The following is a 56,166-nucleotide window of genomic DNA, read 5'->3' as shown; positions in this document are numbered from 1 at the left end:
GCAGGCCTCAGGCCCTCGGCGGGCCACGACGCCCGGCTCCTACTGCGCGCCCCACAGAGGTGCCTCGGCGGGGGCCAGGTCGGTACGGGCCCGGTGCCACCGGGCCGGGTGCCGCCACCGTCCAGTGCTGTCGAGGGCGACATCGACGGCCACCTCCACGACCAGCTCCGGCACCACGAGCGTGACGTCCAGGGACTCCCGGGTGCCCCACCCGGCGGAGAAAGTCCAGCCCTCCCAGGGATGATCGGCCCGGGCCGGAACGATCAGCGGAGCGAGACTCCGGCCTGCGGCTGCGGGGAGCACGGTGCTTCGTCCGACGTAGCGCAGGCGTCCGTCACCGTCGTACCGGCCCAGCAGCAGCGTGCGGGGCGCGGCCGGGGAGCCGGTGAACGCACCGACGAGGGCGTCTTGGGTCTCGCGAACCTTGTACTTGCGCCAGCGGCGCGCCCCCGGCTGGTAGGTGCCGGCCAGCTTCTTATAGACGACGCCCTCGAGGCCGACAGCCGTCCAGTTGGCCAGCCATTCGCACACCGTGTCCGGGTCGGTGGTCGAGGGACACAGCGTCCAGGGCGCTGTGAGGTGGTGTTCGGCGAACAGGGTCTCCAGTGCTTCCCTTCGGCGTCGGTAGGGCCAGCTGGTGGTGTCGGTGCCGGCCAGGCGCAGCAGGTCGAAGGCGACGAAGTGGGCGGGCCACTGCTCGGCGAGGCGGGCCGCGCCGGCGCCTCGCCGCTGCAGGCGGCCCTGGAGCCGCTCGAATGCGAGCCGTCCTGCGTCGTCCCACACCACCAGTTCCCCGTCCAGCGCGGTGGCGTCCGGCAGCTGTGCCGCGCCGGAACGCACCTCCGGGAAGGAGGTGGTGAGGTCCGTTCCCCGGCGAGAGCACAGCACGGCTTTCCCAGCGTTCCAGGAGAGCAAGGCGCGCCATCCGTCCCATTTCGGCTCGGCGGCATGGCCGGGCGGAAGGGCAGGGTCCGCGGTGGCGGCCGCCAGCATGGGCTCCGGCAGCGACCAGGAGGAGGGCACCGTCGTGGTCAGCCGAGGTGCTGCCAGCACAGCTGGCTGACCGCGGCGCTCGTGACCGCCTCGGACGCCTCGCACAACGCCTTCGCGTCATACGGACGGCTCTTCCGGACGGGCGGCGGATGGAGAGCGGCCGGGCGGTGAACGGGACGGGGAGCGCGCCGTAGCTGCGGAGCGTTGGTGGTGTGCGGCCGGTAATGCCGTGGCGCGGAGGCGGGTGGCCGGTGCCCGGTGGCCGGTGCAGACGGAGGGGGGCTGGGCGGATAGGCCGCCAGGACCTCCCTGGCAGGGGCTTGGCTCGGGGCCGGCGGCGCAAACGGCCGGGCCATGACGACGGGCTCCGTCCGCACCGGCGCCTGCACACGCACACAGCCGCACGTCCCGACCAGGAAGAGCAGGATCAACGGAACCATGAGGCAGCGCACGATCCCAGCGTCCCGTACTTACCTGCCGCGCCCCGGTATCCCAGCGCAGTTCCACCGGTTTGGGTGAAGCTCGGTGCGGTACATCGGGAGCGTGCCGGTCTCTGGGGGCGCGGCGTGGCCGCATCAGTCGAAGCCCTCTCCGAGCTGCGTTCCCTCGTACGGATGCTTATGCCTCCGCCAGGCAACCCCGTGCCCGGGCACAGCCGTCCTTGGGAACATGCACATAGACGAGGCGCACATCTCGGAGCCGGGCCTGGCCGTCCTCGACATTGCTGCCACCGACGAAGAAACCGTCCGGGCAGTGATGGAACAGCTCCAGCTGCAGTGGGCGACCTCCGGGGTCACTCCGACGTGGCGCGTCCCTGGCGAGTCCGGTGTCCGCGCCCGCGTCTATGCCGACGTACGAAGCCGCCCCGGCACCGACTAGGCAGTCCAGGCCCGAGGCTGGGACGAGGAACGGCCGACTCGAACCCCTTGAAAGTGCGGCACTCCCCCGACGTCAGGGTCTAGGGGCTCAGCCCCCGAAAGAGTCCCGCCAAGCAGAAGCCGATACGGACTGGCGGGCCAGAGCACTGATCATGGCTGCTCCTCGCAACACGGTTCGGGCCCTCCCGTGGGGAGCCGGGAGGGAGCGGTCAAGCTCGTGCAGGGCACACCGCGCGCAGCAACAAGCCTCACCTATACGACCGGGCGACTGCGAATCGTTCCGGCGCACTGATCACACGATGCACCCGAATCAGCCATCTGCACAGGGGTATGACTGAAACTCGGCGTGGCCGCGCACTCGGTCGTCAGGCAGTCGGGCGCCTGCCCTGATCCGGCGGAACTCGCCAGAGGGGGTGCGCCCAGGGAGAAGCAGCGCGCGTGGGCTGCTCGTATGCGGCGGCTAGGCGCTGCGGGGCTTTCGCCCTGGCGTCTTCTTTGCGGCTGTCTTTTTCGTGGCCGCCTTGCTGGAAGCTGCTGTCTTCTTGGCAGGTGTTTTTCTGGCTGCGCGCTTGTCGGGGAGTTCGTGGACGGTGGCGTTCTCACTGGACTCGCCCCGGTTGGCCTTGGCCGCTTCGACGGAGGCGTTCAGGGCTGCCATCAGGTCGACGACCTTCCCGGACGGCTGCGGGCCTTCCGGCTCGACGGGCCGTGGTGTGCGGTGTTCGGACTTCGCCGCGAGCATCTCCTCCACCGCGTCGCGGTAGTGATCGCGGTAGTCGCTGATGTCCTCCTGGGCCATCGTCTCCAGCAGCTGGACCGCGGCCTCGACCTCTGCTGCGGAGACCTCCGCGGCCGGGACGGTGACATCGGCTGGGTCGCGGATCTCATCGTCCCAGCGCATCGCATGCAAGACGATGGCGTCTTCCTTCACCCTGAGCAGGCCCAGGCGCTCGCGGTTGTGCCAGGCGAACTTGGCGACCGCGACCTTCGCGCTGCGCTCCAGCGCCTTCCGGAGCAGGGTGTAGGGCTTCGCGGCGACCTGCCCGTCGGCGGCGAGGTAGTAGCCGGCCCCGACCTGGACCGGGTCGATGGACTCGGCGGGAACGAACGCGACGATCTCAATGGCCTTCGCGGTAGGCAGGGGCATCGCGTCGAGTTCGGCGTCCGTGATCTGCACGATGGTGTCTTTCGCGACTTCGTAGCCCTTGCCGATCTCGTCCTGGTCCAGGACCTTCCCGTCGAGCTCGCACACCTTCCGGGTCCGCACCCGGCCCATGTCCTCCACATGGACCATGTGGAAGTTGATGTTGTGGTTCTCGGTCGCGGGCAGCACCTTGATCGGAATGGTGACCAGGCCAAACGAGATCGCGCCGGACCAGACAGGCCGAGGCATCCACACCTCCCAGACTGCCCCCCTTGAGCAGGCAACCAGCCTAAAACGGTGCAGATCCGCAGGCACCTGGAGGCAGCCCGACGGTTCTGGCTGCCCACTGAGCCGTGCCGACCACCTTGATCCATGCAAACCCTGCCGCCGGCAGGCACTGTGCAGGAGAGCCACCACCACACGTTTCGAACAGTTGCGCGATTTCGAGTTATGGTGGATACCTGGAGAGGAACCAGGTCAGGGGAGGGATACGAGAAGAGGCAGGAGGTGTGGGGGCCGTGGATTTACTCACCTCCGCGTCGCTTCGGGCTACTCCGCCCGTTACGGCGCCTCTCTGCCCCGCGCTCTCGTCCAGCGTGCCGCTGAGCGCGGCATGTCGGCGCTGGCGCTGACCGACCGGGACACTGTCGCCGGGACGGTCCGCTTCGCCGCGAGCGCGGCTGCCGCCGGGATCCGGCCGATCCTGGGGGTCGACGTTGCCGTCGCCCCGCTGCGTGCACCGGGCCCGGCTGCCGGCCGGTCGCGGACGCCCGTGCGTGGCGGTGCGCACGTGCTCGAGCCGTCGTTGCGGATCGCGCTGCTGGCTCAGACCGCGGCTGGCTGGGCGAGGCTGTGCCGTCTGGTGTCCGCCGCGCACGCCGAGAGCGGTGGCGGCCTGCCGGTGGTGTCCTGGGCGGTCCTGCGCGAGTACGCCTGCCAGGACCTGGTGGTGCTGCTCGGTCCCTCCTCCGAGCCGGTGCGGGCCCTGTCTGCCGGCCGCATGGACCTCGCCGAGCAGCTGCTCCAGCCGTGGCGGGAGGTGGCCGGCGAGCGGCTGCGCCTGGAGGCCGCATACCTGGGACAGGAAGGCACCGGTGCGGGTTCGCTGCGGCTGGCCGCGCGCACGGTCGGCCTGGCCGACCGGCTCGGGGTGCGTGTGGTGCTGGCGAACTCCGTCCGCTACGCCGACCCTGCCCAGCACCGGCTGGCCGACGTGCTGGACGCGGCCCGGCTTCTGCGGCCCATCGACCGCCGCCGTCTGGACGGGGGTGAGCGGTGGCTGAAGGATCCGGCTGCGATGGCCGCGGCCGCCGAGCGGATCGCGCAGGCTGTCGGGGGTGATCGTGCGCGGGGGGTGCGTCTGCTGGCGGAGACCCAGGCCACCGCTCAGTCGTGCACGCTGACGCCGGCGGATCTGGGGCTGGGCCGGCCGCACTTTCCCGAACCGTCGGTGGTGGGTGCGGGCCCCGAGGCGGGTGCGGGGATGCGGCTGCTGCGCCAGCGCTGTCAGACGGGCATGGCCGCCCGCGGCCTGGACCGCGATGCGCGCGCGGTAGGTCAGCTCGACTATGAGCTGGACGTGATCGGCCGCCTCGGTTTCGAGCCGTACTTCCTGGCGGTGGCCCAGGTGGTCGCGGATACCCGGGCGCTGGGGATCCGGGTCGCCGCGCGCGGCTCCGGAGCGGGAAGCATGGTCAATCACGCGCTGTTCGTGGCCACGGCCAACCCGTTGGAGCACCGGCTGCTGTTCGAACGCTTCCTGTCGGAGCGCCGTACCTCGCTTCCGGACATCGATCTGGATGTGGAGTCCGAGCGGCGCCTGGAGGTCTACGACGCGATCATCAAGCGCTTCGGACGGGAGCGGACCGCTGTCACGGGGATGCCGGAGACCTACCGGGCGCGGCACGCCCTGCGCGATACCGGACTCGCGCTCGGGATCGCACCCCAGGTCATCGGCGACATCGCCAAGTCCTTCCCGCACATCAGGGCCCGCGACATCCGCTCCGCGCTGGCGGAGCTGCCGGAGCTTCGCCAGCTCGCCGCGAAGGCACCGAGGTTCGGTGCGCTGTGGGAGCTCGCCGAGGGCCTGGACGCGCTGCCGCGCGGCTACGCCATGCACCCGTGCGGAGTGATCTTGTCGAACAGCGCACTGCTGGACCGCCTCCCGGTGCAGCCGACCCCGGCCGGCTACCCGATGGTGCAGGCCGACAAAGAAGACATCGAGCTCGAGGGCTTCGGACTATTGAAACTGGACGTGCTGGGTGTGCGGATGCAGAGCGCGATGGCGCACGCGGTCGCCGAGATCCACCGCACCACCGGCCGGGCCCTCGACCTCGACAACCCCGACCACGTCGACCTCAACGACCGCCTCGCCTTCGAACTCATCCAGAACAGCGACACCGTGGGCCTCTTCCAACTGGAGAGCCCTGGTCAGCAAGATCTGGTGGGACGCCTGCAGCCGCGTCACCTGCAAGACGTTGTCGCGGACATCTCCCTGTTCCGGCCCGGTCCCGTATCCGGCGGGATGCCCGCTTTGTATATTGCAGCCCGTCACGGCGCCACCCCCCACTACGCCCATCCGGACCTGGAAGCGATCTTGTCCGACACGTACGGCGTGGTCATCTGGCATGAGCAGATCATCGCGATCCTCGCGAAAATGACCGGCTGCGACCGTGCCGCCGGCGACGTCGCCCGCCGCGCCCTCGCCAACCCCGACCGGCTCCCGAAGGTCGAAGCGTGGTTTCGCCGCGCCGCCGCAGAGCGCGGCTACACCACCGCGGTGCTGGACGAGGTGTGGGAGACGGTCGCGAGTTTCGGGGCGTACGGCTTCTGCAGGGCACATGCTGTCGCGTTCGCCATTCCCGCACTTCAGAGTGCTTTCCTCAAGGCGCGCTACCCGGCGTTTTTGTATGCCGGGCTCCTGGAGCACGATCCGGGAATGTGGCCGCGCCGGGTCATCGTCTCCGACGCCCGCCGCCACGGCGTGCCCGTGTTGAACGTCGACGTCAACCACTCCCGCGCCCGGCACAGCGTCGAACGGACCGACCAGGGGTGGGGTGTACGCCTGGCCTTCACCACCGTCAAAGGCATCTCCGAGGCCGAGGTTGCCCGCCTAGCCGCAGGGCAGCCTTACACGGGTCTTCAGGATGTGTGGCAGCGCGCCCGCCCCTCTCTGCCCACCGTCCAGCACCTGATCCGTATCGGCGCGCTCGGTGCCCTGGCCGGACACCTCACGCGCCGTGACCTGCTGCTGCAGGCCACCGAGCTGCACCGCCAGTCCCGCACCCGCACCACCAGCGACGGACAACTGCCCCTGGGCGGCGAGCTGGCGGCCGCGGAGCCGACGGGCCTGCCGGAGATGACCAGCCGCGACCAGCTCGCCGCCGAACTCGAGACATTGTCGATCGACGTCACCCACCACCTGATGGAGCACCACCACCGTCTCCTCACGGAACTCGGCGCCACCGACGCCGCGCATCTGCGCCAGATGGTGCCCGGGCAGAAGGTGTTGGTCGCGGGGGTGCGGGCCTCGACGCAGACCCCGCCGATCCCGTCCGGCAAGCGGGTCATCTTCGTCACCCTGGAAGACGGGTCCGGTCTGGTGGACATCGCCTTCTTCGAGGACTCTCACGAGGCGTGCGCGCACACCGTCTTCCACTGCGGACTCCTGCTGGTCCGCGGCACGGTGGAGGCGCGCGGTCCACGGCGCACGGTGGTCGGTGAGATGGTCTGGGACCTGGACGAGGTCGCTGCCGCCCGCCGCGATCACGGCCCCCAGGCCGCCCTCGACCTCCTCGGCCGCACCCACCCCTCCCCCACACCAGCCCAGCCCGCCGGGCAGCGTGTTCTGGTCAACGGCACCGCGGGAGCCCAGCTCAGCGCGTGGGCGGACCTTCAGCCCGCCGGCACCCGCTCGGCCGACCTGCGCCATCTGGGCCATCGAAGCCCGGGAAGCGCGGGGTGATCAGGATGTCCACGAACAGGCCCCGACAGCGGTGCGTGATGCGGGTCCACTTCCACCTCGAGCAGGCCGACGCGGCCCTGTTCGACCGGCTACTGACGCTGGTGGAGCACTTCACGCCGCGCTACCAGCCCTTGCCTCCCGACATGGTCGATCTCGACCTCAGCGGCGCACTCCCCTACTTCGGCCAGGACCCGCACGGCATCGGTCAGCTGCTCCGGCTGCGCGCGCTGGCGCTGTACGGCGTCCACACCACCGTGGGTGCCGGCCCCAGCCCGATGATCGCCGCCATGGCCGCAGCCGAGACCTCGCCGGGCGGCACCACGGTGATTCCGGCCGCCGCTGTCACCGCCTTCCTCGCTCCCCGCCCCGTAGCCGCACTCCCGGGGGCGGGGCCGGCGACCGCGAGGACGCTCGCACCGTTCGGCATCACCACCATCGGCCAGCTCGCCGCAACGCCGCCCGCGACCCTGGCCCGGCTGCTGGGCACCGCCACCGCACGCGAACTCCAAACACGCGCCCAGGGCCACGACCCGCGCCCCGTCACCCGCACCGCCCTGACCCGCTCCACCTCCGCCGGCCACCGCTTCCCCCACGACGAACTCAACCCCCACGAACACCGCCGCGCCCTGACCGGCCTGGCCGAAACCCTGGGCTTGCGGCTACGCGAACAACGCGAGGCATGCCGGTCAGTCGCCATCACCCTGCGCTATGCCGACGCGTCCACCACCACCCGCAGCCGCACCCTGCCCGAACCCACCGCCCACAGCAGCGACCTCACCCGAGCAGCCCACCAGCTGTATGCGTCGCTAGGCCTGCAACGGGCCAGGGTCACGGAGATCTCCCTGCGCGTCCAGGGCCTGTGTCCGGCCGAACAGGCCCACCATCAGCTGCAACTCGACCCCGCCGACGACAAGACCCGCCGGATCGAGAAGGCCGCCGACGCCGCCCGCGCCCGCTTCGGCGCCCACATCATCCGCCCCGCCACCCTCGCCACCCCGCCCGCCCGACGGCCTGGGTCACCTCGGTAAGGAACCCCCCGCCCTATGCGTCCCGACCGCGTCCGTCAGCTCTGCCTCGACGTCCTGCCCCAAGCCGCCGACATCGCCCGGGCCGAACCGTGGGCAGACGCCGACGCCCCTCCGTACGGCATCGTCCTCACCATGACGTCGGGCAGCCGCCTGTGGGTCATGATCACATGCGCTCTGGCCCCAGGCGCCCGCATGGACGACGCCGACGTCCCCGTCACCGGACAAGCCCTCCCCGCAGTGCCGGTCCCCGCCCTCTACCAGGACGGAAAGATCACCGTGCGTGCCGCCGAGGCCTACCTCATCGCAGCCCTCACCAACAGCCAGCACCCCGAGATCGCCCGGGCCTATGGCTACACCGACGCAGCTCAGGTGCGCCATCCCGGCGTCAGCATCGACTTCTACAACGGCGCCAAAGCGTTTCTGTCCTTTGCGCACACCGCCCGCCCTGGCCAGGACCGGGGCCGGGAGAAATACCGGCTGCAGGGCGAGTTCTGACCAGGAGGCACTGCCGCCAGGTGGCGGCAGCACTGCACAGACCTACGACCGGCCGCGCCGTGTGCAGCAGGAACTTTGAGAACGAACACCACGCCAAGGAGCGAGCATAACCAGGCACGTGGCGCGGCTGCAGTTCAGGGCGGGCGGTCCGGCCACGGAAGGCGAGTGGACAGTCCCGGAGACCGCCCTGGCCCGGTACACGCAATGGGTGGGGCTGTATGGTTCCGGCCCCGACGTCGTGATCCGCCTCATCGAGACCAGCGACGGCAACGAACGAGTACGCAAGACGTGGACAGGCGGCCGCGAGGTCAGCTATCCGGCGTAACCGGGCCCTGTACCAGGCCCTTGAGGCGCGTTTATCTCCCTTGGAGGTGCTCCCGCTGCACAGACGCATGTGGTGGGAGAGCCGCCCTTCGGCGGTGCTGGCGTGGTTCAAAGTACGTCGCGCTCAAGCAGCCTCGGGCGCGAACTGTTTGAGCTCGTCGATGAGCTTGGTCCAGGGAGCCCGTGCCTCTTCTGGCAGAGCGGGGGTGGTGCGGAGCATGACTTGGAGGGCGTCCCGGTACTCGTTCTGGAAACTGACCGACCACGACGCAGATGCCAGCTTCGACGCGAGGTCTTGGATCAGACGGTCTGGTGCCGTGTGGCCATTCAGGAGAGCTGGGACGGCCGAACCGATGGCATACGGGTAGGTGAACACCTGGCCGTCCTCGTTGAGGAACAGCCCGTGCAGCGCGCCGCTGCGGTACTCGTCCGGCCATCGCTCGGGATGTTGAGGGATGGCGTCGATACCTTCGACCCGCACGTTCCCCGTTTGGCGCGCTGATCGCTGGCCAACTGCCAGCCCCAGGCGGCGTTGATCCGGCTCTTCAAGATCAGGGATGTTCGCAGACGCCAGCCGAGACGCCAGGTCGCCGCCGTAGAAGATGCCGTTGCCAAGGTCTCGGATCAGAGGTGCGAGTGCACCCTGCAGGGCAGTGTGGAGCCGAGCCATGGCCCATCGAACCCACAGCAAGCTGGCGTGCACAGAAGCTTCGATGACCTCGTCGGTGATCTCGTGCACTAGGGAGCGTCCGTGCCCGGTCCCGAATGAGTTGCGCAGTTCGCGGAGCTGGCCAGCCATCCTCTTTGCGCTCTCGGGGATCTGGCGCAGCGGATCGTTCCGGGGGATGCCGAGGCTAACGGCGTGCTCGATCACCTTGTGCGCGGCGCCAAGCACCTTGTCGTAGGGGTCTTGGTCGGGAACGGTACGACCGTCGTAGGAAACGAGGATCACTCGGGCCACGCCTTCGACCAGCTCCTTTGCTGACCCCACAATCAACGGCCGGTCGTCAGCATCGACGGCTCGTCTGAGTCGGCCAAAGCCTTCGTTGATGGCCTGCCATTGTTCTTCTTGCAGGCCATCGGCGCGAGGTAGCGGCTCCTGCAGCAAATACTTGATCATTCAGGTTCCTCCCAGGAGACCACCACCACCCGGTCATGCGGGGTCTGCCACGTCCCGTTGCCGCGCTTGTCACGCACCAAGCCCCCCGATGCATACCGTAGTAGGTGGGGGATCTGTAGAGACCCACGGCGACGTCCACCTTGACTGGACCACGTAGAGGCCGGAGGGCGACGCGGACCGCATCTACGTGACGCCGCGGCACGAGGTCCTTGCTCTCGGAGGATGATGAACCGTCCTTCGAGGACCCCATAGGGCTGACGTCACCGGGATTCGGCACTCACAGGGCAGGCCCGTGCCGCCAAGGACACACGTCAGAAAACCAGCACCTCCAAGACTGAGTCGCTCCAGTCGCTGACGAAGACCGAGCTGTACGACAAGGCGGCCAAGGCCGGCGTCAAGAAACGCTCCCATATGAACCACGACCAGCACGCTGACGCCCTCACCGTACGCACTGCGTCTGAGGTGTCAGGGCGGCCGCGCCGCCCTCGTCTCCCTGGTGGCGACACCGCTCTCCGCGCCCTTCTGACCAGCCCGCGTGCGTTGCCCAGGGACCCCTGACGCTAATTTCTTGATCAGGTGACCGTGATGCGCAGAACGTACTGCCTGCCGACGCTGATCGCCTCGGCCTGCTCGATCAGGTCGTTGTGTGTGAACCCCAGCAGGGCCTGGACCGCCGCCCGGTGCAGGAGCGGAAGGATGTTGGTGGCGGGCCGGCCGCGGTGTGAGGCAGCCAGCTGAATGAATGTCTGCTGGTAAGAAGCTCCGCAGGAGCTGGCGCTGTCAGTCAGCAGCCGGCCCAGGTCGGTGCTGCCGATGTTGATCTCACCCATAGGCTGTTCCTGTGCGAAGAGGCCCGGCCGCTCCAGGCCCACTTTCACGACGCTAAGGGCAGGGTCTGACAGTCCCGGTCCATCCGGACTGGAAACGAGCCGCGTGAGATCGACAAGGTCGCGTCAGGCGGTTACCTGGCGGGTGATCTTTCAGTGTGGGCCGTGACGTGTCCCCGTGCTCGTGGCGTTGATCCGCTCATGCGGCGATTCATCTCTCTGACGGCAGCGACACTCCTGGCCACGACACTGGTGCAGGCAGTCGGCGTGGCAGCACCGGCCCGCGGGGGCTACCGGTGCACAACGAGCTCAAAGACGCTGGACATGCCGCAGTATTCCGGACCCTGGCCGGACAACTTCACGTTCAGCGTGACCATCTGTGCCCGGCGCAGCGGGAACGCCGTCACCGCGTACTCCTCCGTGCGGTGGCAGGCTCCCTACGCGGCACACCAGGTCAATACGTTCGACTCCGTCGGACTCCAGACGGAGATCAAGCGCTCTGTCCGTGGCACGGACCCCATCGTCTCGTCACGCGAATTCGATCTGCATGAGCGGATGGAGCGCGGCAGCGGCTCGTACACCACACCCGCGCTCACTCACCGGGTAAGCGGGCCGGGCCTGGGCGACGCGACCCTGTTCCTGAACTGGAACAACGACGGGAAGGGCGTGTACAGCTACTCCTTCGCGGCTTCGCCACTGGTCTGAGCTTGCCGTTTGACGACTCTGCTGGGCAGGCAACGGTGCTGGGCCAGCGATCGATGTAGGCCTATCCCCAACAGCGTCTTACCCACCATCCGTCGTCAGGCGAGGCGAAGGGGTCGGGCCAGGTTTTGGTGATGTAGAGGTCGTCGAGCGGTTTCACCAGACGCCGCAGTTCACGCGCCGCCTGTCGCGGAAGAGCGTGCATGGCCGCTTCCAGAACGCCCCGCTCGTCGGTTGTGTAGAAGGGGTTGCACAAAGGGCAACCGCAACCGCCGGCGAGAGCACGACTGGGGCGGTGGGCTGTTCGCGACCACTGCTGCAAGGCCTGGGCTATCGCCCCAGGCCAGAGCCGATCGTGCTCGAGGCGGGAAACCGCTCCGGCAAGCTTGCCCGAGCCACGCGGCAGCCCAGGTACTGGTGTTTCATGCGCCTGCCGCCTCGGGTGACGTCCGCAGGCGCGGACTTGGGACGGGCGACTACGCGGCATCGCCCTTTCTGATCTTGTTGTTCACGGGGCCAGCATGCCAGATCCGGGGACGGCTTCGCGCCCAGGATTAGGCGTCGGAACGGGTCGTCTCGCCAGTGCGCCGGGGCTTGGTTCCTTGCTCGTGGTGCACGGGGCGGGCGTAGGACTCGCACTCGTCCGACGTCGTAGCGGGTGGCGGGTTGTCGGTTCTTCGGACCGAGCGGGCGGCCGTGCCTAGGAGGCGCTGCGCCTGGTCAGCGGATACAGGGGGTCGACCTGGGGATCGGGCGCAGCCTCGCATCAATACCCACGGGCATGGCGGGGCGGCAGATTCTCCGGCTACCGCTGCTGACGGGGAACCAGCGGGAGGCTGAGTGCTGCGATGTAAGGCGTTTTCTCACCGGTGCTCCCTTGTGTCCGGGCGGGGGCGGAGCCTGGTTCTGTGACTGAGGCGAGCGGGGCCGTAACGACCGGGGCGGGCCGGGGCGCGGGAAGGCCGGTGAGGGTGCCGTGAGCGCCGATTGGCCAGACAGCGCTGCCCGCCACACTTCTTGATCACGTACGGTCGCATCACGAGCACCATCCGGTGCACAACCTCAAGGGGGAAGCCGCAATGACCGACCACTGCACCCGCCGCGACAGTGTCTGGGGCACACGCCCTGCCGACCCCACGTGGGGCCTTCAGCAGGCTGACCCGAACTGGGGCCTCACCGGTGGCTGGGCCGTCGTCGGTGCGCCTGACACCCGCTGGGACTGACAGCCCCTGTGCCCTCCCCGCCCCGGCCCTCGCGGAGTGCCGGGGCGGGGGCGCTCAGCGGTCAGGGCGTGGCTGCCGTGTAGACCTCTGGCTTAGGGGTGCGGGACATGAGCTGTTCAGCGGCCGCCTTGGCGGTGAGCCGGCCGTCGATGACCTGGACGACTACGTCGGTGATGGGCATGTCCACCTGGTGGCGGCGGGCGAGGGACAGCAGGGCTGCGGCGGACTTCACGCCTTCTGCGGTCTGCGATGTCGCCTTCGTTGCTTCGGCCACGGTCATGCCCTGGCCGAGGTGGGTACCGAAGGTGCGGTTGCGTGAGAGGGGGGAGGCGCAGGTGGCGACGAGGTCGCCGACTCCGGCGAGGCCGGCGAAGGTGAGGGGGTCGGCGCCCAGGACGGTGCCGAGGCGGGCGGTTTCGGCGAGGCCGCGGGTCATGAGGAGTGCGGTGGCGTTGTCGCCGAGTCCCAGTCCGGTGGCAAGGCCGGTGGCGAGGGCGATGACGTTCTTGACCGCGCCGCCCAGTTCGCAGCCGACGACGTCGGTGTTGGTGTAGGGCCGGAAGTACGGGGTGGCGCAGGCGGTCTGGAGGGCGCGGGCGAGGTTTTCGTTGGTGCTGGCGATGACGGAGGCGGCGGGCTGTTTCGCAGCGATCTCGCGGGCCAGGTTCGGGCCGGAGAGCACCGCGATCCGTTCAGCCGGGAGGCCGGCGGTTTCCTGGATGACCTCGCTCATCCGCAGCCCGGTGTCGGTCTCGATGCCCTTCATCAGGCTGACCACAGCGGTGCGCTGGTCAAGGTGCGGGGTCCAGGCGGCGAGGTTGGTGCGCAGGGACTGGGCGGGGATGGAGATGACCGCTGCGTCCGCGTGCGCGAGTGCCTGGGCGGGGTCGGTGGTGGCCCGCAGGCTTTCGGGCAGGGGGATGCCGGGGAGGTAGGCGGGGTTCTCGTGGCGGGTGTTGATCGCTTCGGCGATTTCGGGCCGGCGGGCGTGGATGAGCACGTCGTTGCCGGCGTCGGCCAGGACGGCGGCGTACGTGGTGCCCCACGATCCGGCGGACAGCACCGCGAACCTCATGGCAGATCTTCCCTTCTTCGGCGGCTGGAGCCTATCGGCCCTGTGCGGCGGGGCGGCGCAGGGTGAGTGCCAGGGCGCGACGCTCGGAGAGCCGGGGCAGCATCCGTTCGGCCTCGGCAAGCATCCGGCCGGCTTGTGTGTCACCGAGGACGTGGCGCAGTTCGGGTTCGTGGGCTATCCATAACCGGTAGAGGCGGCCCCAGGCGGCGGGTTCTTCGGGGCGCTCGTCGAGGTGCTCCAGCTCGAATCCGGCGTCCCGCACCGGCTGCTCGATCTCGGAGGCGGGGGTGTCCTGGCGTACGGCCCGGGTGATGACGGCCCGGCCGGCCGGCCACAGGACACGGTGCAGTTCGCGTAGGGCTGCTGTGCGGTCGGGGGCGAAGGAGAGGACGTCCACGCAGATGATGCCGTGCACATGCCGGTCGGGGAAGGGCAGGCGTGACAGGGGGGCTGTGTAGAAGGTGGCGCGGCCGGGATGGAGGAGGCGGGCGCGGCGGGCGGCGAGGTGGGTGGCGACGGGTGAGATGTCGATGCCGTACAGCCGGGTCTCCAGGGTGCGGGCGAGCCACAGGCCGACGCCGCCTGCACCGCATCCGGCATCCAGCAGGAGCTGCCCGCGGTGGAGCTCCAGCCGCTTGGCCAGCGTGGTGAGCAGCGTGTGGCTGCAGGAGCTGTAGGTGCTCAGCCCGGCCGGGCGGTCATCGCCCATGGCCTGCCCGTACAGGCGGGAGACCAGCCGGGTCTGGGAGCGGGCCAGGTGGAAGGCGTCGAAGCCTTCCCGCAGGTGCTGTTCGGCCGTCACCGGGCCACCGCCCGGGTGGTCCGGGAGCGGGTGCCGGGGCAGATCACCTTCACCGCGGCGATCAGGGATGCGGCGTCGGCCAGGTCGACCACGAGCGGCTCGTAGCCGGTGACCTTCTCCACCCGCCCCGCCACATCCGCTACCTGCTGGGCGAAGTCGCCGCCCGGCGGAACCACGTCGCGCATCACCGTGCTCCACTCAACCCGCGGGCCGGGCGCGGGCGCAGGCCTGGGTTGCGGGGCCGCGGTGAAGACCTCTTCCTGGGAGGGGAGGTCGTCGCGGGTCCCGGCGATGCAAGTCAGCCGGGACTGCATCGCTTCGGTGAGCGCCCGGGACAGGGCGATGGGCGGGACGGGGTGGCAGCCGGAGCCGGCGAACCAGAGCGGGAAGTCTTCGCCCCATACGAGGGCCAGGCATACCGGCAGGCCATAGGCGTTTTCGACGGCACTGATCTCCACTTCCATGCCCGCCTGGTACAGGGAATCGAGAAGCTGCCGGCAGTAGCGGTCCTCGACGGTGGCGGGGTGGATGAGCCGGCGGCTTTTTGGGCGGCGTGGGTCGTCGTCGGCGAGTACGTCGCGTTCGCTCACCTCGAGCAGGGCGTGCAGAACCGCTTCGGCGTGGGTATTGCCGCAGGCGAGTCCCGTGCTGGTGGTGTGCCACAGGTCCGGCTCCCACAGGCGGCGTGCCGCGCTGCGGTGGATCAGACCTGCAGGCAGGAGAGTGGGTCTGCCGGCCAGGATTCCGGTGCACGCCACCCAGTCGACCTTGACCGTTGCCAGGTCCGGATGGTGCTGGTGGAGCGGTAGGGCGCCCAGCGGGTAGGGCAGGTCGAGATCGGTGGCCGCAGCGGTGCAGGCGATGCGCGGTGGCTGCTCGGCGTGCCACAACTCGATGCTCTCCATCACGGCGGAGATCTTCGCCAGCAGGTCGGTGGCGCCCTTGCCTTGCGTGGCGGTCAGCGTCTGTGCCGCGGGCCTGATCGCCGTCCACACCGGCCACCCCAGGCAGTCGAGGCCGGTCAGCCGGGCGACCCGGGTGATCCCGAAGTCAGCCAGCAGGGGCTGCAGGGTGTTCCAGGTGTCCTGGGGGCTGCGGGCCCGCACGGTGCCGTCCAGGCGCACAACGGCCGCGTTCACCGGGCTACCGCCTCGGACAGGCGGTTCTGGTCCAGCAGGAGCCCGGTCATGAACACCTTCAGCTCATCCAGAGCCCGCTGGGGGGTGGCGTAGCCGCAGGCAGCAGCATGTCCGGCCACAGCATCCGGAGAGGTCTTCCACAGGTGCAGCAGCGTGTGGCGGGCCGCCTCAGTGCTGATCGCCTCGCAGCAGTGCCCCCGTTGGGTGCGGGCGGCTTCGTTGGCCTCGAGGTAGCGGGCGATCGCCGCCCGGTCGGCCGGCGTCTCCCGCATGAGCAGGCAAGACTTGGCGGCCGGATCGTGCAGGTCAGGCTCGGGCCGGAAGATGAGGTGGGCCGGGAGAGCGGCGGCGTTCGGCGCTGCGCGGCGTACGCGGCTCGCCAGAGGCATGGCGTCCTCGGCCGCTGCCGGATGAGGGTGACGGGAAAGGTGCTCAAGCCAGGCCCGCCACACCGTGGGGAAAGCGGGATCGAACAGCCTCTGGTAGGACAGGCGCAGGCCGACCGGCAGCACCCCCTCCTGCGTCGGCGTAGGGGTGAACAAGCAAGCCCATCGCCGGTAGTAGACCGTGTCCCAGCAGCCGGCCGACGCAGCGCAGGGGTGTGGTCGTGCGGACGCGCAGGCCACGGTGACAGCCTCGATGGCATCGGCGCGCTTCACATCGCCGAAGTGCTCATCGGCGGCGAGCCGCGCCATCAGCCACCGCTCGAACGCACAGGCCCCCAGACGCCGGCAGACCGAGCGGACCGCATCGAGGGTGCGCTGAGGATAGTAGAGGGCGCCCCACTCCCCCAGGAGTTCCTCCGCCTGGTGCGCGTCCAGGACTTCGCCGGCGGCCGCGTGCCTCAGGACTTCGCGGAGATTGACCAGTGGCCACGTCAGCCGCCCATATGCGCCGTCAGGATGCTGGCCGACGGCCACTTCGTCATCCCCCGTCACGTCTCCGCTGGCGTAGGAGTGGTAGACCCGTCCGATGCCGGTCATGCCGTAGGGGGCGAGCTCCACGGCCCGCAGCGCCCCGATCGAGGCGGCACCGTGGACGCGGATTCCCCGGGCCATGGCGGCGAGGATCTCTTTGTGGCGCAGCGCGGGCGCCTGGTGGTAGGCGCCGTCGATCAGCACGACGGTGTCGCCCTCGGTGATCGCCGGATCGAAGAGGTCGCCGTGCCGGGCCGGGGGGTGGACCCTCACGCGCGGGCTGCACAGCACCGGTGTACCGCTGGCCAGTGTGGGACCGGTATAGACGTGAATCACTGCATCTCCTTGGCAACGAGCGCGGTGCCGGAACCAGGTCCCGGCACCGCACTCCTCATTGCTCAGACCCGGGTCAGGGGGTCAGGGGCCTTCGTCCTCGACGTCCTCGATCCGCACGATGCTCGACGGCGCGACGATCGAGGCGGCACCGTCAGGCGCCGCCACGACGGGGCCCGCCGACTCCAGGACCTGTTCTGACTTGCACCGCTCCACCAGTTCCTCCTTGTGTGCGGCACGGGCCGGATGCCCGCGCCCGTATGTGTGTTGTGCCTGCGCCTCCTCGTCGGAGGGTGGCAGGGGCGGCGCCAGGATGAGCCGCACGGGCTGCTCCTCCCCCGCGCTGGCGAGCGGCGGCGTGTGCTCCGGGAGTGCCTGCGCGGCGTACCGCATCAGGTGTTGCACGCTCTTGGCCAGCAGGCGCAGCGTGGCCGCGGCATCGCCGCCTGAGCCGGCCAGGCTGCGTGCGTGGCGGATCGTGTTGGCGGCAACGTCCCGCCCGCGGGACGGCGTCATCCGCCGTACCTGGTCCTGTGCGGGACCGGCCAGCAGCGTGATGTGGCCGCGCAGGCGCTCCCGCACAAGCACTGCGGCTTCTCCGGTTGGGGCGTGGGCAGCCAGTGCCATGGCGATCTCGATGTCGCGGGACATGCAGGGCACCGTCGTGGCCTCGTGCCACGGGGTCCTGGTGTCGGTGAGCGTGTGGGCCACAGCTGTCTCCCGGGAGCGGGGGTTTTCGTTGCGCCCAGATAACTCCTTCACGATCGGGTGAGGTCAGGCGAGATTGCGGGCACTTCAGGCAGGGGGACCGGAAAGTTTTGCCAACGTGCCCAGCGCGGCGGGACTACCGTCGCGGTCACGGCCCGCACCTCCGGGGGGAGTCCCATGGACCCAGTGCCCAACCGCCGGCTGGCGGAGCTGATGCGTGAGCTCGACTTCACGCAACGAACGCTGGCCGATGCCGTGAATGACGCTCTGGCCGAAATGTTCGGGCCTAACTGCCCGCGCCGGTGCGGCGACCGGCACGTGCGGTACTGGCTCAGCGGGCAAGTCCGATGGCCCTGGGTTCATTACCTTCTGGCACTGGAACAGATCTTCGGCCGTCCGGCCCAGGCGATGGGATTCGTGCCCCGGGGCAAGGCCAGCGCGACCCTGCCCGCCCCGCCGCGACGGCCACCCGCCGTACCGAAGGAGGTCGAGGTCACGGTGCTGCGCCGCCGGTTCATCACCGCATCCACCACCGCCACCGTCGCGCTCGCTCTGGGCATCGACGACACCCCCGACCACGGCCGCCTGTCGATGAGCGACGTGGACCGCGTGCAACAACAGACCGCCCGGCTCGACGCGCACTTCTTTGCCATCGGCGGCGGCCCGCTCGTCGCCACCGCCACCGCCTTCATCGACCGGCTCAACACCGCCCTGGACAACTGCCGCTACGGCGACCGCGTCGAGCAGGCCCTGCACGGCGCTATCTGCAGCCTGTACGCATCAGCCGGCTGGGCCGCCCACGACTGCGGCGAGACCGACACCGCCGCACAGCTGCACGCCGCCTCCCTGCAGAGCGCGCTGCTGGCCGCCGACCCCTGCGCTGTCGGGCGCGCCTGGTCCAATCTCGCTCTGCAGGCCCGCATCGAAGGCCGCCACCGTGAGGCGCTCCGTCTCACCCGCACCGCCCTCGACCACCGCCAGGTCCGCCACCACCCCCACCTCGCCGCCCTCCTCCATTCCCGCCTCGCCATCAGCCAGGCCACCACCGCCGACCGCACCGGCGCCGCCCGCTCCCTGCTCAACGCGGAGAAGGCCTACGACCGCGTGACCATCCCTCCCCCGTCCTGGCTCGCCTTCCTCAACGAAGCCGAGATCAGCGGGCTCGCCGCCATCGCGCACACCGCGCTGGGCAACTACGCCCAGGCTGAAGCCGCCACCACACAGACCCTGCAGCTGCTGCCCACAGGCATGCGCCGCCAGCGCGCCCTCTACCGCGTGCAGCTCGCCGAACTCCAGCTGACCCAACGCCAACCCGAACAGGCCTCCGCCACCATCGCCGACCTCAACACCGCCAGCCTCGACAGCCGCCGCATCACCACCCGGCTCGCCGCCGTCCAGCGCACCCTCGCCACCGCCTAGGAGGAGCACCACCGTGTCCCTCACCATCCGGCACTACGACCACCACCAGGCCGCCGAGATCCGCCCGCTGCTCCTCGACCTCTACGCCGAGATCTACGCCGACGCCGCGGCGAAGGACCCGTTCGCCACCGTCGAGCGCTTCGCCCAGGGCCTCGACGGCTGGTCCTCCCGGCCCGGCTGGACCTGCACCATCGGCTACGACCATGACCACGACGACCAGGCTGTCGGCTACGCGTACGGCGCCCCCCTGCCCGAAGACGCCCGCTGGTGGGGCGGCCTCATCACCCCCGTAGACCCCGCCATCACCAAGGAGAACGGCCAGCGCACCTACGCACTCAGCGAGCTCATGGTCCGCACACCCTGGCGGAAAACCGGCGCCGCCAAGCAACTGCACGACACCCTGCTCGCCCGCCGGCCCGAAGAACGCGCCACGCTCCTCGTCGACCAGGACCACCCCAAAGTACGGGCGCTGTACGAATCATGGGGCTGGACCGTACTCGGTGACCTGCGCCCGCGCCTGCCGAACGCACCCCTGTTCCACGCCATGCTCCTATCGCTGAGCTGAGCCAGCAGGCGCCGGCGCGGCCCCTACGAAGGAGCTCCACTACTGAGTTTTTCGTTAGTTCGCCACCGGCACCTGGACGCGCCCGGCGACGCCCCACTGGAGGCCCTGCTTCAGGACATCAGCCAAGGAGACATCATGGACCGCCGCAATCTGGTCATGCTCACCGGAGCCGCAGCTACCGCCCCCGCCCTCGCGCTGCTGCTCGGCCCGATGACGCAAGCATCCGCCGCCCCCTCCGGCCAGCCCAGCGAGCGGCTCGTCGGATCGATCGAGCGGGCAGTACGCGACCTCAGGGAGATCGACGACTCCACCGGCAGCGCCAGCGGGGACCTCACGTGGGGCGTTGGTATCTGGCAAAGCGCATCCCGGGTCGTCGCACAGGCCCGCGGCCACGGCCCCCTCACGGACCGGCTCCACACCGCCTACATCGAGCTGAGCGAGCAGGTCGGCTGGATGTGCTTCGACGCCCGTCAGCACCCACAGGCACAGCGCATCTACCACACCGGCATGCGCCTCGCACGCGAGACAAGCACCTCGCTGACCACGCGCCACTCCACAGCCAACCTTGTTGCCTCCGCCGCCTACCAAGCGGCATGGCTGGGCCACCACAACGACGCCGCAGCCCTCCTTGACATCGCCGCACGCACGCCAGACCTTCCCTCCGCCGCAGCAGCGGTGATCGGGGAACGGCGCATCTACGCCGCAGGGCGCCGGCACGACCCCGACGCGGTCCTGCGCCTGCGCGACGAAGCGCTGCTCCACCTCAGCTCCCCCGACGAGCGCACACCCTGGTGGGCAACCTGGCTCACGAACGACTCCCTGGACGCCGCCACCGGGCGGGCCTGGCTCGCCTGCAACCACCCCTCACGGGCCATTCCCTTCCTCAGCCGGCGCGTCGAGACGACCGCGCCCGGCTATCCGCGCGACCGCCTCCACGCCGTGCTCGACCTGGCCGACACCGTCCACAAGTGCGGCCACGACGACCAGGCCCGTGAACTCCTTGACCAGGCCGAAGGACTCATCGGCACCGTCAGCTCCCACCGCATGGCCCACCGGTTCCAAGCCCTGTCATCGACCGTCATACGAGCATGAAAGCCCGGTCCGCCATCCACAGCATTGCGGCGCCCGTGCCGACTCCGGACGCGGACCGAACCGGCGAGTTCACATCCCCAGAGGCTGATGAAGCAGGCTCCCGACACACGCGGGCACAGCGAACCCGGGTAGGCCACATGCCCGTCACCGATCACGCGGCGTTCACGGGCACACAGGCATCAGGGCGTGGCCTGCCCGAGATCAGGAAGCTGCGGCGGGAAGTGGCGCTCCAGGATCTCCACCCAGTGGGGCAGGGTGACGAAGCCGGTGGCGTCGGCTTGCGCCTGGACCAGTTCGGTGAGGGCGCCGACGAAGGGCTGAGCTGCGGAGTCGGGCGGCAGTTCGGCAGCCGCTGCCTTGAGCCGCTCGTGCGCGGCCGGGAACACGCCTCGGGCCCACGACTCCTGCTCCCGAACCCGTCTGCTCCCCTCCTCCATGGCGATCTGCATGATCGCTAGTGCCGGACAGTCGTGCGTGTGCCAGGTCTCACTGACGCCCCCGTCGGTTTTCACGTACGCGACGCGCTTGTTGTCAGGCCCTGGCATGGCAAAACAGTCAGTGCAGTCGACACGTTCGTTCTCCGGCCTACCAGCCATAACGGGCTCCCTCCGAGAGGAAGCAGAGCCTGCCATGCGGCTCACCGCAGTGGCCAGGAAGTTTTCCGTTCTGCGGCCTCAGGACTGTGTGACGGTCTGCAGGGGGACATCCATCCGCTTGCGGCCTCGCTGTAGGCGAACAGCTGCGCGCCGACCGGGCCGTCAATGCCCTCGTCATCTCTGCGGTGCCGCCCTAGTCACAGGTAGCCGGAGTGGGTGGTTGTCGGGCGTGGAGGTCAAGAGACGGTCGCCCGAATTATTTCCACGTACGGGCCCCACGCATGAACACAGGGTCCCTCTGGTCTATGTCCATCAGCAGTGCCCCCTGCGGTCACTGGCCAGCCGGGAGGATCACCGCGGCAGCCAGCACCCCGGCCAAGGCACCGCCGATCAGGAACGGGCCGTAAGGGAGAGCGGACCGCGCACTGGCTTTCCGCAGGGCCATCAGGACCAGGCCGTACATGGCGGCGAGGACCTGTCCGGCGAGAGCACCGAGAACGAGGGCGCCCCACCCGTACCAGCCGAGCACAGCCCCGAGCGCGAGGGACAGCTTGACGTCTCCGAACCCGAGACTGCGGGGGCTGATCAAAAAGAGCGTGAAGTATCCGCCGCCGAGTGCGAGTGCGCCCTCCAGAGCTGTCACCCACGAGCCGGCCGCGGCGGGCAACGACGCGGCGACCCCGAGCAGGAGGACCGTCAGCGCGGCGAGGGGCAGGGTCACCACGTCGGGCAACCTGTGGACCATGGCGTCGACGAAGGCGAGCAATACCAGGGCCGGCGTGATGAGCAGCCAGACAGCCAGCTCAGGCCGCGGCCCGGTCGCATACGCCAACGTCCCGCACACCGCCGCGGTGAGAGGGACGACAGCAAAGGCCGAGGGGCCGAAGCGGCGCCCGTCAGCAGACGGAGCTTGACCGGCCTGCATGCAGTCCGTGCACACCGGGATGCCGATCCAGGCGGGCACTGGATGCCCGGCCGGGCACTGAGCGCGCCACACCTGGTCCGACGGGACGGCCATCTTGTAGACGGCGCGCGGCAGCAGCAGCCCGGCAATGAGGCCGAACACGACGGCGGCGACGGTCACGAGTATGTGCACACGCCGAGCGTACGAGCATGACGCACAGTAATCCGCGCGGTGCAGCCCCGAGGGCGCGGGGGAGCCGGCCGTCAACGTGCGAGGAGACGGCCGGCTTGTGAACGCGCTCGGGTGCGTTCGCCTTCACCGTACGCGTGCCCGGCCCCGCGCTCCCGGGGAACCCGCCGGTCAGCAACTCAGCAACACCGTTGGCGGCAAGGCCCGTATGGAGGGATGCCGCTACGTCTTCCCACCCGTCCGCCGGGAGTGAGCCCTCACTGCCGTCGATCTGTCCTGCGGGACGGGACGGGCTCTGTCGCCGCGGGGGCTGTCGCGCCATGCTGAGGGCATGATCCAGCTGCCGCCCGTACCGGGCCGTATCCGTGACCTGCCGCGCGACGAGCGAGGCTATCCCGTCCCGGCCGAAGTCCCCTGGAAGCAGGGCAAGCCACAACTCGCCAGCCAGGACATGCGCCGCTGCCTCACCCTCTACCTCAACCAGTGCTGCGCCATCTGCGGCCTGCCCGTGGCCCAAGGCGAACTGCTCTACCGGCTCTTCGCCCAGGACGAAGCACGCCTCACCACACGGGACAACGCTTGCAAGCGCTTCGACGGTCCAGGCCACCGAGCATGCATGATCTTCGCAGGCGCGGTCTGTCCGTTCTTCGTCACCGCGAACTCCCGGCGGGGCGAAGGCCATCCAGTCGTTGCCAAGGGGACCCCCCGTGGCGAACGAGCTGCACTCCTAGGCTTTGCCCAGGTGGCGGCCGGGCCCTTGCCGGACGGACGGTTCTTATTCGCCTACCAGGACATCCGCGAGGAGCTCTGGTTCCATAACGGCAACGAACTTGCCGCACTCCTGCCTGCAGAAGACCCGGCACCGACCGGCATCGCCTCCGTGCGCCGGTTCTGGCGTACCGAACCTGAGATCAAACGAGCCTGGCAGCAGACCCAGAAACGGTTCCAGGGCTGACTTCCGAGCCGCTGCTGCCCCAGTCATGGGGCGACGGCGTAGTCAAGCTGGCAGGTGCGTACAAGGCATCCTGCTGAGACCTCAGCCACCGAACGTATGCCCCGCGGGGCCCGCAGGCGAAGAGTGACGGCAAGCGGCCGCCCAGCCGTACGGCCGCCGGGCCGTACGGCGGTCCCCACCACGGTCTCGGCCACGCCTTCGTGTTGTTGGTCCGTCACGGCTCCAGCCACCCGAGACGCAGCATCGATGATGCTGTCTACGACGGACAGGCTGGTGAGGACCCGCACGCGAAGCGCGCTCAGCCACCGGGCTAGCGGTGTGAGCCCTGCACACGGTCTGCGGTTGCTGCTCTTGTACAAGAGGCGCTCGATGTCCGGGCAGCGGGTGCAGGGTGTGGGCGAGCCGTTTGAGCCCCGGGCGTTGGCCGCTCCTTCGTGCGTCGTATGCGCTACGCTGCCGCCGATGGTGCGGCACGCGCATGCCAGGCCATGTCAGATTCCCGGCCGGAACCGCACCCACGCGCCCCGGCAAGCGGACAAGGGTCTCAGACTCGCGATCTCTCCTTGGACGTGATGACTCCTGCTGCGGCATGGGCGTGGGCATGCTGCGGAAGGACTGTCATGACGAGGGACAAGAAGCGCAAGGCCGCGATCCGCGAGACGCAGGTTCAAACAGGCCGCCGCTACACCCAGGCCGCCCGCCAGATGGCTGACGCGAACGACCAGGAGCCGAAGGACTTCCTGCTCTCCCAGCTGCTGACCGAGTGCGCCACCGTTGCCCCGGCAGACGTCGACTGGGGCTACGACTCCGAACTCGCGCCGGAGGTGTTCCACTCCCGGCTGCTCGACTGTGCCGTGCCCTACGGCACCGTTTTGGAACTCGCGGGCTCACTAGCGCAAGAGGGACGCTCCGCACGTCTCACGCTGGAGTCCATGAGTCCTCTGGAGGAGGCAGTCGTCGTCTGCGGCAACCGCCGCTTCCAGCTCATCCTCACGCAGGACAGGGTCAGGGAGCTGTGCCAGACATCCGCCTGCCGAAACGACCAGCCCGGTTGGGCCTTCCTCCACTGTTCCAGCCACCTCCCGGACTGCAGCGGCGACGCTCTGGTCTTCATGGCCGAGGAATGGGCGTACGGCTTCAAGCCGGATGCCGGCCGTGACGTGGACCGGCTCGAAGGCAGCGCGGAAGCAGACCTCCTCATCAAGGCCGCCACCGCAAACGGCACCTATGAACGCGTCAGTAAGACTCTGCTCAATTCCCTCTTCGTAGCCCCCGATGCGCTCGATGACATGTTCTGGAGCGAGGAGGAGACGCTGGCCATGCAACACGCGATCGAACGGGAGCGTCTTCGCCTGCACAACGTGGCGCGTACCGAAGCATGGCGCCTCAGGAAGGTCTTCGGCGCCTGCATGACCTGCGGCGGCCACCTCAACGCTTACGGCTGGGACCCGGGTGTTCCGCCACGGTTCTGCTCAGCGAACTGCGTTCCGCCTGCCCCCACCTCCTCACCGGAGTCGGCCACGACCGAACACCCGGCTGACCAGTGGCTGGCAGAAGAACCCACCTCGTAAGGCGATGTGGGGCCAAATTATGACGAACTGTCGATGGGTGCTTGTCGGTCACGCCTTCAGTGGGCCCCTCATCGCGAGATCCAACCCATCGTCAATCAGCAGAAGTTGATCGCACGCCGCCCGCCTTGACACCACTGTGCGGTTTCCGCACAGTGGTGTGGTGCTGTGCGGAAACCGCACAGCGGAAGCGGGAGGAGAGAACTATGGCCACTGGTGGCGAGGAACAACGCGCTCTTGCGCTGCGGGTTCTGGACCTGTCCGTAGAGGACTTGCAGGCGATGGATGGCTTCGAGCGCGCGGAGGCGCTGCGGGCGGCGGCTGCGGTCAACGCACGCCTGACGCGCCAGGTGCGGCACCTGACGGTGCTGGCCCGCGATGAGGACCACATGACGTGGGGAACCCTCGCGTCGCTGCTGACGGGCGGACCGCACGCCCGCAGCACTGCCCGCAGCACGTATGAGGCTGGCCTGCGCCAGGTCGGCCGTGTCCCGCAGGAGGAGTCATGACCGAGACCGCCTACACCGCCGACGTCATCGCCGTGGACCCGGAGGGCCGGGTGCTGCTGGTGCAGCGGCGATGGGACCCGTTCGCCGGCGACTGGGCACTGCCCGGCGGCTACGTGGAGCCGGGTGAGGACTCCCGGAAGGCAGCCGTCAGGGAGCTAGCTGAGGAGACGGGGGTGAGGGTGTTCACTGACGAGCTGGTGTTCATTGGCACCTACGACGCACCCGGCCGCGATCCGCGTGGACCGGTCAGCACGGACGCGTACCTCGCGCGGGTGCCCGCCGGCACTGCGGCCGTGGCTGCCGACGACGCGGCGGCCGTGCGGTGGGTGACACCCGCCGAAGCCTTCCGCGACGGCCTGGCGTTCGACCACGCCGACATCCTGCGCGACGCCGACAGCGCGTGCTGAGCACCTCGGCACTGATCGTGGTGGCGAGTGGGCGCCGTGGCGGGGCGGCGCTGCTTCCCGCTACCGTCGCCAGATGACCTTCGATGATGAGTTCGCCACCGGCTTACGGCCGAGTGAGGCACCGACCGGGGTGATCGTCAGCGCGCTGCGCTGGGACATCCTGAACGACTGGGTCCGGTATCTGAACGACGACAAGTTCCCGGACAAGACAGCCGAGACGGCGTACGTCTGGGGATTCATCAACCGGGATTTCGGCGGGGACGCGCTGCGCTGTCTGTGGAGCAAGCACGAGACCAGCTACCCCATGTTCGCTGAGGCGGTGTGGCTGCTGCATCGCGAGTTCAGCGAAGGCGCCGGATCAGACCATCACCCTCTCTTCGCTGACCTGCCAGCCATCCCTGCCGACGTCCTGTTCCGAAAGATCGCGACCGCGTCCGCGGTGGCCTTCCGGAAACTGACCGAGGCCCAGATGCTTGACATCCTCCGCACGGCGCCGCAGGAGTACGCAGCGATGTCATAGAGGCCACCCGAAGCGTCGACGGCCCCCTCCGTAATCGTCTGACGGGCGGGGCCGCCTACGCCTTCCGGTCCTGGTTCGGCCAGATCCGGTTCACCAGCGACGGATGACGCCACAACTCCCGCCGGGACGAGATCAACTTCCTCGTGCGCACTGGTCCAGCGGGCGCGGTCGGCCGCAGGCCGGGTCGGCGGCCGCCGTGGCGGGGCCGGCCTTCCCCGCTGCGGCGCCAGAACGATCAGGGTGCGGACGTTTGCTGTCCCGTGCCGTCGAATCTTGAGCGATTGCCCATCGAAGTTGAATCGACATCGCTCCTGTTCAGGGCGCTGTGTTGCCGGTACCCAGTCCGGGATCGTCGGCCATGGCACGCAACATCGCGGCGGTTTGGGCGTCGGTGAGCACGGCACCGGTGGCCCGGCGGCGGGCGTCATCGGCGAGGCCGAGTTCGGCTTCGAGCGCGAGCATCGCAGCAGGTACATCCGTGGCGGGCGTGCCGCCGGGTCTATGGCCACGGCAGATGAGCGGCTCCGGCAGGTCACCGCAACGAGAGCAGCGCAGGTCGTCGGGGATGGGCTCGGGCATCGGGGCTCGGCCTCCTTAGCCTAAGTCGGTGCATTGTGCTCACGCTGCCCTCCAGGCGCCGTAACCGAACCGACGTTGACGGGAATGCACCCGCACGTGTTCCTCATTTCGACCGCCCAAGCCCTTGACCTGCGGTGATGAGCCTTCGATGACACAACCTCGCGTCCGCCACAGCAGAGACGCCACACCCCACAGCACCTGCGGCACCCCGACTGCTATCGGCTGCGGTGGCGGCTGCCCGGTCAGAGTCTGCCTCTGAAGCGGCCGAACATGTCCGGACAGCTGACATCAAGAACGGTGACCTGTCCAACCTGCGGCTGCCCGCCTACACCACCGCGCCCCCCGCCGCCGGACGACCCAGCCTCCACGTGGCACGCGGCCGGCCTCGGGGCTTCCCCGGGGGCCAGTGTTCGTCGAGTTGGACCAGGAAACCCTCCGGGGCGGCCTCGGAACCGGGGGGCGTGGCACGGGCTCCTTGCTGCTTGTGGCTCGGTCAGTGCCGGATGAAGTCCCGCAGGCGTTCGGCCAGGCGCCAGCGATGGCCGCCAGGATGGTGTGGACGGTGAACGACACCTCCTTCACCCGCCGGCCCTTCGGCCACTTCGATGCCGTCCAACGGGCCTTGTCCACCGTCTTGTCTCCGGCGCTACGGACAGCTCCGATCCCGGAGCGCGGTATCCGTGCTCAGATAATCCGCGCTGCGGTCGCGGCCCTCAGCCAGTGCGGGAACTCGTACAGCAGCTGGTCGTAGAGCGCGTCGTCAGTCAGCGCACGCGGTGTGCGGCCGGCGTGGAAGAACCCCGCGTTGTCCACCACTCGTTTGGTGGGGACCTCAAGGTCGTCAAGTTCGTGCAGAAATGCGAATTCGTTCTTGTCCGGGTCGCCGAATCCGACGAACTGCCAGAACAGCGGCAATCGAGCGGCCTTGCACACGTAGCGCTCTGCTGCCAGGCGACTGGTGGGTCCGCCGTCGGTCTGGAACACCACCAGAGCCGGGACGCTGCTTTCCGAGGCGAGGTAGTGGTCCATCACCGCGTCCATCGCCCAGTGGTAATTGGTGCGGCCCATGTGCCCCAAGCCCTGATGCAGGGCCTCGATCCGACCCTCGTAGTCGGACAGGCTCAGGTCGGCAGTGCCGTCGACGTCTGTCGAGAAGAAGATGGTGGGCACAATGCCGTCGTCGTCCAGGTGGGCTGAGAGGGCGAGCACTCGCTCCGCGAAGTGCTGCATGGTTCCGTCCTTGTAGTACGGCCGCATCGAGCCGGAACGATCCAGTACCAGGTAGACGGCCGCGCGCTGGCCCCCGAGGTCATATTTGTGCAGGCTTACCGCAGCTGATTCGTAGTGCCTCACCAAGTCAGGAGCATCCTCAACCAGCTTCACCAAGCTGATCGCAGAGCCCCGCCCCATGGACTGCCCCGTCAGCATCGTCATCACAGCGCCTTCCGTCCTCGTCGTACAGCTCTGCGTCCCCCGACTCCGCCAGCCCCGGCCGACGCTTGCGAGCAGCCGCCCAGGCCCCCGCGCGGCAGTAGAGGGGAAAGCTTCAGCTGATCTTCCAGGGAGGATCGCAATGGCCGTAACCGGGCTGCTCGGACCCTTCTCCTCCACCTCCGGGCTCAGGAGCCTAACCAGGAGCACGTACTCGCCGTAGGAAAATCCGGACTCCGTGACCTGGCGGTGGTGCCGCCGGGGGGCCGGTAGTTGCGGCGGGAAGCGGCGCTCGGGAATTTCCACCCAACGTGGCAGAGTGACGTAGCCGGTAGTTGGCTAGGGCTTGTATCAGCTCGGTGAGCGCTGATTTCGACCACCGCACCCCTCGACGGATCGACCACGATTCTGCCCGTAGCCTCAGCCGGTAGACCAGGCACGCAGCTGCGCGGCGACTTCCTGGACGCGGGCGCCCCTGCGCTTGACACGCATGACGAGAGCCAGGGCTTCCTCCGGCTCGTAGTTCAGCACGACGCCGTTGGTATTGAGGAACGTCTCGGCAACCAGCCAGGCGAAGAACTCATTCTTCGCCTCCAGCGGCTCGTGCAGCACGATGGTCTCCACCATGGCCGCAGCCTTGAGCCAGTCGCTGGCATACACGTCGCGGTCCATGTAGTGGGCCTGGACCCTGGCGCAGACCGCGTCAAGCACGCCCAGGTCGAGACAGGCCGGGTCGCCCGGGAGGGTCTGCGCGATCTGCAGGAGCTCTTGGGGGGTAAGGAGCCGGGTCACGCGGCGTGACCGTGCCGCGGGAACTCCTGCAGGTCGCGGCTGCCCATGGGGGCGGGGTCGGGCCACGCGGGCGTGACAGGCTCGGGGGCGTGGGTGTCCTGCGTGGCGAAGACCTCGGCGAGCTGCGGGACGCGGTCGCGGGTCCGCCCAAGGGCCTTGAGGAACGGGTCGTTGGCAGCCCTGAGCGCCGCATCGCGGACGAAGTCCTGGGGGGACTTCCCGACGAGCTTGGCGGCCGCCTCGACGCGCGCGTATTCGTCCGGTTCGAAGCGCGGCACCTGGGATCCGTTCTGGTCCATAGGAACGACGGTAGCAGCGGCCCCGGGCCGTGCCGATGGCGATGAGGACAAGAAAAGGAGCGGCAGCGGCCGTCAGCCAGCCGACCTCGCGGCCGGGCCAGGCTCACGGCGGGCTCGAAGGGGGACGCTGCTTGGAGCGTCCCCCTCGACTGCGTGGCACCCGGACGACGGCCCGTGACTGCGGGCGCCTTCGCGAAGCCCCGGACGGCTGCTCAGGCGACGTCATCCTTCCACTGCAGGTCAGAGACCGCTATGACGTCCTTGGTGCACAGGCTCACCAGGCTGGCGGCGGACATGCCACGTCGCTGCGCTCCCTCCCAGACCAAGCGAGGCGAAACGGCACCAGCGATGGTCTGCAGAGTGTCCGCGCAGAACAGGGCCATGATCTGGGCGTCGTCCGAGTGACGAGCGCCGACCTTCCGGGCCGTCGCGAGCGTCCTCTCGTACCGGCTGTCGCTCCCGCCGCCGGATCCCCCCGGCGGTGTGGCCACGGGTTCGCTGGCGGCGGGAGCGGGGTCCGGCTCGTACCAGCGATACAGTCCACCGCGTGCCGCACGGAACACGGTCTCCGAGGGGACTTCGTGTACCCAGTCGGCGCTGGCGGAGGGCGAGCGCTGTGCGGTGCTGGGGATGCCGTAGACGGCGACGGATCCCTTGTGCGATGCGTACCGGCCGGAGTCGCGGACGGCTTCGAGCTCTGCGGGCGTCTGGGACGGCCTCTCGCCGTGGTGGCCGCGGGGGCCTCCGTTGACGATGTCACCGCCAGGGCTGACGAGGTGCCAGGCCGACTCCACGGCGGCGAGAGGCGTGACAGAGGCGCTGATGTCGAGGCTCCCGTCAGCGTCACGGAAGACAGCGACCTTGCGCTGGCGCGTGGCCTCGGGGCCGTCACCGAAGAGCATCTCCACGACGCTCAGCGCCCACCCCTCCAGGCGGGTGACCAGGCCCGGACCGGTGTAGACAAAGACGAGGTTCCCTAGCTGGGCCGGGCGGTGCTCGGAGCTCGTACTGGCATTGGCGGTCATGGTGCCCCCTCGAATGAAAGTGGCTTGCCAGTTTCCAAGGTAGCTGCCGTCGTTGAAAATGGCAAGCCATTTATGGGAGGGTGCTCGCATGGCCGACAACCACCGCGACCCTGCCCTCACGACCCGCCCACCTGCTGCCCTGAAACAGCAGGCCACGGCCGCGCTGAAAGCGAACGACCGTGAGATGCAGGCCTTCATCGTCGCCTGCCTTGCCGCGCTGGTTGCCGACCCGGAGGGTTTCCTGGCCCAACTCGACGGACACTGGCCCCCGGAGAAGCCCCGAGGCCGGCCGCGTAAGACCACCTCGGAGGCCGGCAGCAACGAAGGCCTCGCTCAGACGTAGTCAGCGACAGCACCGTGGAGAGCGGCCTGGCGGACGGCGAACGAACACAGCCGCGGACCGTACAGGTCGAGGGCATCGTCCTGATCCTCTTCCATGAGGGCGATCACCGACGGCCAGGCGTTCCAGTCGGCTCGTGCAGCGGCTCGGTCGGCGTCAGTGCGCGGCCGCGTGGCCGCGGCTTCGGCCTCCCTGCGCTGCTTGTCAGAGATCCAGGTTGCCCAGGCGCTGTTGCTCATCGGTGCTGCCGCCTGGCAACCGTCTTCGGCCTCCCCAGCGAGCTGCTGGTCGTAGGCCGCGATGCCAGCCAGACGCCGGCAGATGAACATGTCCGGGCGCTGCGGCCGCCATCGCGTTCCGGGACATAGCGCGGTCAGCTCGGCGGCGATTTCGTGCGCGTCCAGGCCGCGGTCGGTGAGCGGGCGCAGGACGTACTCCAGCCGCCGCAGCGGCACCGGCTGTGTCCAGGAAACCAGAGCCCGGACCAGTCGGGCGGTTCGCTCGGCACGGCGGACATCGGCTGCGGTGCGGCGGCGGCCGCCGGGGAGAGTGCTCCGGTGGGTGATTGATGTCTTCGGCTGGCTCACGCGCTTGCGCGGGGTGTAGTTACAACCCCCCATTACCTTTAGCTGACCCACTTCTTTAACCCCAGTACGGGAAGGGGTCTCACGCCTCTCGAACCCACGGTTATCCACAGGCGGGTTATCCACAGTCCTGCTCTCAGCAGGAGCGGGGCTGCGCTGGTCGATGATGACGCGGGCTTCGTAGCCGGAGCCGACGACGGTCCGCCCGTGTGCCTGGTCGTAGACGGCCGGGATGACCGCCCCGTACACCGTCGCGGTCCCCGCATACCCACCGAGGCCGCGTGCCCGGCGCGCATTGGCCCGGCTGCCGCGCTCCACCCACACCAGAGCACCCAGCTCCCGCAGATACGCCACGTGGCGGCTGATCGTCGCCCGCGACAAGCCCAGTCGCGCCACCATGGCCTCCAGGCAGTAGCGCACGTGCCCCGAGTCGAAATCCATCCGCTCCGCCAAGTCGCGTGCCACCATCACCGTGGTGTCCGAGGCACGCGGATGCAGACCGGCAGCCACCAGCCACTCCACTGACCGCAGCCACCGTCGCGGCCCCGAACGCCGCGATCGGGTCCGCGCGACCACCTGCTCCCCCGTCGGTACTGCGGGTACGGCGAGCACCTCATCCAGAAGAGGTTCTGGATGAGGTGCTCGCCGTACCCGCAGTACCGACGCCGTCACGCGCTCACACCGCGGGCTCGTACGCGGGCGAGCCCGACTGTGACGTGAAATGTGACCGGGAAGACGCCGCAAAATGCGCCAACCGGGCATGGATGGGCTGACAAAGGGCAGCACGATGCTGCAACATGGACTCTGCTCTCCAGAAGCGTGTGGGAGGGCATGAAAAAGGCGCCTTTGGCGCTGGTTCGCGGGAACCAAGATCGAACTGTTCGGCCGGCGGCAACCGGACGGACAATCCCTTCAGAGGGCCGGCAAGCCCTCTGGTGGCAGATGGGGCGTCAGCCCAGGTGCGGCTAACACCTGCGAAGCTGAACGCCCTGGCGGCTAAGCCGCCCTCTCTTTACGTCATCTCGACCCCCGCCAGGGGAGAGATGTACCCGCGCCCGGAACGGCGCGGAAGCATGGGAAAGGCACCCGGAGTCCGGAGCGACGCGCAGGTCATCGCTACGACGGAGGCGGGTGCCTTGTTCGTCTGGCAGAGGGTACGGGTACCCTGACGCATGTCGAGACCGTCCTCATGCAGGTCTGCGGCCGTGCCCCGGAGTGCAGCCTCGCGGGGCTCAACCATGTCTGTGTCCGTATTGATCTTATTCAGGGACACAGTACCCCCCTCGCAGAGCGTAACGACACCCCGCCACCTCCCGTGTCGGCCCGCACGAAGGCTTCCTGACGCCCCGCCAGCCCCAAGCTCTCTGCCTCCCAGCCCTTGGAGAAGGCGCTGCCCCCGGGCGGGCATGATTAGCACCATGCACTCGACGCCGACCGCTCCACTCGACCTCGACGTGGCGACCTTCGCAAGCCCGGCGCAGCAACGCCGGTTCGCCGCGGCGATGGAGCGCATCGCCGCAACCCGAGCCCCCGGCACCCCGGTTCGCGTCTACGTCAGCGCGGCACCGCGCGCGAGGAACAACCCCAAGTGGGACAATTGGCTCATGCAGATCGCAGAGCAACTGCCCGACGGCGTCGACCTCCTCGACTACCGCAGCACCTTCACGGACGACAGCCCGTACGACTGGGACAAACTGGTCGGCAGCCTCGACGGCCTCGTCATCGTGGGCAAGCAGAAACGGGCCGGCAGCCGGGTGAACCTGCTCGGCCCCATCGCCCGCCTCGAACTGCGCTCCCTCATCGCCCGCAAGCCCGTCTTGCTCTACGGGCACAATCTCGGGCTCATCCCGGTCATCGACTGTAAGAACCAGGTCCTCGCCCCCGACCATGCCCCCCGGCTGAAGCTCATCGCGCCGAAGAGGTGGAAGCGAGAGGCAGGAACGCTCCAGGCCGCTCTCGAAGCACTGAAACCGCGGACCGCAGAGCAGACGCCTGCCTTGCACGGCGCCGGGCCGAATCACCTGGTCACGCCGTTCGTCGCTCCACAGGGGCAACGCGACGCGGGACGACCGGGTGGATAATGCCCTGTATCGGCTACCGCTGAGATACCTGGAAGAGGTGCCGCAGGGCATCATGGCGGCGAGCCCTTCCCGGCCGGAGACGCGATGGCGTAGTAGTGGGCAAGCACTGCCTCCGCGCCGGATCCCTGGGCTGTCACGATGCGCTGGAATCGTGCTGACCGCAGGTCGCCAGCGATTCGGATTCGTTGATGCTGTTTCGCGGGCGGACAGTAGCCGTCGTCGTCCAGGGCGAGGCCTTGCGGTGCGGCAGGCTTGCTACCGAAGTTGCCCAGCACTGTTGTCGCCGCGTACGTCTGTTGCACTCCATGCCGGTCTGTGACCTCCAGCGTCCACCCGGGTCCGTTGGATGACCGGGCGAGTGCGACGTGGGAGACCGGCAGAAGGCGTATGCGTGCGTCCTCCACGATCTCCTCGATCTTGTAATCGTCCGCTGGCGGGTAGAGGACCTGCAGCGTCGTTGCTGTTTCGGGGTGAGCGCGCAGCCAGGTCCCCAGTGGCCGGTCACCGCCCAGTACGTACGTCCGCTCGGTGCAGGCGCTCGGATCGGTACGCCACAGAGGGGGCGCGGTGTAAGGGGCTGGAGCGGCCACCCAGTCCACATCAGACGGCGCCAGCGCGGCCACGCCGGTGGCGATGATGATGGTTGCGGCACTGAGCACGCGTCCGTCGTCCAGGACAAGGTCGGCTCGATCATCGTAGCCACGGGTGGCCACGGCATGGGCCTCGACCACGGTGCACCGGCCAGCCGTCTGCAGCCGTACGAGGTCTGCCTCCAGAGCTTCGGCCAGCTGAGGTCCCGTTGTCCAACTCCCCGGGACGTTCTCGAGTGCACCGATGGCGTGCAGTTTTCCGCCCACTGCGCCTGCGTTCACCACCGTTGTCCGCAAGTGGAGGCTAGCCGCCATGACTGCTGCTGCCACTCCAGCCGGGCCAGCTCCGACCACGAGCAGGTCCGCGTCGCACATAGTGGGGTTCATGTGCAAGCTCCCTGGCCCCGGCGGACGTTCGAGAGGATCCCCTCGCTGCTCACGAGATGGTTGGGGCTGATATTCCGGGCGGCCAACAGCAGCGCGGCGTCGTGGTACTGGACACCGCCGGTGGAGGCGCAGGCATCGGTGACGATCCACGGTCGGTAGCCGCGCTGGTAGGCGGCTATTGCAGAGTCGTACACGCAGGCGTCCGTGTCCATGCCGCACAGCACCAGGTCCGTCCAGCCGGCGGCTCGGATGAGCTCTGCGCCCTGCGGGTTGAAGATGGAGGACTGCGTCTTGTCGATGAGTGTGGCCGCTTCGTCAACGAAGGGGTCGAGGCTGGCGACGAGTACCTGTTCCTCGGGAGTGCGCAGCCGCGTCCAGCCGGTGATTGTCTCGTAGGGCGAGCCTTCTTCGTTTCGGAAGCGGGTGAAGACCACGGGGCTGGTGGTCGTCCGCCAGCCTTCCAGCAAGCGCACGATGGCGGGCAGTGCGCCGCGGCTATGTCTGTTGATGAAGCCTTGCTGCACGTCGATGACGATCAACGCTGTTGAGCGAGGGTCCACCCAGTCCGCCTTTCCCACGGCCGTTACGGATTGCTGTCTCGGAGTGCTTCCTGAGCGGCACGCAGCCGGTCAGGAAGCTCGCTGGTTGCCAGGATGGCCTCGCGCATCGCTCGGTGTTGTGCCGTCTCCGTCGGACGAGCGGTGGTGAGCCGGAAGAAGGCGCTGCGCAGGAAACGCCAGTTGTAAGCCGTCGGCATCACAGGATCCTGGCCATCCTCGATCATGTGGAGCACATGAGACGAGAGCGCCCAAAGTGCCTGGACATCCAGTTCCAGGGCGACGATGTGGCTCATGGTCAGGGCACGCTCTTCCGGCCGGGGGTGGTACGCCACCCCGGACCAGCCAGCTACACCTCGAGACACTCCACCGCCGAATCCCACGGCCTCGGGGTGAGTCCAGCCGTCGCGGAAGCGAGCCCCCTCTATGCCGGCCCCGAGCGGAAGCACGTTTGTCGGGTCCTGACGGTTGACGAGCACAGAGGGAGTGGTCAGGAGATGGAGGGCCGTATCGAGACCCGGGCCTTTCCAGGAGTTGTCCCCGAGTTCGTAGGCCGATAACACGTATTGCGGAACCGGAGGCTGTTCCGCGCCCCCTCCCCCGCACCCCTCTTGCTCCAGGAGGCTGCAGATTCGCTCGCTCACCCAGGCCGGCTCCTTGAGGTACGTGCGGTAGCGCCATACCGCCAGCTCAGTCAGCGATTCGACATGCTGGCGCTCCTCCACGTGCACCACCGCGACACCGCAGGCATAGAAGTGGATCGTCGACGCCTGTGCGGTGCGGTGACCGGCCGGGACTACTCGGTGTTCGAGCCCACCCGGGCCAGCGACACGGGGAGAGCCAGCGAGGTACAGGGGGAGGCTGCGCTCACCTACGTACACCGGCAAAAACTTATGAGAGATGACGGTACAGGGAGCCGGACGCGCCGCCGCATCGATCGCAGGCACGGCTGGACTGCCCTGGAGAGCAGCCAGGCGAGAGGCAAATGCCTCCTGCTCCTCCGGAGCGCACTGGCTCAGCGCCGTGTCCAAGATCTGCGCCATTTGTGGGCGACAGACCCTGGCGCTGTTCTCCTGCCACTGCGAGACCGTCCGAGGGCTGATGCCAAGACGCTCAGCGAACTCGCGTACCGAGGCACGCATCACCTTCCGCAGCAACAGCGCCTCCTCACCCGTCCACTGCTCGACGGCGATCACTACACACCCCTTTCGCGGTCACCCACCAGGCCGCAAGAGTTCTAGTGCCACGCTGAGTCCACACCACTTCCACATGGGGACATCTCACACAACGCCCGAACCGCTGAAGCTGGTTGACGACACTGCCAGCCATTCAACGATCGGTCGCGACCTCCCATGCACTCACGCGTCAAACGCGTAGTCGAGAACGTACGAAGCCGAATCAAGAGTCATTTCGTTGACTTCGACGGGACGCAGCTCTGCGTCGAACGCTGTCCGACACAGCTTGATGACTGGGCGCTCCAGGGGCATCGAGAGGGCTTCAGCCTCTTCAGCCAAGGGCAGTCGACAGCGGATCTCCTCACGAAAGTGAGCGGGCGCATAGCCGAGCTCGGTAAGCCGCGCATACGTCCCGCCGCTCCCTGTGTCTATACGCGTGATCGCTGTTCCCTCGACGAGCGCGAGCGGGAGGTACGAAGTAGCGATCATCACCGGCCGCTCGTCCACCACGAAGCGCCGGGATCGAGCACACACCGCCTGGCCGTCCTCCAGGTCAAGAATCCTGGCGATAGGCGGGGGCGCAGCCATGGTCTCGACTCGGACATCGATCGTCACGGGCCGCTCTTCATCAGCAGACCAGATGGATTCGCCCGCACCCCACCGCTCCCGCGCGAGCCGCTCAATGCCATGGCGCCGAATCGGGCGGAACTCGACAACGCGGGCGCCAGCACCCTTCTTCGTCTCGACAAGCCCCTCAATCCTGAGAATCTTGAGTGCCTGGCGGGCAGTCAGGACGGCGACTCCGTACCGAACGGCCAGCGCGCTCTCACCCGGCAGCCGATCTCCGGGACTGTACTCGCCAGATTCGATCGCGGCTTTCAGATCATCCGCGATCCGCTGGTACTTCGGCCTCTTCGGGCCTGTCTCGCTCGGCATGCGCCTCCCTACCTCGCTAACGATCCTAAGTCTGATCGCGCGCGAGTCACCGGCAGGGCGGCGCAGGTCGTACGCAGTAGAGGTACGAAGCATGACGTTAGGGTAGCTCGTTAACGAGGTTCTTGACAACGTTAACGAGAAGGGCTGTACTCGTTAACGAGCCTCTATGAGGTTCAACCAGCACGTCGTCCGTCCTCCTGGCGGCCGGGGTCGTCGGGCATCCACTGCCGACAACGAGAGCTCCATCAACTCCCCCGGGCCTAACCCGCACGACATGTCTGTGTGCACGTCGCAGCGCACTGCGCTGTCCGTCCTGTGGGACGCCGGCCTTTTGCCGTGCGGCCTGCGGGGCGGAGAGCACAGCGAGCCCACGTCACCCTCCCCGTGAGGAGTTCCCCATGTCTGCTCCACTCCCGGATGGAACCGCCCGTCCTCGCAGGACCCGTACCCGCTCCCGCCGCGTCTCCGCCCTCCCGGTGCTCGTTGTCTCGTCACTGAGGGCCCATCAGTACGATCTGCACCCCGACTGCATGTCGCTGATCTGCCCCGACTGCAAAACGTGGGTCCCGATCGCCCGCTTCCAGCACAGGAGGCACCGCTTAGTCCCCCACGACACTGGCGTCACCCGACGGGACAAAGCGGCGCGCTGTAGGGGCAGCAACCGCCTGGTCAGCATCGACATCGGCTTCGACACTTGGAGCAGGATGTCGGGCGAGACGGCCTCGACGGTCGCCTCCCGTCGGCCGACGAAAGTGGTGCCCAAGCCCAAGCCGAGCCCGGCGCCGGCCCCGAGTCAGCTCAAGCCCGTTCCGCTCAGCGCGGAGCAGGTTCGCCGAGTGTTCCGTCATCACCAGCAGCGGTGTCTGGCTTGCACGGACGAATTCCTGGACGGGGTTCGGGCGGTGCGGCTGTGTCCCGACGGTAAGAGGCTGGCTGATGCGTATCTCCGTCTGTTGCGCCAGGAGCCGAAGCGGCAGATGCGGCGTGATGCTTGGGCGCGGGAGCGTCGGCGGTTCGACCGTCAGTACACCGCACCGGCGAAGCGTGTGGCCGAGTGGGCCACCGTACTTCCGGCAGTCCGGGACACCGACACCCGTCGCGCGGACGTGCCCGCCACGCCTGCCCCGTCCGAGGCCCCGAGCGTGCCGACACGGTCGCCCGACATCGAGGTGCACGACCGGCGCTAGGCCGAACTGGTCCAGCAGTACGCCGCCCGGGGGTCATGACTGCCTGACCTGCACGCCATCACGAACGACCACGGCCCTGGCCACCCGGTGAAGAGCCGGGTGGCCAGGGCCGTGGCTGCTCGTACGAACAGCCTGAACAGCAGGACAGCCCCGGCGACTTGGACCCCCGGGGCTGTCTTCTAGGACCCGTATGGAGGACCTATGGGCTACAGCATGACACGGACCGACGGCGACTCCGACCCGGATATGGACGAGGCTCTGCGCCGCGTCCGGCAGGCGAGGTGAGCGCCGTGGACTGGCGGCACCGCGCGGTCTGCCGCGAAGAGGACCCCGAGCTGTTCTTCCCCATCGGCACCACCGGCCCGGTGCTCCTGCAGATCGAGGAGGCCAAGGCGGTCTGCCGCCGCTGCCCGGTCACGGAGAAGTGCCTGCAGTGGGCCCTGGAGACCGGGCAGGACCAGGGCGTGTGGGGCGGGCTGTCGGAGGGGGAGCGGCGCGCGCTCAGGCGCCGTTCCGCCCGCAACCGGGCGCGAAGGGCGGGGACGGCATGACGGACGCCGACCAGAAGCGCCTGGAGGCGGAGCTGCGCCGGGTCAACGAGCAGTCGGAGAAAAGCCTGCCGCTCAAGGGCGGTGGCGGCTGTGGCTGACGATCTGTACGCCCGGTACATGAAGGCCGCGGCCGACAGCCGGGTGCACGAGGCGAACTGCCCCAAGTGCTCGCCGTACGCGCCATGCGATACCGGCAAGCGTCTCCGCGGGGCCCTTGCCAAGCTCCAGAACGCCTACCTCATCCAGCAGAAGAAGGAGAGGCGGGGCTGACGCGCGCTGGACGGGACGCATAGCCAGCGGTTCCCCTCAAAAAACGCTCCTCGACCAGGCCGGTCGCCCGCACGACGGGCGGCCGGCCTTTCGCACGCCTCCAGCCCGGGAACACCTCGGGCTCGCCTCCCCCGCTAGGAGAGCTCATGCGCACCAGCACCCCGCTCGACACCGCTACGTCCGCCCGTAGCTCCCGGCTCCCGGCTTCGTTGTGCAGGCACACTCCGAGGTGCCCGTCCGCCGATAGCCCGGACGGTGCGGCCGCCCGGGTCACCGCCAGTCACCCGGAGCAGGGCTGGAGCCTGCTGTGTAACGGGCTCCTTCTCTTCGAAGACACCGGTGAGCTGCTGCCCGACGGCCGGATCGTCACGCCGCACCGGCCCACCGACGTCCCTGAACTGATCGAGGCCTGAGGTGCTCTGGCGGCGCAATGTCCCCACCACGCCCCCGCCCGCGCGCTCCACGGCCCCGTCTCCCCCGTTGGGAGGCCGGCCTCGTGCCGCCGGGTCCGCGACCATCCCGACAACGCCCACGACCGACTCACCCACCCGAAGGGAGCACCACTCATGAGCATCACGATCCGGAACACGTACGGCACACCGCACAACGTCAGCGAGGGGAACCCGACCCACGTCACGAGCTGTGACCGCTACCGGCTTCCGCTCGTCGGCACCATCGCCCCCGGGAGTCCGGGATATGAGGACATGGTCGCGTGGCTTGAGGACGAGGGCCACGACACCCGCCCCGAGGGATACGGGCTGATCTTCCTTGAGTCCGAGGAATTCAGCGCCACCTACTTCGGGTCGATCGAGCAGATTGAGCAGTACAGGCGGGAGAACGTCGACGGCACGGCGACCTTCGATGCCACTCAGGGGGTCATGTACGCGCAGTGGCCCCACGGCAAGGGATGGGATGACTTCATCCCGCGCGTCTTCTGGAACGCTGCCGCGCGCGGAGCGATCGCGGACGGCATCGGCCTCGTCACGGCCTTCGAGCACCCGGTCACCCCGGGCGCCGAGGTCATCGTGTACGAGTTCGAGGGCAGGTGGCTTCCCGAGAGGCCCCCAGTCAACATGATCACGTACCACTGCACCGCCTGCCATCAGGACACGTTCCACGACAGCGGGAAGGTCCACGAGAACAACGGCCCGCAGGACCGCAGGTGGACGGCCCGGCAGGCGCGGCAGCACATCGTCAGCGCCGCCAGGCACGGCGTGACCCGCGACGGAGACTCGGAGTGCCGGCCTTTCGACCCGGCGATGTTGAAGGCCGTGAACGCCGTCGCGCGGCAGAACCTCGGCCTGGCGCACAGTCCCCTGCCCGACGACGACGCCGCCTACTGTGCGACCAAGGGTCCCTGCTCGATCATCCGCGAGCTCCGCGCTGGTGTCCGCCCGCCCGTCTACCGCGCCTGAAGCCCCACGACCAGCGCACTCCCTGGATTGCCTGCCGCCCCCGCCAACCAACTGCGGGGACGGCGGGGAGCAGCAGGGATTTTCCCCGATCCAGTGCTCCGCGGCCGGGCCCGGTAGGACCTTCCCCCCGCCCCGGGCCCGGCTCCTTGTCCCCCGATTGCCTTCAGGAGTGAAGAACCATGACACCGACACCCACATCCATGTCCCCTCCCCCGGAAGCGAAGCTGACCCGGGGCCAGCGCATCATCCTCAGTGCCGCCGCCGTACCGATGGTCGTCTTCGCAGGCCTGGGCTCCTGGGGCACCTACAGCAACATCACCGGCGTCTTCCACCGCTCGGCCACCGCGTGGGGCGTGGTCGCCGCCGGTGAGGGCGCCACGCTCTCCCTGGCGCTCGTCTACGTCGGGCTGACCCTGCTGGGCCAGTCTTCGCCGGCCGCCGTCCGGGTCGGGCTGTGGCTGCTGCCCGCAGCGGCCTCTGGCACCGGCGCCGCCGTCGCGCAGACCGCCACCGAGGCGATCGTCTTCGCCGTCACACCGCTGGCCATGTGCTCCTCCGCGGAGGGCATGGGCCTGCTGGCCCGCCGCATCGTCATCCGGGTCACCGGCGTCGACATGGAGGCCCAGCGCCGGAACGCGAAGACGATGCAGCAGCTCGCGTACCACCGGGCCCGCGCCGCGAACCACCCCGACGAGAAGACGCGCAAGGCGTCGGAGCTGAAGTCGTGGGATCTGGCCAAGAAGGTCGGCACGGGTGACGCGACGCTCGGCGCGGGCCTCGTGACGGTTCAGCGGGACCGGATGACGGAAGGCGCGAATGACGCGCTGGCCGGCATGTTCGACCTGACATCCGTCACGCCCGCGCTGACCTCGTCCGTCACGCCCGCACTGCCCGTCCCGCCCGGGCGTGACGGTTCCGGCGCAGGCTCAGTCACGGACCACCCGGTCCGTCACACCGACGGCACGCACCCCGTGACGAACAAGCCGCCCCGTGACACCGCCGCCCCGGACGGTCTGGAGGGTGTGACGCAGACAGGCACGCAGGTCAGTGGAGACATGACCGTGCGGCCGTCACAGTCCACGGAATCCGTCACGGACACCGTGACGCGCACCGTCACGGGCGCGGTCCCGCACGGTGTGACGGAAACCGTCGCGGCCGAGGCCTCCGTCACGCCGGGTTCCGTCACGGTCGCGAGGCCGTCACAGGAGCCGTCGCACTCCGTCACGCTCGAAGAGGTCGCGGCCGTCGCGGGCGCGCCCACCCCCGTGACGGGCGAGCGGCTGACCGAAGCGCAGCTTGAGGTCGTTCTGCGGCACCTGCGCTACTCAGACGACCCGCCTCTTTCCTACCGCCAGGCCGTCACCGCCTTCCGCGAAGCCGGCTTCGTTGGCGGCGAGGAGCGGGTCCGCCGCGTCTGGGGCCACCTGATGTCGCACGAGGAGTCCGAGGCGCGCGAGAAGACCGACGCCTGAGCAGCGTCCGGCACCACCAGTGAAAGCCAACTTGCCCCGGCGGGTTGGCTTTTGCTGCGGCTGCCGGAAGCAGTCGAAATAGGTGCAAAAGCACTCCGGTGAGTGAGCTGGTGAGTGACCCGGCGAGCGGAACGTTCGCAGACCCGGCAAGCAGACCCGGCGAGCAGACCCGGCGCGTTCTGCACCCCCGTCTGACCCCCGAAACGAACGGAGGAAACCAGGCCCGATGGGGGGATCCGCGTACTGGACAAAACAGATCAAAAGGGCGGACGCGCAATCCCCCAAGGAGGGTGCGATCAAGCGACTGGACCGGCTGCACGGCGTACTGCGCCGACTCGATCCGGTGGTCGCCGACCGCGCCTGGCGCGACGTCGGCAGCCTCCTCCAGCAGACCACCGACCGTTACTCGGTACGCGGATCCGCGTACTGGACGAAGGAGATCAGAGAGGCGGACAGGAGGTCCGCCAAGGAGGGTGCGATCAAGCGACTGGACCGGCTGCGCGGCGTGCTGCGCGACCCCGATCCGGTGATCGCCAACCGCGCCTGGCGCGAGGTCCGCGACGCCCTCCAGCGGATCACCGACCGCTACTCGCGGTGATCGTTCACTCATTCATTCACCCCGGGGGGAGATGAACGCGACCGGTCCCTACACGCGTACGTACGCGCACGAGGGCCGCGTTCACTCCCCCCAGTTGCACTCCGTGAGGGGAACGCGATGGAAGTTCTGCTTCTCGCGGCGTGCGCGTGGCTCGTCCACACGCATGGCGCGCAGAGCGAGCAGGCAAAGCTGGGGCTATCCCCGGCGCAGCGAGACATCCTTCGGGAGAAGACCCGGCACGAGAAGTCCGTGCAGAAGATCGCCGACAAGCACCGCGTCGCTCCGCCGGTTGAACGCGAGTCCGGTGGCTCGCCGTGGAACGAGTCGCCGGCCTCGGAACGCGACCCGGTGCTCACCCTCCCGGAGGCGTTCCGGTCGGGCTACCGCGGCCACACCCGCATCGAGCGCGTGGCCACCCCGGTGGGGCGCCGCGCCGGCCTGTGGACCGCGCAGGGCGTCGCCTGGGCCCAGGACACCGGAAAGGGCGCGCTGCGCGAGTACCGCAAACGCCGCCGTGCCAAGGGCGACCCGGACTCCCCCCCGGTGCTCGTTCCGCTGCCTCCGCGTGACGCGCCGGCGGTGCCGCCGATCCCGGCGAACCCGCCGACGGCCGGAACCGGCAACGGCAAGGGCGACGGGGTGACCCTGGCGAGGCCGGACCCGCCGTCGGAGCCCGAAGCGGGCGAGAAGCCCCCTGAGGGGGCCTCTGAGCCGCCAACGGACACCGAGGGGGACCCGTGGGTCCCGACGGCCCCAACGGCCCCTGAGTGGGGCGCAGATGGGCCCGTACCGGTGCCCGGCCCCCGCGGCTCGGAGGAGACGGACCCGGCAACCGGCGAGGCGCCGCCACGGACGCCGCCGGGACTCAAGCCCATCTATGTCCCGCTCGAAGACGACTCGGAGAAGGCCCAGGAAGCCGTGACGGAACCCGTCACGGCAGAGGGGACGCCCGTGACGGAATTCGTCACGGACCCCGCGACGCCCGTGACGGATCCCGACCCGGCCGTCGCGCCTGCCGTAACGGATCCCGGAGCGGCCAAGACCGAATCGATGAACACCAAGGAACCGGCCCCAGTCAAAGGAGGAGTTGGGCGTATGGCAGCAGAGGTGTCGTACGAGTCCGTTGAAGAGGAGAGCGACGAGCTCTCCCTGATGTGCGAGGACGACCTGGTCGTGTACGAGCGCATCGGCAAGCGCTGCCAGCGGGAGATCTCCCGCGGCGACGCCCTGCTCGTGGCCATGGAGCGTGTCGGCTTCGGACCGAAGGTCATGGGCTGGGTCACCCGCGGCAAGGAGCAGTACGGGGTGATCGGCAGTCAGCTCGACGAGCTGAAGTCGAACACGAGAGCCCAGGGAGAGGGCGTGGTGAAGGCCAAGGCCCTCTTGGTGGCCGGCCAGGGCCTCTACGCGGGCATCGCCAAGGACATGGAGTCCGTGGCCGAGCGGGAGGTCTACATCTCCGACGCGGTCGACGCCGAGGACACCTCCGCGCACACCGAGGTCTACGAGACGAGGGGAGCCTGACCATGAGCGAAGCCAAAGGTGGTCTCGGCGCGATCGTCACCTACGCCGCCGTCCTCGCAAGGGCCGCGGCGTACGGCATCCGCGCAGCCAACACCAAACGGGCCGTCGAACGGCTCAAGTCCCGCTTCGATGACCGTGGCGCCTCAGCGAGGTACCTGTCCGACGCGATGACGGTCCTGGAAGTCGACGCGCCGACCACCACCGCGTACATGGAGGTCGCGACGCTGACGGAAGCCATGTCGGCGAACGTCGGCACGATCGTCTCGGCGGCCGACACGCTGTCCGCCGTGGCGCAGGGCCTGGCCGATGAGACGACGGCCCAACACGGCCGGATGACGGACGCCAACCGCACCCACCACGTGCCGATGGCCAACCGGCGCTTCATCAAGCCCGAGCAGTAGGCGCCAGACACGTACACCACCAAGGGCGGGGGCCGCACCTGCGGCCCCCGCCCTTGGTGGCATCCCGGAATCGGAGGAAGCCGGATGGCAGCGACCACGGAAGCGACGAAGGAAGAAGAAGACACTCCGCAGGAGCTAACCGGGCTGCGCGCCCGGGCGGCCCAGATGCAAAACCCCGGCCTGTACGTAGGGTCCGGTCTCAGCATCACCTCGAGCCTGCTGTCTGGCGACCCGCTCCTGTTCACCACGATCGGCGCAACTGGCCTCGCGGCCGGCTGGGCCGCTCTGGCCATGAACCCCGGCCCGTGGCGCTGGCTGCCCGGGCACGGCGAGCCGTGGGAGTGGATGGCCCGCAGCAGCCGGCGCGGCTACCGGCGCAAGGTCCGCCGGATGCGCCGCCGCCTGGCCCACGACGACGGTTACAGCCCGTCCTTGGGCAGCGACGGCATGCTCGTGCCGACCATCGGCATCGCCGACACCTGGCTCCAGCGGGACGACCGCGCCGCTCTCGTACGCGCGGCGAAGGCCGAGGCCTACCGCAACCGCTGCGCCAGGCTTCGCCGGATGTGGGCCAAGGCCCTGCCCGACTGGGAGCGCGACTGGTGGCGCCGGTACACGCCCGCCGAGATGGCGCTGCGTGCCGGGCCTCTGGCGGCGATCCCCGCAAGCGGCTTCATAGACCTGCCCTGGTGGGCCCACATCGTCGCTGCATCCCTCGGGTCCGTGTGGGGATCGTGGGTGTGGGCCCGTCCCGACCTCGGGGTCTCTCCGGCCGGGCACCCGGAGGGAGCGGGCTGGTACCTGGCGCGGTGGGATGAGTGGATCGCGTGCGAGCGCGGCCCGCTGCCCGATTCCAAGCTCGTGGACATCCACCTGGACGATGACAAGCTAACCGCGATCATCGTGTCCACCACCGCCAGGCCCGCGCTGGCCGTTGGGCAGGACGAGATCTCGATCGCGTTCGACGTGCCGCCCCGGGCGGTCAACGTCTACCGCCCCGAGGACATGTCCGCCAGCCGCGCCAAGCTCACCGTCCGGCTGCGGACCGCCGCGGCCGCCGACCTGGACATGGACGACCTGCCTGCGGTGTGGCAGGAGTTCGGCCCGTACATGGGCAGCGAACTGTACGACGTGCGGGATACGGAATACGGCCGCCAGTTCAAGATCCTGATGCCGCGGCGGGGCTCCTCGGTCGCCGAGGTACAGCCGCGCAGCATCGCCCAGGCCCTGGACATGCCCGGCGAGGACGCCGTCGCCCGGTTGCACCTGCGCGTGATTGACGCCCGCAGGATCGAAGTCAACGAGATGAGCACCAACCCGCTGCAGGAGGGTGTGGCACTCGACCTGCGCGCGCTGAGCATGGACGCGCAGGGCTACGTCACGGTCGGCAAGGACATCTACGGCCGTCCGGCGAAGTGGCGGCTGCTGAAGTTCGACCCGATCCGCCGCGGCCTGTCCGGGCGGCCGTCCGCGTCGGCGGTGCACTCGTTCGGCTCCGGCACCACCGGCGCCGGCAAGACCTCCCTGGAAGAAAGCCTTCAGGTCGCCCAGCGAGTCAACGGCTTCATCTCCTGGCTGGCCGACGGCAAGGGCGGCGCCGGGTACGCATCCTGGTTCGGCGATCTCGACTGGCTGGTCAAGTCGCCGGTCGGGGCCATGCTCATGGGCCAGTCCGCCACCCGCGTCAGCGAGTACCGCTACAGCGAACAGATGAAAATGCAGTGGCTGGACGCGGAAGGGTTCATCGAGCAGGGCCGGTCGTTCTTCGTGCCCGCCGAGCCCTTCGCACCAATGGTCGTCACCTGGGACGAGTTCAACGAGATGGTCCTCAAAGACCCTCACGCGTTCCACGTCAAGCCACTGACCCGGGCGATGTCCAGCGTGGGCCGCCTCTCCAGGGCGGCCGGCCTGTCCGCACGGGCCTGGGTCCAGATCCCGAACCTGGACTCCATCGGATCCGACGCCAGCGCGAACGCCATTCGCGACATGCTCCAGTCCGGGAACATCAGCCTTTTCCGCACCGCGCGCGCCGACGTCGACGTCATGTCGCTCGGCTCCCGCACCCCGGAATTCCGTCTGGAGCCCCTTCCCGAGCGGTTCCCCGACGGGTCCGAGACAGGCGGCCTGTTCTACCTCGCCGACGGAAAAGCCCAGTACACCCAGTCCCGTGCCATGTTCCACACCAACCCGGCCCGCGTCGCCCGCGGGTTTCCCATGGCGACCCTCTCCGACCCGGAGGCCGAAGCCGCCGGCGCTGCGTACCTGCGCCGGGAGGAATACCGCCACCTGGACGCCGCCGAGGAGGAAGCCTTCCTCCTCGACCTGATCAAGCAGGAGCAGTCCAAGAACAGCCCGCACGCCACGGTCATCGACATCAAGCCCGCGCCGGCCGCCGCGGATGAGGACGGCGAAGACGAGGACCTGGACGAACTCGTGCCGCTCACCCGCACCCAGAAGGTGTGGCACGCGGTCGACGGCGGTGCCCGGCGCAACAAACAGATCGCCGAGGTCACCGAACTCCAGCCGTCGAATGTCGCGAACGCCACGACCCGTCTGGAACGGCTCGGGAAGCTCACCAAGATCGACCGCGACTGGCACACGGCCTCCTCCCTCGACGACCAACGCGTCGACGCCTAGCGCCGCCCCCTCCCCGTTCACGAAAGTTGGAGATCAACCATGGAACTCACCGTTTCAGCACTCGCGATGCTCGTCGCCATCGCCATCGGCATCTGGATGAAGAAGGACGCCAGCTTCCGAAAGCGAGAGGTCGCCGTCGTCTCGGTCTTCTGGATCCTCGTGATGATGACGCCCCCCGGCGCGGACGGCGTCGAAAAGGTCCAGGAGATGTTCGGCAACGGCGCCAAGGGCTTCAGTGAGACCGTCAACAACGTCTCCTCCAAGTAGAGCCACCCCACGAAGGAGGCGGCCCGCACCCAGCAGGCCGCCTCTCCTGCGTCCCCCCGACCCCTCAGCAAGGAGACACGCCACATGGCCGACGACCTCGCAGGCCTCGGGCGGGGGCAGACGGCTCAGGAAGCGGTCGACGAGGCGCGCATGCTGGCCAACTGGTACAGCAGCACCGCCCCCACGACCACCAGACTCGTCGCGCCCGACCTTCCGCCGCCCAAGCCCGCCATGGTCGACGACGTGCCGTTCGATCGGCACGGACGACCGCCCATGTCCCAGCGGGCCACGGACCACGCGGCGCTCGTACTCGTGTACTCGTTCGGCTCGCTGCCGGTCAGCGCCGCCATCTCGCTGGTGCTGTGGCGGCTGGCACACGTCAGCCCGACAACGCTGACCATCGTCGGTGTAGGCACCGTCGGAGTGATCACATCGATCGGCGTCGCAGCCCGCATGATCGGGCGCGCCGTACGCGACGGTGCCTCCGCCCTGCCGGACAACACGGTCAACCACTTCACGGGGCCGAACTACGTGCAGCACAACGAACTGCACACCCAAACCAAGTGGTTCGGCACCACCCACAACGAACTCCCCGGCGAACAGGAGTGACGTTGGCCCCGCATGACGCGCAGAACGACCTCGCCTGATTCCGCAGCACCCCGCTCCACCAGTGATCGGCCGTTCTCCGTACGCCCCCGCTCGCCGCCCCAACAGGGGGAACCGCGGGGCCGTGCGGTGTCCGCCCGGCCACCCAGACCGCGTACTGGCGGTCCTCGCCACCAACTTCCCTTGCCGGGGCGCCCCCGTCTCTCGCGGGTTGCCGTCGTCCCATCGCCTTCGCTGGCCTCGCGCTCGTCGTGACCTTGCTCGCGTTACGGCAGAAGACCAATCCGCCAGGTCCCCGTCACCCAAGCACCGCCTGCCTACCCACCCTCCATGGAGGCCACTGTGAAGAAGCCGCCCGCCAAAAAACCCGCCGCGAAGAGGGCACCGGTCAAGAGGACACCGGCGAAGAGGGCCGCGGCAAAGAGGGCGCCCACCAAGAGGGCGCCCACCAAGAGGGCGCCCGTGAAACGGGCCCCCACGAAGAGGACCCGCGCGAAATCGGCGCCCCTCCTTACCCGGATGGTGTCCCGGCTGCTCCGCACCACGGGGCGAAGCGTCAGGAACCTCGACCCGGCGCACCGCAAGGACGGCGCCGCTCTGCTGCTGTTCGCCCTCGCGCTGATCGTCGCCGCAGGCACCTGGGCCGACCTCAAGGGCCCGGTCGGCGACCTGGTCGAGATCCTGGTGACCGGCGCCTTCGGGCGGCTCGACTTGCTCGTGCCGATCCTGCTCGTGGTGATCGCCGTCCGGCTCGTCCGGCACCCCGAGAAGCCCACGGCAAACGGCCGCATCGTGATCGGCCTGTCCACGCTGCTGACCGGCCTCCTCGGACTGATCCACATCGCGTCCCACTCGCCCGCGCGGGACGACGGCATGCAGGCCATTCGGGACGCCGGCGGACTGATCGGCTGGGGCCTCGCGACCCCGCTGACCTACACCGTGAGCAACGTGCTGGCCGCACCGCTGCTGGTGCTGCTCACGGTCTTCGGGCTGCTGGTCGTCACGGCCACCACGGTCAACGCCATCCCGCAGCGGCTGTGGGCGCTCGTCGTGCACCTCGGCGTCGTCCAGGAGCAGACAGCCGACATGCCCAGTGCGGACGACGAGCGAATCCCGGAGCAGCGACACGAGCCGCCGCCGACCGCACGCGCCGGCCGTCGCGGACCCGCCGAAGAGGCGTACGACCCCGGTGGCGTCAAGCCGGCGGCCCTTGCGCCGGGCGGGAAATGCAAGGCCGTAGCAAATCCGGCGCCCGTCGCACAGCCGCCTGCGACGACGTCGACTCCCATGGTTGTCCCCGACCTCACCAAGGCGCCGTCCGCTGGCGAGGAACGCGATGTTCTCGCGCGACCGGAACAGCTCCGGCTGTCCGGTGACATCACGTACGCGCTGCCCCCGCTCGACCTCCTCGCGCGCGGCGGGCCCGGCAAGGCGCGCAGTGCCGCCAACGACGCGGTCGTCGCGTCACTCTCGAACCTCTTCGTTGAGTTCAAGGTCGACGTTGCCGTCACCGGCTTCACGCGCGGCCCGACGGTCACGCGCTACGAAGTCGAACTCGGCCCGGCCGTGAAGGTCGAGCGGATCACCGCGCTGACGAAGAACATCGCATACGCCGTCGCCAGCCCCGACGTCCGGATCATCTCGCCGATCCCCGGCAAGTCCGCGGTCGGCATCGAAATCCCCAACACCGACCGCGAGATGGTGAACCTCGGCGACGTGCTCCGGCTGGCCGCGGCCGCCGACGACGCTCACCCCCTGCTGGTCGCGCTCGGCAAGGACGTCGAGGGCGGCTACGTCATGGCCAACCTCGCGAAGATGCCGCACATCCTCATCGCCGGAGCCACCGGCTCCGGCAAGTCCTCGTGCCTCAACTGCTTGATCACTTCCATCATGGTGCGCGCGACCCCCGAGGAAGTGCGCATGGTCCTCGTCGACCCCAAACGCGTCGAGCTGACGGCCTACGAGGGCATCCCTCACCTGATCACGCCGATCATCACCAACCCGAAACGCGCCGCCGAGGCCCTCCAATGGGTCGTACGCGAGATGGACCTGCGCTACGACGACCTCGCCGCCTACGGCTTCCGGCACATCGACGACTACAACGCCGCCGTACGAAGCGGCAAAGTGAAGGCGCCGACGGGCAGCGAGCGGAAGATCCAGCCGTACCCGTACCTGCTGGTCATCGTCGACGAGCTCGCCGACCTGATGATGGTCGCCCCCAGGGACGTCGAGGACGCGATCGTCCGCATCACGCAGCTCGCGCGCGCGGCCGGCATCCACCTGGTGCTCGCCACCCAGCGGCCATCGGTCGACGTCGTCACCGGGCTGATCAAGGCGAACGTGCCCTCCCGGCTCGCCTTCGCCACCGCCTCGCTCACCGACTCGCGGGTCATCCTCGACCAGCCCGGCGCCGAGAAGCTGATCGGCAAGGGCGACGGGCTGTTCCTGCCGATGGGAGCGAGCACGCCGGCCCGTATGCAGGGCGCCTTCGTGACCGAGAACGAAATCGCGGCCATCGTCCAGCACTGCAAGGCGAAGATGACGCCCGTCTTCCGGGACGACGTCGTGGGAACCCAGCAGAAGAAGGAGATCGACGAAGAGATCGGCGACGACCTCGACCTGCTGCGCGAGGCGGCCGAACTGGTCGTCTCCACCCAGTTCGGTTCGACGTCCATGCTCCAGCGCAAACTCCGGGTGGGCTTCGCGAAGGCCGGCCGGCTGATGGACCTCATGGAGTCCCGCGACATCGTCGGTCCCAGCGAGGGCTCCAAGGCGCGCGCCGTCCTGGTGAAGCCGGATGAACTGGACGGGGTGTTGGCACTGCTCCGTCCCTTGCCCGGCAGTGTGCAAGTAGGAGACGCGGACACCGCCAGCCTCCAGGAGCTGGGCCGGAACACGACTGGCGCAGAGCGGCGGCAATGAGCCGCTACCGCGCCTAGGCCTGGGCGGCCAGCAAGCTGACCGCAGAGATCACCACGCCTTCGCCGCAGCGGTACAGGGTGCGATCACAACTCGGGCCGGGCACTTCAGCGCCCGGGCCCGTCATGGTCGGCCCGACCAACACCCCGACCACGACAGCTCCGACAACACGTTGCCTCATCGTGACCGGTGGTCGGGGCTGATGGTCGCCGTCCTGGTCGGGGCCGACGGGTGAGGTGCCCCCCATGGACTTCACGCCCGCGCTCGCCTCGGACGGCAATGCAGCAGACAACCTCATCGGATCTCAGAACGAACACGTGACCGTCACTGGTCAACGCGACACGCACCACCGGCTGTTCTGCCCCCTTCCGCAGGCCGCCTGATCCCGGATCCGGCGGCCTCCCGCTTTTGCACCCCGCTCCCGGACTCCCCAAGGAGGAGAACCCCATGGGCAAGACCATGCGCACCACCGCCGCCATCGCCATGGCCGGCTTCGAAAACGTCGCCATGCTGGCCGCCGCCGGAACCGGCGGCGTACTGGGCTACAACGCGCCGGCCCTGCTGACCGCCGCCGGAGTCGACGGCTGGCCCGGCAGCACTACGCCGACCTGGGCCGCCTTCTGCGCAGGCCTCACCGCCATCGTCTTCACCTTCGGGGGCAACGAGCTCCTCGACTCGTTCATGTCGCCGCTGCACGCCCTCACCCGCAGCTCGACCTCCCCGGCCTACGGACTGGACACACAGGAGACGGACGACGACTTGCCCACCGACGCCGAGGAACTCATCGACCGCCTGACCGAGGGCGCCCGGGCCGGTGGCGCCCACGAGGCCGCGATGTACTCCGGGAAGATCGACCCCGCCGGGCACCTCCTGAACGAAGCCAAGTTGTGGGTGGGCATCGACGGCACCAGCGCCCTGTTCCCCCTCACCGAAGGCGCCTACGTGCACTACCGCAAGAACGAGGACGGCAAGTTCGAGACCCACGAATATGCCTTCGTCGCCCCGGAGACCAAGGACGAGCCGGTCCCCGTCACATCCATGGACCAGGTGCGTGACCTCCTGGAGCAGCACCTCAACCGCGAGGTCCGGGACGAGCCGGTTAGCGCCTGACCTGCCGGCCCCCTGTGCCGCCCCGCCCCGCGCGGGCCGGGGCAGTGCAGAGGCCCGGCAGACGGGCTCCGACCGACACGGAGGAGCAGCACCCATGACGACCATGGACATCACCCACAGCCGCACGGAGGCACCCGAGTCCGCCGAGGCAGTGGTCCCCAGCACCCGGGCCACGCAAACGCCGATGATCAGCGAGCTGGTCCTGGCGACGTTTCACCTGGAGCACCTGGCCGAGACGGCTGGCCCACCCGCGGACGAGACCACCGCACACCTGAACGGCAGCACGCCCGAGCAGCAGCGCTCCTTCGTCCTGGGCAACGCCGACCGCATCCGAGCCGCCCTCGTCAAGATCACCGCCCCGTACGAGACGCCCGCAACGCTGGCGCCCCCCGACCCCCGGCCGACCGAAGTCAACGACCGCGACCTCCAGCCGCAGACCTGCCGCCCCCCGACCGACGCCACGGCGACCGCCGCTGCCCCGGAGACGGCAGCCGTGTATGCCGTACTCGCCGGCGACCGGAACGACGCTCAGCGGATCGTCGCCGCCATGCCCCCCGACGAGCGCGCCGCGTTCGCCAGCCAGCTCGACGAACTCCGCAAGCTCATCGGCCTCGTCTGCGACAACTGCGGTTGTCTGGCCGAGCTTGGGACCGGCACGACCGACCCCTTCGCCGCAGTGTGCCGCTTCCTGTGCGAGGCCTGCTCGGCCGACCTCCGGCGACCACGCCTTCATGTGCCCTAACGGGCACCGGTGGTCAAACAGCACGGACGGTGGCTGACCGCGGCCCCAGAGGACGCGGTCGACCTGAAGTGCCTGTCTGAACCGGCCTCGGAACGCCACGAGCAGCGCCTCTCAAGGCCACACCACGCTTGCTCCGACGGCCGGCGCCCTGAAACCGCACGGCGGCCCACCTCAAGCCGACGCACTCCTAACCGCGCCCATGCCGCCGACACCCTGCCCCCACATGCGTGCGGGGCGCGCCCTCGGCCTGCAACCACCGGACGCGCCCCACCAACCCCCGTAACGGAGGCACTTCGAGATGACCACAGCCTTAACCCAGCCCGCAACCACTTCGCTGGCACCGGGCTGCCCGACCTGTGCGGGCCGCCCCGGCGAGCGCCTCTACTCCATCGGCACCGACCAGCCCCGAGCCCTGGCCAAGGCAGATGCCGAGGCCGCGATTCTCGGCGTCGACGCTCACGTCCACCAGTCCCTCCCCGACGACCAGTTCGTCGTCGTCCGCCCCGTCACCGGCACCGAAACGGGGCAGCCGTGAACGAGATCGTGCTCACCGCCGCGCTCCCGGCAGCCGGATGGGCCCTCCACGCCAGCCTGCTCGTCCGCAAGCTCCGCGCCGAACGACGGGACCTTCTCACTGGCCTGTGGACGCGACGCCCCTGGATGCACCGCACCGAACGACTGATCCGCCAGAGGCGCATCACCCATGTGCTTCTTCTCGACCTCGACGGCTTCAAGCCCGTCAACGACGACTTCGGTCACAGTGCCGGGGACACGGTGCTCGCGGCCGAGGGCGCCCGGCTGGACGACTTCGTCACGCAGAACGGCGGGCCCCGCGGCGTCTGCGCCCGCCTCGGCGGGGATGAGTTCGTCGCCGCGATCAGCGTCCAGGACCTGAAGGCCTTCGTCGACGGCCTGGCCCACGAGCTGGCCAGGCCAGTGCCCTGGCCAGGAGGCCCGCTCAAGGTCACTGCCTCCATCGGCGCAGTACGAGTCGCCGAGGTGCAGCAGCCGTCGGCCTCGACCGTCCTCGAAGCCGCCGACGCCGCCATGTACGCGATCAAAAAGTCGCGCGGGCGCAGCGGCCGCCGCGCCCACCGCCGCGCCGCCAGCCCCACGGCCACCACCGTGACCATCAGCTCCCCGGCACAGGAAGCTAGGGCCGCGGTATGAAACCCGTGATCAGTGAGGCGTACCCGGTACGCGCCCTGACACTCTGGCAGCCCTACGCCTCGGCAGTGGCCGCCGTCGCCAAGGACATCGAAAACCGCAGCTGGGCACCCACCTACCAGGGCGGACTCATCCTCGTCCACGCCGGCCTCAACACCGACCGTGCGGCCCTGAGCCACGTGTCCCAAGACCTGGAACTGCCCAGGGGAACCGTAGTAGCCGTCGCCCGCATCTCCCACGCGCACACCGACTGCCAGGGACGGTGCAGCACGTGGGCTGACCGCGACAGCACCTGGCACTGGGAGCTCACCGACGTCATCCAACTGGCCGCCCCCGTAACCCACGTGAAGGGACGCCAACGCATCTGGGTGCCGGACGACGCCCTGCGCCACCGCGTCGCAGCAGCGCTCCCCCCGAACTGTGCCTGCCTCGCAGCTCATCTCCGCAAGGAACCCACCACGTGCACCACCTCCGCTGCCTCTTCCCCGGCCGCGCCCGCACCCACCGCACGGCCCGGAAGGACTTCAGCATGTCTGTGCACACCCACCCGATGACCCTGAGCGGGACGCTCGCCGGACCCTGCCGTGCTCGTCGACGGGCAGGCCTACTTCCGGCTCACGTACGCGCCCGAAGACCGCAACTGCGCCCCCGCTGGGCACGATCACGAAGTGCGCGAGGCGGTGCTGCCCTGCGTGCTGGCCGACCCCGCGGCCGCTGCGGACCTCGCCACACTGCAGCCCGGAGCCCCGCTGAAGGTCTGCGGCCACCTTGCCCTGCCCGACACCTACACCAGCGACCTGCGCCTGGTGGTCCACACCGCCGACTTCGAACTGTCTGCCCCCAGGCTCCCCGCAGCCCCACGGCTGGCGCTGCGTCTCGTCGGTACCGGCACCCGCCACCTTGCTGCGCCCAGCTGACAGCCCTCTTCCGTACCCCGTTGAAAAGGACTCCACCATGGCGGCTTCCGTCATCCCCAGTCCGCGGCAGGCACTGACCGCCTCGCAGGCCGTCGCCCTGACCTTGCTCCGCGACGGCTACACGCAGCGCACCATCGCCGTCCGCACCGGCGCCGACCCCCATGACCTCTATCGCCTCGCCGCCCTGCACGGCATCACCGCCCCGCATGGAACGGTCGAGGGCCATAACTGCCATGAAGCCCGCGGAGAAGAAGCCTGCACCTCCTGCGCGCACGCCTACGGGCGAGCCCACGCCCGCGAGCACGCCCGGCGCCGCAGGACGCTAAGCGCACTCCCCCGCGCGCTGCGTCCCCGCGGCCGGCAAGTACGGAGGGCCGTGCGGTGAACGCGCCCCTACCTGCCCCTCCTCCCGGGGAAACCGGCGGCCTGATCGTCCTGGAGGGCTATCTCGATGACGAGTCCCTCCCCGACGGCCTGTCCGGTGAGACAGCCCGGTTCCAACTGGTCGTCTCACCCACCGAAGACCGCATCGACGAGCTCGTCATGCCCTGCACGGTCACCGAGCCCGGGTTGGCGCACGCCGTCGTGACAGACCTGGGAGCCAGCGACCTGCTCCGCGTCAGCGGCCACCTCCAGCTGCCCCGCGACCCCGGGGACGGAATACGGCTGCAGGTCAGCGCCATCCACGTGCTCGAGAACGGCGTCGACCTCAGCCACGTCGACTGCGAGGAGGAGCTGGGCCCCGTGGCCCTGTCCGAGTACGGGTACGTCGAGCGCTACGGCGACTACCAGACGTGGAACGACCCCGACGCCTGCCTCACCAGCCTCTGGCACACCTCCGGAGAATGGGTCGCCTCCACCGACGATCCCAGCGCTCTCGGCGATCTCATTGCCGCCCACCGACGGCGCGCAACCTCCGCAGCCACCGATACCCACCCCGAGGAGGCCGCCCCCGTGGAGCCGCCTCCGCCCACGAGGCGGTCGGCGCGCTTGCACCGAATGCGGAGCTGGCTCCGCCGCACCTGGCCGACCAGGACGGGGAACACGCGCACGCTCTGACCAGCGCACCCCAATACGGCCCGGGGCGGCCGCCGGCCACCGAGCCCGGCCGCCCCGGCTGCCTCTCCTCCAAACCGGACCACAACACCGCGAAGGAGGGCCATGTCCAACCCCCCCCAGGTGGGCACCAAGCCAACTCGCACCCAGCGCAA

General features: G+C 69.1%; 56 protein-coding genes and 1 pseudogene. 36 read left to right on the top strand and 21 right to left on the bottom strand.

Going from position 1 to position 56,166, the window contains the following annotated elements:
- Window positions 1-39 precede the first annotated feature (39 nt).
- Window positions 40-1,053, bottom strand: a complete 1,014-nt coding sequence (locus tag ACZ4MU_RS30830) for an ATP-dependent DNA ligase (RefSeq protein WP_467882812.1) — start codon at window positions 1,051-1,053, stop codon at window positions 40-42.
- 609 nt (window positions 1,054-1,662) lie between these two features.
- Between ACZ4MU_RS30830 and ACZ4MU_RS30825 the strand changes: the two genes are divergently transcribed.
- Window positions 1,663-1,872, top strand: a complete 210-nt coding sequence (locus ACZ4MU_RS30825; RefSeq protein WP_467882811.1) for a DUF6207 family protein — start codon at window positions 1,663-1,665, stop codon at window positions 1,870-1,872.
- Between the two features lie 459 nt (window positions 1,873-2,331).
- Here the strand turns inward: ACZ4MU_RS30825 and ku are convergent, their stop codons facing one another.
- On the bottom strand, window positions 2,332-3,264 hold the full coding sequence (gene ku, locus ACZ4MU_RS30820; protein ID WP_467882810.1) for a non-homologous end joining protein Ku: 933 nt from the start codon (window positions 3,262-3,264) through the stop codon (window positions 2,332-2,334).
- Window positions 3,265-3,538: 274 nt separating this feature from the next.
- On the opposite strand from ku, the pseudogene ACZ4MU_RS30815 reads away from it, so the two are divergent.
- The 3 genes and pseudogenes from ACZ4MU_RS30815 to ACZ4MU_RS30805 all read left to right on the top strand — a co-directional run.
- A pseudogene (locus ACZ4MU_RS30815) lies at window positions 3,539-6,979 on the top strand (DNA polymerase III subunit alpha); the annotation flags it as partial.
- A gap of 5 nt (window positions 6,980-6,984) precedes the next feature.
- Entirely contained in the window at window positions 6,985-8,007 is a 1,023-nt protein-coding gene (locus ACZ4MU_RS30810; protein ID WP_467882809.1) for a DNA polymerase Y family protein, read from the top strand.
- A 15-nt stretch (window positions 8,008-8,022) separates the two neighbouring features.
- Window positions 8,023-8,502, top strand: coding sequence for a hypothetical protein (locus ACZ4MU_RS30805; protein ID WP_467882808.1), 480 nt, complete (start codon window positions 8,023-8,025; stop codon window positions 8,500-8,502).
- A gap of 448 nt (window positions 8,503-8,950) precedes the next feature.
- Here the strand turns inward: ACZ4MU_RS30805 and ACZ4MU_RS30800 are convergent, their stop codons facing one another.
- Both ACZ4MU_RS30800 and ACZ4MU_RS30795 read right to left on the bottom strand, forming a co-directional pair.
- Window positions 8,951-9,946: an abortive infection family protein gene (locus ACZ4MU_RS30800; RefSeq protein ID WP_467882807.1), complete on the bottom strand. Its 996-nt coding sequence runs from the start codon at window positions 9,944-9,946 to the stop codon at window positions 8,951-8,953.
- A gap of 572 nt (window positions 9,947-10,518) precedes the next feature.
- Window positions 10,519-10,776: a hypothetical protein gene (locus ACZ4MU_RS30795; protein ID WP_467882805.1), complete on the bottom strand. Its 258-nt coding sequence runs from the start codon at window positions 10,774-10,776 to the stop codon at window positions 10,519-10,521.
- Between the two features lie 321 nt (window positions 10,777-11,097).
- Here ACZ4MU_RS30795 and ACZ4MU_RS30790 point away from each other — a divergent pair, with 321 nt between their 5' ends.
- Window positions 11,098-11,478, top strand: coding sequence for a hypothetical protein (locus ACZ4MU_RS30790; protein ID WP_467882804.1), 381 nt, complete (start codon window positions 11,098-11,100; stop codon window positions 11,476-11,478).
- Between the two features lie 1,281 nt (window positions 11,479-12,759).
- Here the strand turns inward: ACZ4MU_RS30790 and ACZ4MU_RS30785 are convergent.
- The 5 genes from ACZ4MU_RS30785 to ACZ4MU_RS30765 form a co-directional block, all read right to left on the bottom strand.
- On the bottom strand, window positions 12,760-13,773 hold the full coding sequence (locus ACZ4MU_RS30785; protein WP_467882803.1) for an NAD(P)H-dependent glycerol-3-phosphate dehydrogenase: 1,014 nt from the start codon (window positions 13,771-13,773) through the stop codon (window positions 12,760-12,762).
- Between the two features lie 31 nt (window positions 13,774-13,804).
- A complete protein-coding gene (locus ACZ4MU_RS30780) occupies window positions 13,805-14,575 on the bottom strand; it encodes a class I SAM-dependent methyltransferase (RefSeq protein ID WP_467882802.1) in 771 nt (256 codons plus the stop codon).
- The gene (locus tag ACZ4MU_RS30775; protein WP_467882801.1) at window positions 14,572-15,714 is read right to left on the bottom strand and encodes a YcaO-like family protein; all 1,143 of its coding nucleotides are present in this window, start codon (window positions 15,712-15,714) and stop codon (window positions 14,572-14,574) included. Before ACZ4MU_RS30775 ends, ACZ4MU_RS30780 begins: the two co-directional genes overlap by 4 nt.
- A complete protein-coding gene (locus ACZ4MU_RS30770) occupies window positions 15,711-16,967 on the bottom strand; it encodes a TfuA-like protein (RefSeq protein ID WP_467882799.1) in 1,257 nt (418 codons plus the stop codon). Before ACZ4MU_RS30770 ends, ACZ4MU_RS30775 begins: the two co-directional genes overlap by 4 nt.
- 81 nt (window positions 16,968-17,048) lie before the next feature.
- A complete protein-coding gene (locus ACZ4MU_RS30765; protein ID WP_467882798.1) occupies window positions 17,049-17,615 on the bottom strand; it encodes a DUF6415 family natural product biosynthesis protein in 567 nt (188 codons plus the stop codon).
- 234 nt (window positions 17,616-17,849) lie between these two features.
- On the opposite strand from ACZ4MU_RS30765, the gene ACZ4MU_RS30760 reads away from it, so the two are divergent.
- The 3 genes from ACZ4MU_RS30760 (at window position 17,850) to ACZ4MU_RS30750 (ending at window position 20,748) form a co-directional block, all read left to right on the top strand.
- Window positions 17,850-19,091 (top strand): hypothetical protein, encoded by a 1,242-nt coding sequence (locus tag ACZ4MU_RS30760; protein ID WP_467882797.1) that lies wholly within the window; start codon window positions 17,850-17,852, stop codon window positions 19,089-19,091.
- Between the two features lie 13 nt (window positions 19,092-19,104).
- Window positions 19,105-19,656 (top strand): GNAT family N-acetyltransferase, encoded by a 552-nt coding sequence (locus tag ACZ4MU_RS30755; RefSeq protein ID WP_467882795.1) that lies wholly within the window; start codon window positions 19,105-19,107, stop codon window positions 19,654-19,656.
- 135 nt (window positions 19,657-19,791) lie between these two features.
- Window positions 19,792-20,748 carry an XRE family transcriptional regulator gene (locus ACZ4MU_RS30750; protein WP_467882794.1) on the top strand — a complete coding sequence of 319 codons (957 nt, stop codon included), beginning with the start codon at window positions 19,792-19,794 and terminating at the stop codon, window positions 20,746-20,748.
- A gap of 179 nt (window positions 20,749-20,927) precedes the next feature.
- Here the strand turns inward: ACZ4MU_RS30750 and ACZ4MU_RS30745 are convergent, their stop codons facing one another.
- The gene (locus ACZ4MU_RS30745) at window positions 20,928-21,293 is read right to left on the bottom strand and encodes a hypothetical protein (protein WP_467882793.1); all 366 of its coding nucleotides are present in this window, start codon (window positions 21,291-21,293) and stop codon (window positions 20,928-20,930) included.
- A 382-nt stretch (window positions 21,294-21,675) separates the two neighbouring features.
- Window positions 21,676-22,440, bottom strand: coding sequence for a prepilin peptidase (locus ACZ4MU_RS30740; protein ID WP_467882791.1), 765 nt, complete (start codon window positions 22,438-22,440; stop codon window positions 21,676-21,678).
- A 328-nt stretch (window positions 22,441-22,768) separates the two neighbouring features.
- On the opposite strand from ACZ4MU_RS30740, the gene ACZ4MU_RS30735 reads away from it, so the two are divergent.
- The 5 genes from ACZ4MU_RS30735 to ACZ4MU_RS30715 all read left to right on the top strand — a co-directional run bounded on the left by ACZ4MU_RS30735 (window position 22,769) and on the right by ACZ4MU_RS30715 (window position 26,396).
- A complete protein-coding gene (locus ACZ4MU_RS30735) occupies window positions 22,769-23,392 on the top strand; it encodes a hypothetical protein (protein WP_467882789.1) in 624 nt (207 codons plus the stop codon).
- Between the two features lie 620 nt (window positions 23,393-24,012).
- A complete protein-coding gene (locus ACZ4MU_RS30730; RefSeq protein WP_467882787.1) occupies window positions 24,013-24,963 on the top strand; it encodes a hypothetical protein in 951 nt (316 codons plus the stop codon).
- A gap of 203 nt (window positions 24,964-25,166) precedes the next feature.
- A complete protein-coding gene (locus ACZ4MU_RS30725; RefSeq protein ID WP_467882784.1) occupies window positions 25,167-25,469 on the top strand; it encodes a hypothetical protein in 303 nt (100 codons plus the stop codon).
- Window positions 25,466-25,876 (top strand): NUDIX domain-containing protein, encoded by a 411-nt coding sequence (locus ACZ4MU_RS30720; RefSeq protein WP_467882782.1) that lies wholly within the window; start codon window positions 25,466-25,468, stop codon window positions 25,874-25,876. The genes ACZ4MU_RS30725 and ACZ4MU_RS30720 overlap by 4 nt, the downstream gene beginning before the upstream one ends.
- Before the next feature lie 73 nt (window positions 25,877-25,949).
- Window positions 25,950-26,396, top strand: a complete 447-nt coding sequence (locus ACZ4MU_RS30715; protein WP_467882780.1) for a hypothetical protein — start codon at window positions 25,950-25,952, stop codon at window positions 26,394-26,396.
- 315 nt (window positions 26,397-26,711) lie between these two features.
- On the opposite strand, the gene ACZ4MU_RS30710 is transcribed toward ACZ4MU_RS30715, so the two are convergent.
- The 5 genes from ACZ4MU_RS30710 to ACZ4MU_RS30690 form a co-directional block, all read right to left on the bottom strand.
- The gene (locus ACZ4MU_RS30710; RefSeq protein WP_467882777.1) at window positions 26,712-26,975 is read right to left on the bottom strand and encodes a hypothetical protein; all 264 of its coding nucleotides are present in this window, start codon (window positions 26,973-26,975) and stop codon (window positions 26,712-26,714) included.
- A 684-nt stretch (window positions 26,976-27,659) separates the two neighbouring features.
- On the bottom strand, window positions 27,660-28,403 hold the full coding sequence (locus ACZ4MU_RS30705) for a vWA domain-containing protein (RefSeq protein ID WP_467882847.1): 744 nt from the start codon (window positions 28,401-28,403) through the stop codon (window positions 27,660-27,662).
- A gap of 423 nt (window positions 28,404-28,826) precedes the next feature.
- Window positions 28,827-29,198, bottom strand: coding sequence for a fic family toxin-antitoxin system, toxin component (locus ACZ4MU_RS30700; protein WP_467882775.1), 372 nt, complete (start codon window positions 29,196-29,198; stop codon window positions 28,827-28,829).
- Window positions 29,195-29,497: a type II toxin-antitoxin system TacA family antitoxin gene (locus tag ACZ4MU_RS30695; RefSeq protein ID WP_467882772.1), complete on the bottom strand. Its 303-nt coding sequence runs from the start codon at window positions 29,495-29,497 to the stop codon at window positions 29,195-29,197. The genes ACZ4MU_RS30700 and ACZ4MU_RS30695 overlap by 4 nt, the downstream gene beginning before the upstream one ends.
- Before the next feature lie 212 nt (window positions 29,498-29,709).
- Window positions 29,710-30,522 carry a hypothetical protein gene (locus ACZ4MU_RS30690; RefSeq protein ID WP_467882770.1) on the bottom strand — a complete coding sequence of 271 codons (813 nt, stop codon included), beginning with the start codon at window positions 30,520-30,522 and terminating at the stop codon, window positions 29,710-29,712.
- 88 nt (window positions 30,523-30,610) lie between these two features.
- Here ACZ4MU_RS30690 and ACZ4MU_RS30685 point away from each other — a divergent pair, with 88 nt between their 5' ends.
- Window positions 30,611-30,865, top strand: coding sequence for a hypothetical protein (locus ACZ4MU_RS30685; RefSeq protein WP_467882767.1), 255 nt, complete (start codon window positions 30,611-30,613; stop codon window positions 30,863-30,865).
- On the opposite strand, the gene ACZ4MU_RS30680 is transcribed toward ACZ4MU_RS30685, so the two are convergent.
- On the bottom strand, window positions 30,856-31,956 hold the full coding sequence (locus ACZ4MU_RS30680; protein ID WP_467882765.1) for a hypothetical protein: 1,101 nt from the start codon (window positions 31,954-31,956) through the stop codon (window positions 30,856-30,858). The genes ACZ4MU_RS30685 and ACZ4MU_RS30680 overlap by 10 nt on opposite strands.
- 908 nt (window positions 31,957-32,864) lie before the next feature.
- Here ACZ4MU_RS30680 and ACZ4MU_RS30675 point away from each other — a divergent pair.
- The gene (locus ACZ4MU_RS30675) at window positions 32,865-33,527 is read left to right on the top strand and encodes a hypothetical protein (RefSeq protein ID WP_467882763.1); all 663 of its coding nucleotides are present in this window, start codon (window positions 32,865-32,867) and stop codon (window positions 33,525-33,527) included.
- A 50-nt stretch (window positions 33,528-33,577) separates the two neighbouring features.
- Here the strand turns inward: ACZ4MU_RS30675 and ACZ4MU_RS30670 are convergent, their stop codons facing one another.
- The 4 genes from ACZ4MU_RS30670 to ACZ4MU_RS30655 all read right to left on the bottom strand — a co-directional run bounded on the left by ACZ4MU_RS30670 (window position 33,578) and on the right by ACZ4MU_RS30655 (window position 37,172).
- Entirely contained in the window at window positions 33,578-34,504 is a 927-nt protein-coding gene (locus tag ACZ4MU_RS30670) for an FAD-dependent oxidoreductase (RefSeq protein ID WP_467882760.1), read from the bottom strand.
- Window positions 34,501-35,043, bottom strand: coding sequence for a cysteine hydrolase family protein (locus ACZ4MU_RS30665; protein ID WP_467882757.1), 543 nt, complete (start codon window positions 35,041-35,043; stop codon window positions 34,501-34,503). The genes ACZ4MU_RS30670 and ACZ4MU_RS30665 overlap by 4 nt, the downstream gene beginning before the upstream one ends.
- Window positions 35,044-35,087: 44 nt before the next feature.
- A complete protein-coding gene (locus ACZ4MU_RS30660; RefSeq protein WP_467882754.1) occupies window positions 35,088-36,257 on the bottom strand; it encodes a helix-turn-helix domain-containing protein in 1,170 nt (389 codons plus the stop codon).
- 162 nt (window positions 36,258-36,419) lie between these two features.
- The gene (locus ACZ4MU_RS30655) at window positions 36,420-37,172 is read right to left on the bottom strand and encodes a GntR family transcriptional regulator (RefSeq protein ID WP_467882750.1); all 753 of its coding nucleotides are present in this window, start codon (window positions 37,170-37,172) and stop codon (window positions 36,420-36,422) included.
- Between the two features lie 1,477 nt (window positions 37,173-38,649).
- On the opposite strand from ACZ4MU_RS30655, the gene ACZ4MU_RS30650 reads away from it, so the two are divergent.
- The 21 genes from ACZ4MU_RS30650 to ACZ4MU_RS30550 all read left to right on the top strand — a co-directional run bounded on the left by ACZ4MU_RS30650 (window position 38,650) and on the right by ACZ4MU_RS30550 (window position 56,014).
- The gene (locus ACZ4MU_RS30650) at window positions 38,650-38,910 is read left to right on the top strand and encodes a WhiB family transcriptional regulator (RefSeq protein ID WP_467882748.1); all 261 of its coding nucleotides are present in this window, start codon (window positions 38,650-38,652) and stop codon (window positions 38,908-38,910) included.
- 90 nt (window positions 38,911-39,000) lie between these two features.
- Window positions 39,001-39,180, top strand: a complete 180-nt coding sequence (locus ACZ4MU_RS30645) for a hypothetical protein (protein ID WP_467882745.1) — start codon at window positions 39,001-39,003, stop codon at window positions 39,178-39,180.
- Between the two features lie 209 nt (window positions 39,181-39,389).
- A complete protein-coding gene (locus ACZ4MU_RS30640; RefSeq protein WP_467882846.1) occupies window positions 39,390-39,593 on the top strand; it encodes a DUF5999 family protein in 204 nt (67 codons plus the stop codon).
- Window positions 39,594-39,746: 153 nt separating this feature from the next.
- Window positions 39,747-40,595 (top strand): hypothetical protein, encoded by an 849-nt coding sequence (locus ACZ4MU_RS30635; RefSeq protein ID WP_467882743.1) that lies wholly within the window; start codon window positions 39,747-39,749, stop codon window positions 40,593-40,595.
- A 200-nt stretch (window positions 40,596-40,795) separates the two neighbouring features.
- Window positions 40,796-42,067 (top strand): hypothetical protein, encoded by a 1,272-nt coding sequence (locus ACZ4MU_RS30630; RefSeq protein WP_467882741.1) that lies wholly within the window; start codon window positions 40,796-40,798, stop codon window positions 42,065-42,067.
- A gap of 226 nt (window positions 42,068-42,293) precedes the next feature.
- Entirely contained in the window at window positions 42,294-42,665 is a 372-nt protein-coding gene (locus tag ACZ4MU_RS30625; RefSeq protein ID WP_467882739.1) for a hypothetical protein, read from the top strand.
- 117 nt (window positions 42,666-42,782) lie between these two features.
- Entirely contained in the window at window positions 42,783-44,189 is a 1,407-nt protein-coding gene (locus tag ACZ4MU_RS30620) for a hypothetical protein (protein ID WP_467882736.1), read from the top strand.
- A 2-nt stretch (window positions 44,190-44,191) separates the two neighbouring features.
- Complete coding sequence (locus ACZ4MU_RS30615) at window positions 44,192-44,590, top strand: hypothetical protein (protein WP_467882734.1); 399 nt, start codon at window positions 44,192-44,194, stop codon at window positions 44,588-44,590.
- An 84-nt stretch (window positions 44,591-44,674) separates the two neighbouring features.
- Window positions 44,675-47,227: a hypothetical protein gene (locus tag ACZ4MU_RS30610; RefSeq protein WP_467882732.1), complete on the top strand. Its 2,553-nt coding sequence runs from the start codon at window positions 44,675-44,677 to the stop codon at window positions 47,225-47,227.
- 39 nt (window positions 47,228-47,266) lie between these two features.
- Window positions 47,267-47,494, top strand: a complete 228-nt coding sequence (locus ACZ4MU_RS30605) for a hypothetical protein (protein WP_467882730.1) — start codon at window positions 47,267-47,269, stop codon at window positions 47,492-47,494.
- Window positions 47,495-47,578: 84 nt separating this feature from the next.
- On the top strand, window positions 47,579-48,103 hold the full coding sequence (locus ACZ4MU_RS30600) for a hypothetical protein (protein ID WP_467882727.1): 525 nt from the start codon (window positions 47,579-47,581) through the stop codon (window positions 48,101-48,103).
- A 327-nt stretch (window positions 48,104-48,430) separates the two neighbouring features.
- Window positions 48,431-51,022, top strand: coding sequence for a DNA translocase FtsK (locus ACZ4MU_RS30595; RefSeq protein ID WP_467882725.1), 2,592 nt, complete (start codon window positions 48,431-48,433; stop codon window positions 51,020-51,022).
- A gap of 242 nt (window positions 51,023-51,264) precedes the next feature.
- Window positions 51,265-51,402, top strand: coding sequence for a hypothetical protein (locus tag ACZ4MU_RS30590; RefSeq protein WP_467882722.1), 138 nt, complete (start codon window positions 51,265-51,267; stop codon window positions 51,400-51,402).
- 64 nt (window positions 51,403-51,466) lie between these two features.
- On the top strand, window positions 51,467-52,129 hold the full coding sequence (locus ACZ4MU_RS30585; protein WP_467882721.1) for a hypothetical protein: 663 nt from the start codon (window positions 51,467-51,469) through the stop codon (window positions 52,127-52,129).
- Window positions 52,130-52,223: 94 nt separating this feature from the next.
- A complete protein-coding gene (locus tag ACZ4MU_RS30580; RefSeq protein WP_467882719.1) occupies window positions 52,224-52,871 on the top strand; it encodes a hypothetical protein in 648 nt (215 codons plus the stop codon).
- 298 nt (window positions 52,872-53,169) lie between these two features.
- Window positions 53,170-53,406 (top strand): hypothetical protein, encoded by a 237-nt coding sequence (locus ACZ4MU_RS30575; RefSeq protein WP_467882717.1) that lies wholly within the window; start codon window positions 53,170-53,172, stop codon window positions 53,404-53,406.
- Window positions 53,403-54,041: a GGDEF domain-containing protein gene (locus tag ACZ4MU_RS30570; RefSeq protein WP_467882714.1), complete on the top strand. Its 639-nt coding sequence runs from the start codon at window positions 53,403-53,405 to the stop codon at window positions 54,039-54,041. The genes ACZ4MU_RS30575 and ACZ4MU_RS30570 overlap by 4 nt, the downstream gene beginning before the upstream one ends.
- Complete coding sequence (locus ACZ4MU_RS30565; RefSeq protein WP_467882712.1) at window positions 54,038-54,592, top strand: ASCH domain-containing protein; 555 nt, start codon at window positions 54,038-54,040, stop codon at window positions 54,590-54,592. The genes ACZ4MU_RS30570 and ACZ4MU_RS30565 overlap by 4 nt, the downstream gene beginning before the upstream one ends.
- A gap of 114 nt (window positions 54,593-54,706) precedes the next feature.
- Window positions 54,707-54,955 (top strand): hypothetical protein, encoded by a 249-nt coding sequence (locus tag ACZ4MU_RS30560; protein WP_467882710.1) that lies wholly within the window; start codon window positions 54,707-54,709, stop codon window positions 54,953-54,955.
- A gap of 37 nt (window positions 54,956-54,992) precedes the next feature.
- Window positions 54,993-55,340: a hypothetical protein gene (locus ACZ4MU_RS30555; protein ID WP_467882709.1), complete on the top strand. Its 348-nt coding sequence runs from the start codon at window positions 54,993-54,995 to the stop codon at window positions 55,338-55,340.
- Window positions 55,337-56,014 (top strand): hypothetical protein, encoded by a 678-nt coding sequence (locus tag ACZ4MU_RS30550; protein WP_467882707.1) that lies wholly within the window; start codon window positions 55,337-55,339, stop codon window positions 56,012-56,014. Before ACZ4MU_RS30555 ends, ACZ4MU_RS30550 begins: the two co-directional genes overlap by 4 nt.
- Window positions 56,015-56,166: the final 152 nt, after the last annotated feature.

The organism is Streptomyces sp. NPDC026377, assembly GCF_055567715.1.
The sequence above is the reverse complement of the archived record's forward strand: the minus strand, read 5'-3'. Positions and strand labels throughout refer to the sequence as shown.

Bases quoted from the DNA above. Each gene is read 5' to 3' on its own strand.
- ACZ4MU_RS30825 (WP_467882811.1), top strand. From the start codon at position 1,663: ATGCACATAGACGAGGCGCACATCTCGGAGCCGGGCCTGGCCGTCCTC.
- ku (WP_467882810.1), bottom strand. From the start codon at position 3,264: ATGCCTCGGCCTGTCTGGTCCGGCGCGATCTCGTTTGGCCTGGTCACC.
- ACZ4MU_RS30810 (WP_467882809.1), top strand. From the start codon at position 6,985: ATGTCCACGAACAGGCCCCGACAGCGGTGCGTGATGCGGGTCCACTTC.
- ACZ4MU_RS30805 (WP_467882808.1), top strand. From the start codon at position 8,023: ATGCGTCCCGACCGCGTCCGTCAGCTCTGCCTCGACGTCCTGCCCCAA.
- ACZ4MU_RS30800 (WP_467882807.1), bottom strand. From the start codon at position 9,946: ATGATCAAGTATTTGCTGCAGGAGCCGCTACCTCGCGCCGATGGCCTG.
- ACZ4MU_RS30795 (WP_467882805.1), bottom strand. From the start codon at position 10,776: ATGGGTGAGATCAACATCGGCAGCACCGACCTGGGCCGGCTGCTGACT.
- ACZ4MU_RS30790 (WP_467882804.1), top strand. From the start codon at position 11,098: ATGCCGCAGTATTCCGGACCCTGGCCGGACAACTTCACGTTCAGCGTG.
- ACZ4MU_RS30785 (WP_467882803.1), bottom strand. From the start codon at position 13,773: ATGAGGTTCGCGGTGCTGTCCGCCGGATCGTGGGGCACCACGTACGCC.
- ACZ4MU_RS30765 (WP_467882798.1), bottom strand. From the start codon at position 17,615: ATGTCCCGCGACATCGAGATCGCCATGGCACTGGCTGCCCACGCCCCA.
- ACZ4MU_RS30760 (WP_467882797.1), top strand. From the start codon at position 17,850: ATGGACCCAGTGCCCAACCGCCGGCTGGCGGAGCTGATGCGTGAGCTC.
- ACZ4MU_RS30750 (WP_467882794.1), top strand. From the start codon at position 19,792: ATGGACCGCCGCAATCTGGTCATGCTCACCGGAGCCGCAGCTACCGCC.
- ACZ4MU_RS30745 (WP_467882793.1), bottom strand. From the start codon at position 21,293: ATGCCAGGGCCTGACAACAAGCGCGTCGCGTACGTGAAAACCGACGGG.
- ACZ4MU_RS30735 (WP_467882789.1), top strand. From the start codon at position 22,769: ATGATCCAGCTGCCGCCCGTACCGGGCCGTATCCGTGACCTGCCGCGC.
- ACZ4MU_RS30730 (WP_467882787.1), top strand. From the start codon at position 24,013: ATGACGAGGGACAAGAAGCGCAAGGCCGCGATCCGCGAGACGCAGGTT.
- ACZ4MU_RS30725 (WP_467882784.1), top strand. From the start codon at position 25,167: ATGGCCACTGGTGGCGAGGAACAACGCGCTCTTGCGCTGCGGGTTCTG.
- ACZ4MU_RS30720 (WP_467882782.1), top strand. From the start codon at position 25,466: ATGACCGAGACCGCCTACACCGCCGACGTCATCGCCGTGGACCCGGAG.
- ACZ4MU_RS30715 (WP_467882780.1), top strand. From the start codon at position 25,950: ATGACCTTCGATGATGAGTTCGCCACCGGCTTACGGCCGAGTGAGGCA.
- ACZ4MU_RS30710 (WP_467882777.1), bottom strand. From the start codon at position 26,975: ATGCCCGAGCCCATCCCCGACGACCTGCGCTGCTCTCGTTGCGGTGAC.
- ACZ4MU_RS30705 (WP_467882847.1), bottom strand. From the start codon at position 28,403: ATGCTGACGGGGCAGTCCATGGGGCGGGGCTCTGCGATCAGCTTGGTG.
- ACZ4MU_RS30695 (WP_467882772.1), bottom strand. From the start codon at position 29,497: ATGGACCAGAACGGATCCCAGGTGCCGCGCTTCGAACCGGACGAATAC.
- ACZ4MU_RS30690 (WP_467882770.1), bottom strand. From the start codon at position 30,522: ATGACCGCCAATGCCAGTACGAGCTCCGAGCACCGCCCGGCCCAGCTA.
- ACZ4MU_RS30685 (WP_467882767.1), top strand. From the start codon at position 30,611: ATGGCCGACAACCACCGCGACCCTGCCCTCACGACCCGCCCACCTGCT.
- ACZ4MU_RS30675 (WP_467882763.1), top strand. From the start codon at position 32,865: ATGCACTCGACGCCGACCGCTCCACTCGACCTCGACGTGGCGACCTTC.
- ACZ4MU_RS30670 (WP_467882760.1), bottom strand. From the start codon at position 34,504: ATGAACCCCACTATGTGCGACGCGGACCTGCTCGTGGTCGGAGCTGGC.
- ACZ4MU_RS30655 (WP_467882750.1), bottom strand. From the start codon at position 37,172: ATGCCGAGCGAGACAGGCCCGAAGAGGCCGAAGTACCAGCGGATCGCG.
- ACZ4MU_RS30635 (WP_467882743.1), top strand. From the start codon at position 39,747: ATGAGCATCACGATCCGGAACACGTACGGCACACCGCACAACGTCAGC.
- ACZ4MU_RS30630 (WP_467882741.1), top strand. From the start codon at position 40,796: ATGTCCCCTCCCCCGGAAGCGAAGCTGACCCGGGGCCAGCGCATCATC.
- ACZ4MU_RS30625 (WP_467882739.1), top strand. From the start codon at position 42,294: ATGGGGGGATCCGCGTACTGGACAAAACAGATCAAAAGGGCGGACGCG.
- ACZ4MU_RS30620 (WP_467882736.1), top strand. From the start codon at position 42,783: ATGGAAGTTCTGCTTCTCGCGGCGTGCGCGTGGCTCGTCCACACGCAT.
- ACZ4MU_RS30615 (WP_467882734.1), top strand. From the start codon at position 44,192: ATGAGCGAAGCCAAAGGTGGTCTCGGCGCGATCGTCACCTACGCCGCC.
- ACZ4MU_RS30610 (WP_467882732.1), top strand. From the start codon at position 44,675: ATGGCAGCGACCACGGAAGCGACGAAGGAAGAAGAAGACACTCCGCAG.
- ACZ4MU_RS30605 (WP_467882730.1), top strand. From the start codon at position 47,267: ATGGAACTCACCGTTTCAGCACTCGCGATGCTCGTCGCCATCGCCATC.
- ACZ4MU_RS30600 (WP_467882727.1), top strand. From the start codon at position 47,579: ATGGCCGACGACCTCGCAGGCCTCGGGCGGGGGCAGACGGCTCAGGAA.
- ACZ4MU_RS30595 (WP_467882725.1), top strand. From the start codon at position 48,431: ATGGAGGCCACTGTGAAGAAGCCGCCCGCCAAAAAACCCGCCGCGAAG.
- ACZ4MU_RS30590 (WP_467882722.1), top strand. From the start codon at position 51,265: ATGGACTTCACGCCCGCGCTCGCCTCGGACGGCAATGCAGCAGACAAC.
- ACZ4MU_RS30585 (WP_467882721.1), top strand. From the start codon at position 51,467: ATGGGCAAGACCATGCGCACCACCGCCGCCATCGCCATGGCCGGCTTC.
- ACZ4MU_RS30580 (WP_467882719.1), top strand. From the start codon at position 52,224: ATGACGACCATGGACATCACCCACAGCCGCACGGAGGCACCCGAGTCC.
- ACZ4MU_RS30575 (WP_467882717.1), top strand. From the start codon at position 53,170: ATGACCACAGCCTTAACCCAGCCCGCAACCACTTCGCTGGCACCGGGC.
- ACZ4MU_RS30565 (WP_467882712.1), top strand. From the start codon at position 54,038: ATGAAACCCGTGATCAGTGAGGCGTACCCGGTACGCGCCCTGACACTC.
- ACZ4MU_RS30555 (WP_467882709.1), top strand. From the start codon at position 54,993: ATGGCGGCTTCCGTCATCCCCAGTCCGCGGCAGGCACTGACCGCCTCG.